This window comes from Comamonas odontotermitis, assembly GCF_014207855.1.
In the GTDB taxonomy this organism is placed as follows: Bacteria; Pseudomonadota; Gammaproteobacteria; order Burkholderiales; family Burkholderiaceae_C; genus Comamonas; species Comamonas odontotermitis_A.
In genome coordinates, this window is the sequence record NZ_JACHKZ010000030.1 from 1 (window position 1) to 41,100 (window position 41,100).

The following is a 41,100-nucleotide window of genomic DNA, read 5'->3' on the forward strand; positions in this document are numbered from 1 at the left end:
CAGTTTGTGGTGCGGTACTTGCGCCGACCCCAGTTCGTCTCACTCATCATCCGAGCCTACTACCGCTGCGGCCCGGATTTGTGCAACAAAGCCCAACTCCCCCATCAGCGCCTGTTCGGTGTAGATGAAATAGGTGGTATCGGCTGGACTGTTTGCTCCTTGCTTAGTCGTTTTGGCGATGCGCCGCCCAAACGGGTCATAGCGATACTCAGCTTGCGTGCCATCGGTGCTTTCGTATTTGACTAGCCGCTCTGCCGCGTTGTAGCTGTAGGCCTTCTTGCCTTGACTATTGGTTTCCTTCTCCGTATGACCTTGCGCGGTGTAACTCACCTCGGTATCTATGGCCGGATTCTGGCTAAACGGTGTTTTATCGGGGTAGCGCACCATCTGGTTGTCCTGGTTGTAGCTCCAGGTGCCTGCTTGATGGGCGCTGCTGATTCGGTTGCCTACTGCGTCGTAGCTGTACATCTCAGTGGGCAAGCCCAGGCTTTGCAGATTTTGGTCTGGCAGGGCTTGGGTAAGGCGGTCCAGGCTGTCGTAGCTGTATTGAGTTTGGCCCAGATCGCTCGCAATCTGGGTGATGTTTCCACCCTGGTCATATTGGTACGCCCTGCTTGCCAATATCTGATTGCCGCTTTTGACTTGGATGCTGACAGGGCGTTGGATGGCATCTACCGCAATCGTTTTGGTCGCCCCAGGTGTACTGATAGCTTGTGGCACATTCCAGCTGTAATTGCTGTAGGTGATTGTGCTGCTGTTGGGCAGAGTTACTTTGTCAAGCTGACCCTTCGCGTAGCTGTAGGTTTGCACGCTGCCATCGGGGTAGGTGTGGCTCGCGAGTAGACCGTCGGCATTGAAACGCTGGCCTGTCGAGAAATTGATGGTGCCACTGCCGTCCACTTTGCCGTAGCTGATGGAGCTTTGGCTGGTTCTGCCCAGACCGTCCAACACATAGCTAGCGCTGCTGATTAATTGCCCGTTACCATCCTTTTGATCATAGCTCACAAGCTGTCCGTCTTTATCATGCTGGTAGGTAACCTTTTGATCGAGCGCGGTGCCGCCTAGTTTGTGTTCTTCTGCTGTCAGCTTGCCCACCGCATCGTAGGCGTAAGCACGGGTATTGCCTCCTGCATCCGTGCGCTGGGTGAGCTGCCCCACGGCGTCATAGCTGAACTGGATAGCTCCGCCCATCGGCCGGGTTTCCTTGGTTTGTCGCCCCACCTTGTCGTATTCAAATCTGTGGGTGTTGCCGTTGGCATCAGTCAGGCTGATGAGCTGGTCATGCGCATTCCAGCCTTGTTTGGTGCTTTGCCCCGCAGGATCTGTGCTCTGGATGCTTCTTCCCATGGCATCGTATTGGGTGAGCGTGGCTCTTCCAGCTGGGTCGGTGCTGGCTACGCGCTGGCCCAGCGCATCGTAAGCTTGACTTTGCGTGCGGGTTTCGTTGTTTCCCAGGTGCTGGGTGACTGCAGTTTGCCGACCTTGCTGGTCGTACTGGTAGGTTTCTTTGTAGGTGGGGTATTGGGTGGCGATGAGCTGGCCTGCCTGGGTTGTGCCATCCTCCCCGTATTCATAGCTGGTGACGTTGCCCGCCGGGTCTTTGCTGGCCTTGATGCGGCCTCTTTCGTCGTAGGTGGTTTCGGTGATGAGCCCGCTGGGGCTGATGGACTGGATGGGCCAGCCGTTGCTGTCATAGACCGTTCTGCGGCCCGCGCCTTCTGTCTCGCCAGGGGCGAGGATTTCCACGACCCGGCCTTTTTCGTCATAGCGGGTGACTGAGGTGCTGCCCATCGGGGTGATGGTGTGCGTTCTGCGGCCTCTGGCGTCATAGCGCATTTGGGTGGCGTTGCCCAGTGGATTGGTGGCCTTGGTGAGGTTGCTCGCTGCATCAAAGTTGAAGCTGGTGGTGCGATTCAATGCATCGGTTCTGCTGGTGGGAGCACCTCGCAGGTCGTAGGCCATTTTTCTGGTGCTGCCTTCTCCATCGGTTTGGGCTGTGACGTTTCCCGCACTGTCATATTGCCAGCTTTGGGTAATGGCATCGGTTTGTTTGGCATCTGCGGCGCCTTTTGTGGCGCTTGTGAGTTGGCTGTACTGGTCGTAGGTGTAGAGGGTGGTGCGCTGCTCGGGCAGGCCTTTGGCTTCCACCCATTCGGTGACGTTGCCTTTGCTGTCGTAGCGCCAGGTGCTGACGACGCCCAGCTGGTTGGTGTAGCTGCTCTGCCTGCCAAACACGGGCTCATAGGTGTATTTCTCTACACTGCCGTCGGGGTGGGTGATTTGCAGGGGCTGGTAGTTGGTGTCGTAGGTGGTGGTGGTGCTGTAGCCGCGTGCGTTGGTGTATTTCTGGCTGTAGGCGCCGTCCCATTGGTTGGAGGCGGTTTTCTTTCCGTTGAATGTGCGGTTAAGTTCGTTGCCTTGCAGGTCGTAGATGTAGACGGTGGCGTTGCCCCGGCAGTCGGTGTAGGTGACTTCAAAGACGCGCTGCTCGCGCAGGTAGTGGTTGGCGCCGGTGGCCGAGCACCCGCTTTGCCCGTCAAACCGGCCCACACGCCCGCCACCCCAGATGTTGGCCAATTTTTGCGTGGTGCCGCTGGTGCCAGCAGGGTCAATGGTGGTGCCTTTTTTGCCCAGGGCCAGCATGGGCTCGGGTGCCTTGATGCTTTGGCTGTACTGCACGGTGGTTTTGAAGCCTACCGGGTCGGTACGGCTGCTGATTTGGCCGTTGCCGTCGTATTCGTACTTCCAGAGGTTGCCCATGACGTCAGTGACCTGGGTTAGCTGGGTACCCGTCCATTGGTAGCTGACGCTGCGCCCTGCCAGGTCATCGACCTTGGTGATCAGGCCATTGGCCATGGTTACCGTGTAGATGGTTTTGCCAAAGTGGTCGAGGATGCGGGCGCTGGTAGCACTGTCGTAGGCAAAGCTGACTTTGACGCCGCTCGCGTTGGCGTAGTTCAGGATGCGGCCGTCTTTGTCATAAGTAATGGTGTTGCCAAACCGGTCGTACCACTGCCAGCCTGTGTGCTGCTGGGCGGGAGGCTGCGCTGCATCGACGAGTTTTTTGATGTAGACCGGAGCGTTGCCTTTGCTTTTGGCCATGTACAGGGCGTTTTGGCCACTTTGACCAATACGCTCGTAGATGACGCCTACGCGCTCGATGACTTTGACGTCCGCCCCCAGGGGATCGAGCTCGAAGTTGAGGGGGGTGCCCAGGCGGGGTTGAGCCACCAGCGGCCCTGGCTCCAGGAGCGGGCTATTGTTAAGGTGCCGCCCAGCACTTTGACGCTGAGGTCTTTGTTGGTTTCTTGGTATTCCCCATTGATCCAGTTGATGCGGGGCTCGCCTGCAGCAGCGACGGGTGCAAAACCCAGTTCGGTATTGGGCGCAAATGCGCCGATGCCGGAGATGCCTTGGGCGCAGGTCAAGGTGGCATAGGTGATGGCGGAGATCAGTAGGCTGCAGCGGGTCAGTTTGTGGGTGATGCCTCCAAGTATTTTTCTATGCATTTTCCAATTTCATTCAGAATTGCTATTGCAACGAATGTAGTTGGGCTGTGCATATTCACCGGGTTATTTTGCGGAAAGAAGATGGTTGTTTGATAGGGGGCAAAAAACAGGCCCTGGATCGTTAGATTTCTGCATCGCGTGTTGCATTGAGTTGAAGTGCCAGGACGCGGAGGACGAGCCCATAATCAGTAGAGCTGTACTACAAGACGACGCAATGACGTATCAAGGGTGTTGTTGGCTTGACCATAAAAAAGCTGCTTGGCCCTAATGCAGGGCGCAAGCAGCTATCAAACCAGGAGTAATCTACCTCAGTCGCAATCACACCACGTTCTGGTGCCCGAGGCACGTGCAGCACAGGGCTGCACAATGCCCTGCTCCATCAGAATGAATGGCGGATACCGACCTGGTAGCCGGTGCCCGATCCGTTGGCATCGGACACGGCCAGGCCGTCGCCCACCGTATAGGCCTTGCCGCCGTCCTTGTTCTTGACGCGGGCCACATTGCCGTACAGCGCCGTGCGCTTGGACAGGTTGTGTACATAACCCAGGGCGATGTGGTTGGCATCGTTGGCCACATTGGTCGCCTTGACAGCGCCATAACTCACCCGGAACTGACCGGCCGAGCCCACCGGCACATGCGCGCCCAGCGCCCAGACGCGCGTCTTCTTGTCGTCGCCCGCCTTGTTCTCGCCCAGCAGCAGCATGGGTTTGATCACGCCGAAATCGTAGCTCGCGCCAATGTTGGACTGTTTCAGATCGCCCAGCACGCTGTGCGTTGTCTTGGTGGTTGCCACAGCCAGGCTGAGCGGCCCGCTCGCATAACCTACCCGTGCACCGACCACGCGGCCGTCATTGTTGGCCATGCTTTCGCTGAAGCCGTACATGACGGTGCCGAAGAAACCGCCCAGCTTGGGCAAGTGGTAGGCGATGGAGTTGGACGCACGCACGTGGGTGACGCCCCGCGCCCCCGCTGGCGGGTAGAACAGCGCCGCCGACGAGCCCACGCCGTTGGTACCAAACGCGTGGTAGCCACCGCCCGACACCGCAAGGTTGCTGAAGCCCGGCACAAAATCGCGGCCCAGGCGCACCTCGCCAAAATCACCCGAGAGGCTGACGGTGGAGCGGCGGCCAAAGGTCAGGCCTCCGCTCTGGTTCTTGATGTTGTCCACGCTGGTGGAGCCGCCTGCGCCTGTATCGGCCTCGTACGCAGCTTCCAGCCAGAAGCTGGCCTTGAGGCCGCCACCCAGGTCCTCGGTGCCGCGAAAGCCCAACCGGCTGGAGGTGTTGCCATCGGCGCCCAGCTGGTTGACTGAGCCGCTGCCGCTGCTCGACAGGTGGGTGATGCCGGAGTCGATCACGCCAAACAGCTGCACCCGGGATTGCGCCTGCGCGGCGCCGCCAGCGCACGCCAGCGCCAGCCCGAGGGCGGCAGCTGCCGCCTTGCGACGCGAATGCGGCGGCAGGGTTGATGGTTCAAGTTTCATGGTGCTGTCTCCTTCTATGGTTGATGAAAGCCAAGGGCATCATCGAAGGAGAAGCTGTCATTCAGCTGTCATGCAGGCCATGAATCTTCAGGGAAAACTCGGGATTGCCAGCCGTTGCGCTTTGCACAAGACATGCGCCCGGAAGCACTACCGAAGGCAGAACCCATGCCCCATCACAGCAGAATGATGTCGTACTGGTCCGAGCCGTCACGCCCTTCCGCCTGCAGAGAGATCGGCTTGCCGATGAAATCGGACAGACCCGCGAGGTGCTGGCTCTCCTCGTCCAGCAGCATCTCGATGACAAGGGGCGCCGCCAGCACGCGGAATTCCTTGGGGTTGAACTGCCGCGCCTCGCGCAGGATCTCGCGCAGGATGTCGTAGCACACCGTCCGCACAGTCTTGACCTCGCCCACGCCGTGGCACACCGGGCATGGCATGCACAGCATATGGGCCAGCGATTCGCGCGTGCGCTTGCGTGTCATCTCTACCAGGCCCAGCTGCGAGAACTCGCCGCACATGGTCTTGACACGGTCGCGCTGCAACTGCTTGCGCAGCTCCTGCAGCACCTGCTTCTGATGGTCTTCATGCACCATGTCGATGAAATCGACAATGATGATGCCGCCCAGGTTGCGCAGGCGCAGCTGGCGGGCAATGGCGTGCGCCGCTTCCAGGTTGGTTTTGAAGATGGTGTCGTCGAAATTGCGCGCGCCCACGTAGCCGCCGGTGTTCACATCCACCGTGGTGAGCGCCTCGGTCTGGTCCACGATCAGGTAGCCGCCCGATTTCAGATCGACCCGGCGGCCCAGCGCACGCGCGATTTCCTCATCCACCGCGTACAGGTCGAAAATCGGCCGCTCGCCCTTGTACAACTGCAGCTTGGGCACTGCGGCGGGCATGAATTCCTGCCCAAAGGTCTTGAGCAGCGCGAACTGCTCGCGCGAATCGATGCGGATCGACTGCGTGTTCTCCGTCACCATGTCGCGCAGCACACGCTGCATCAGGTTCAAGTCCTGGTGCAGCAAGGTCTTGGGCGGCAGTTTGGTCGATGATTCCTTGATCCGCTTCCACACCTTGCGCAGGTAGGCGATGTCTTCGGCCAGCTCTTCGTCAGTGGAGTCTTCACCATTGGTGCGCAGGATGAATCCACCACCACCACCCGTCTCTGGCGTACCCACCAGCGCCTGCAGCCGCGCGCGCAGGGCATCGCGCTCGTTCTGCGGAATCTTCTGCGACACGCCGATATGGTCGTCCTGCGGCAGAAACACCAGCAGGCGCCCCGCCACGCTGATCTGCGTAGACAGGCGCGCGCCCTTGGTGCCGATCGGATCCTTGATGACCTGCACCATGATCGACTGGCCTTCGAACACCTGCTTTTCAATCGGCACCTGCGGCTCGCCCTTGCGGGCAAACATCGGCGCCTCTCCGCCTTCCTGGCGCTGCCACACATCGGCCACATGCAGGAAGGCCGCGCGCTCCAGGCCAATGTCGATGAACGCCGACTGCATGCCAGGCAGCACACGCGAGACCTTGCCCAGATACACATTGCCGACCAGCCCCCGTTCGAGCGTGCGCTCGTGGTGCAGTTCCTGCACGGCGCCGCCTTCGATGACGGCCACACGGGTTTCCTGTGGCGACCAGTTGATCAGAATATCGTTTTGCATGGGTGGTCTTCAAAGAACGAGGCCAGCTGCGCGCAGCAGGTTGGCCGTTTCAAATACGGGCAGGCCCATGATTCCGGAGTAGCTGCCGCTGATTTTGGCAATATACGCCGCCGCATGGCCTTGCACGCCATAGGCGCCAGCCTTGCCCATCGGCTCGCCACTGGCGACATAGGCAGCAATCTGGGCATCGGTCATGTCCGCAAACTGCACCTGCGATACCGACAGCGTAGTCAGGCGCTTGCGGCCCGTATGTAGCGCCACAGCGGTGAGGACCCGGTGGGTCTTGCCACTGAGCGCCCGCAGCATCTCGCCAGCCTCCCGGGTCGATTCGGGCTTGCCCAGAATACGCCGCCCCAGTGACACGGTGGTGTCAGAACACAGCACCGGCGCCCCCTCCAGCCCTCGGCGCTCCAGCCGCGCCAGGGCCGCATCGAGCTTCAGACCGGTGACACGCTGCACATAGTCGCTTGCCGATTCGCGGGGCAGCACAGTCTCCAGCGCCTCGGGGTCTGGTTCATGGTCCTCGCTGTTGGCCAGCAGCAAGGTATAGCGCACCCCGATCTGCTCCAGCAGTTGGCGGCGGCGCGGGGATTGCGAGGCCAAATAGACAAAGGGTTCCATGGTGCGGGTCCGATTTTTCTAAAAAACAAGCGCCTGCGCCCATCCACCAAGCGCAAGCAGCTATTGTTTTTGGAGCATACCGCATCCCGAGGTGCGCTGGCAAGAGAGTGGTGAAAGATATTGCGGATGCTCCCTTGCCCTATACCCGCCACAGCACCCGATGGGCCCGCCCTATTCGCGGTGGTAAGGATGGCCTGCGTTCACCGACCAGGCCCGGTACAGCTGCTCGATCAGCAGCACACGCACCATGGCGTGCGGCAAGGTCAGGTCAGAGAGGCGAATGCGTTCATGCGCTGCAGCCTTGAAGGCGGGCTCCAGCCCATCGGGCCCGCCAATGACCAGCGCCACGTCATCGCCTTCCAACTGCCAGCTCTTGAGGCGCTCTGCCAGCGCCGTGGTGCGCAGGCTGGTGCCGCGCTCGTCCAGCACCACGATGCGGGTGCCACGAGGGATCGCCGCCTCGATGCGCTTGCGCTCGGCGGCGTACAGGGTCTCGACCGTCTTGGAACCACGCGGCTCGGTCTTGACCGCCTTGAGCTCCACCTTCAGCTCCGGCGGAAAACGCTTGGCATAGTCCTCGTATGCCGTCTGCGCCCAATCTGGCACATGCTGACCGACCGCGACGATGAAAATTCTCATATCGAATGGCTCCAACGAAAAACGGGGCCTCCACGCGCTCGGGAGCGGGTTGCAGCGGCCTCTTCATGAGGTTTTTCATTGCGGGCGGCCCTGGCAATGAAAAAAGAGCTGGCCTGCCCGTGCAGTACAGCTCTTTGTCCAGCAGGTACGGCCTACTTGGCCTTGGCAGGCGCGCGCTTGGCTGCGGGCTTCTTGGCGGCAGGCTTTGCCACCGACTTGGCTGCGGGTTTACCGGTGGATTTGGCAGCAGGCTTGGGCTTGTTCACCACGACCTTCTTCACCGCCGCTGCAGGCTTTGCAGGGGCTTTGCCAGCCGTCTTGGTGGCGCGTTTGGCTGCAGGCTTGGCTGCCACGGTTCCCGTGATCTTCTTGACGGCAGGCTTTTTCACCGCCTTCTTGGCGGGTGCGGCGTCATCGTCCACGGCAGCAGTTTTGCGTGCTGCAGGCTTTTTCTTGGCCGGTGCCGCTTCATCGGCATCCGCCTTGGGCTTGGCTGCCTTTGGCTTGGCGCCGCCGAGCTTCAAACGCACAGGCATTTCGCCCCACATCTCTTCGAGGCGGTAGTACTGGCGGATCATGGGCTGCATGATGTGCGCCACCACGGAGCCGCAGTCCACGATGATCCATTCGCCGTTGTCTTCGCCTTCGGTGCGCGGCTTGGGAAAGCCTGCTTCCTTGACAGCGTCCTTCACGCTGGAAGCCAGCGCCTTGGTCTGGCGGTTGGAAGTGCCGGAGGCCACGATCACGCGCTCGAAGAGCGGCGACAGGTGCTCGGTGTTGAACACCTGGATATCCTGTGCTTTCACATCTTCCAGGCCATCAACGACGGCACGCTGGAGCGTTTGCACAGATTTTTTGGCAGCAGATTCGGATTTTTTGGCGGTGGTCATCAGTCGTTGATGGATGAAGGTGGTTCTACTATAGCGCGTGTTGCAGTTATTGTTGATCGTGTCAACACGCAGTATCAAGGAATTTGGCGCGGCGCCAAATATGAAGGTTCACGTTGCCAGCGGTACGCGCAGAATGGGCGCGCATCGGCAAGCGAAGAGCGCAATTATACGAGAGCGGCCGGTGAGGTGCTTACAACCAGTCCCTGCGCACCAGAAACTCGCGCAGCAACGCGGCTTCGGGGGAGCCTTCCGGGTCCTGGCGCTGGTAGCTCCAGCTTGCCAGCGGGGGCATCGACAGCAATATGGATTCGGTGCGCCCGCCTGACTGCAAGCCGAAGTGTGTGCCACGGTCCCACACCAGGTTGAATTCCACATAGCGGCCACGGCGGTAAAGCTGAAAATTACGCTCGCGCTCGCCATAGGGGGCGTTCTTGCGCCGCTCCACGATGGGCAGATAGGCCTTCAGGAAGGCATCGCCTACCGATTGCAGCATGGCAAAACCGCCTTCAAAGCCCAGTTCCGAGAAATCGTCGAAGAATATGCCGCCAATGCCGCGCTGTTCGTCACGGTGTTTCAGGTAGAAATACTCGTCGCACCATTTCTTGAAGCGCGGGTACAGATCAGGGCCGTACGGAGCAACGGCATCGTGACAGATCTGGTGAAAATGCACCGCGTCTTCCTCAAATGGATAGAACGGGGTCAAGTCCATGCCACCGCCAAACCAGAACGCGGCTGGCTGCCCGGCATGGCCTGCCGAAATCATGCGCACGTTCATGTGCACAGTGGGCACACAGGGGTTGCGGGGATGGAAGACCAGTGACACCCCCATGGCAGAAAACGGCGCGCCAGCCAGCTCTGGCCTGTGCTGTGTGGCCGAAGGCGGCAACTGCGGCCCCTGAACCTGCGAAAAGCCGACTCCGGCACGCTCGAACACCGCGCCGCCTTCCATGATCCTGGTGATGCCCTGCCCTTGCAGCTTTTCACCTGGTGCTTTCTCCCAGGCATCGGCCAGAAAGCGGACATTGCTGCCAGCCTGCGCTTCCACGCGCTCCAGCGCCTGCGTGATAGAGGCCTGCAAACCTTGCAGATAGCCCGAGACTGCCTGCACATGGTCGCCGTCAAGATTCATTTCAGCCATTGTGATCCGTCCAATACCTTGCCTGTGGCCCAGCCCCATGCAAGACAGGTCACAAGCGGATGCCTTTTCAGGCAAGAAAGCCGACACTGCTCTGCAGCCGCCGCCCCGCCTCCCGCACACGGCGGGGCGAAAGCAGCGGCCACAGCAGGCAGGCAGCCTTACTTCACCGCGCGGTAGCCAATGTCCCGGCGATACTGCGCGCCGTCAAAATGCACCTGGCTGGCTACCGTATACACCCGCGTCTGCGCCTGCTTCACATTGTCAGCCAGCGCCGTGACACACAATACGCGGCCACCGCTGGTGACTGGCTGGCCATCCTGTGTGGCGGTTCCAGCATGGAACACCATGGAATCCTCCGCATCTTCGGGCAGGCCGGTGATCACATCACCCTTGCGCGGGTCTTCCGGATAGCCGGCAGCCGCCATCACCACGCCCAGCGCGGTACGACGATCCCACTGCAGGTCGATCTGGTCGAGCCTGCCTTCGGTGGCCGCCTGCATCACGTCCACGAGGTCGCTCTTGAGGCGCATCATAATCGGCTGCGTCTCCGGGTCTCCCATGCGGCAGTTGAACTCCAGCGTCTTGGGATGCCCTGCCTTGTCGATCATCAGCCCCGCATACAGAAAGCCGGTGTAGGGAATGCCATCTTTTTCCATGCCACGGATGGTCGGCAGAATGATCTCGCGCATGGCGCGGGCGTGCACATCGGCGGTCACCACGGGAGCGGGCGAATACGCGCCCATGCCGCCGGTGTTCGGGCCCTGGTCGCCGTCCTTCAAGCGCTTGTGGTCCTGGCTGGTAGCCATGGCAGCCACGTTCTTGCCATCGCACAGCACGATGAAGCTGGCCTCTTCGCCATCCAGAAACTCTTCAATCACCACGCGGGCGCCACCATCGTTGTGGGCGACGCCATACTTGTTGTCCACCAGCATGAAATCCACCGCATCGTGGGCCTCTTGCGCTGTGGTGGCCACCACCACCCCTTTGCCCGCGGCCAGGCCATCGGCCTTGACAACGATGGGCGCGCCGAGCTTGTCGATGTAGGCGTGCGCCTTGACGGGATCGCTGAACGTTTCGTATTGCGCCGTGGGGATGCCATGGCGTGCCATGAAATCCTTGGAGAACGCCTTGGAGCTTTCGAGCTGCGCGGCAGCCTTGGTCGGCCCGAAAATCTTGAGGCCATGGGCGCGGAACTCATCGACCACACCGGCAGCCAGAGGCGCCTCCGGCCCCACCACGGTCAGCAATACATGGTTTTGCTGCGCCCATTCGCGCAGTTGCACCACATCGGTGATGGGCAGGTTTTCCAGGCACTTGTCGCGCTCGGTACCGGCGTTGCCAGGGGCAACATAGACTTTGGTGACCTTGGGCGATTGCGCCAACTTCCAGGCCATTGCGTGTTCACGGCCGCCGCCACCAATCACAAGAACCTTCATAGCGCAGCGTTGTGGTAAACCTCTTGAACATCGTCTAGATCTTCCAGCACATCCAGGAGCTTTTGCATCCTGGCAGCACTTTCCTCATCCAGATCGATCGTGTTTTCGGGACGCATCGTCACCTCTGCAACCTCAGGCTTGAAGCCTGCTGCCTCCAGGGCGTTGCGTACCGCTTCGAAATCCGCAGGGGGCGTCAGCACTTCAACGGCGCCCTCATCGTCGGTGATCACGTCATCGGCGCCCGCATCGAGCGCCACTTCCATGATCTTTTCCTCGTCAGCGCCAGGCGCAAAAATCAGCTGGCCGACGTTTTTGAACTGAAAGGCCACCGAACCTTCGGTGCCCATGTTGCCGCCGTGCTTGCTGAATGCGTGACGCACTTCGGCCACGGTGCGGACGCGATTGTCGGTCATCGTGTCCACAATGACAGCCGCGCCTCCGATACCATAGCCTTCGTAACGGATTTCCTCGTAGGTCACGCCTTCGAGATTGCCGGTGGCCTTGTCGATGTTGCGCTTGATGTTGTCGGCCGGCATGTTGGCAGCCTTGGCCTTGTCCACGGCCAGTCGCAGGCGCGGGTTGGCGGTCAGATCGCCGCCGCCCTGCCGAGCGGCCACCATGATTTCACGGATGATGCGGGTCCAGATCTTGCCGCGTTTTTCATCCTGACGGCCCTTGCGGTGTTGAATATTGGCCCATTTGCTGTGTCCTGCCACAGAATTTCCTTTGCTATCGTTTAATCTAGCTAGACTGCGATTTTACTTTTGACTTTGACGCTTTTGAGGAAAACCTATGGCTGAACCCCTACTGGTTGCCAAACATGGATCGGTTGAATGCTTTTTGCTGCCGGGTCTTGCCAATCGGCACGGCCTGATCACCGGCGCAACCGGCACCGGCAAGACTGTAACCCTTCAGACATTAGCCGAGGGTTTCTCTCGCATTGGCGTGCCGGTCTTCATGGCCGACATCAAGGGCGATTTGACCGGCATCAGCCAGGCCGGCAAGGTGGGCGAAAAAATGGCTGCCACGCTCAAGGAGCGCGGCATCGACGCCCCAGAGCCCATGGCCTGCCCCACTACCCTGTGGGATGTGTTTGGCGAGCAAGGCCACCCGGTGCGCGCCACCGTCTCGGACATGGGCCCGCTGCTGCTGGGCCGCATGCTGGATCTGAACGACACGCAGATGGGCGTGCTCAATCTGGTGTTCAAGATTGCGGACGACAACGGCCTGCTGCTGCTCGATCTGAAGGATCTGCGCACCATGCTCACCTACGTGGGCGACAACGCCAAGCAGTTCACCACCGAATACGGCAACATCAGCTCGGCCAGTATCGGCGCCATCCAGCGCGGCCTGCTGCAAGTTGATCAGCAAGGCGGCGATAAGTTCTTTGGCGAGCCCATGCTCAACATCGACGACATGATGCAGACCGTGGGCAACAAGGGGGTGGTCAACATCCTCGCAGCCGACAAGCTGATGCAGTCGCCGCGCCTGTACTCCACCTTCCTGCTGTGGATGCTGTCGGACCTGTACGAAAAGCTGCCCGAAATCGGCGACCCGGAAAAACCCAAGCTGGTGTTCTTCTTCGACGAGGCCCACCTGCTCTTCAACGAAGCGCCCAAGGTGCTGCTCGAACGCATCGAGCTGGTGGTGCGGCTGGTGCGCTCCAAGGGCGTGGGTGTGTACTTTGCCACGCAGAACCCGCTGGACATTCCAGACAGCGTTCTTGCCCAGCTGGGCAACCGTGTGCAGCACGCACTGCGGGCCTTCACGCCGCGCGATCAGAAGGCTGTGAAGGCTACAGCCACCACGATGCGAGCCAACCCCTCCATCGACATGGAAGCCGCTATCACCGAACTGGCGGTGGGCGAGGCCCTTGCGAGCTTTCTCGATGAAAAGGGGCGCCCCAGTGTCACCGAGCGCGCCTTCATCGTGCCGCCGGGCAGCCAGTTGGGGCCCATCACGCCCGAGCAGCGCAAGGCCCTGCTGCAGGGATCGCTGGTTGCAGGCGTGTATGACACGGCCGTCGACCGTGAATCTGCCTACGAAATCCTGAAGGCCCGCGCCGGGGAAACCACCGCAGCCGAAGGCGGCAAGGCGACTGCGGGCTCGGGCGGCGCAGCAGCCGCCAATGCCGGTGACAGCGGCCTGATGGGCAGCCTCAACGACATTCTGTTTGGCACCACCGGCCCGCGCGGCGGCAAAAAGGACGGCATTGTGCAGACCATGGCCAAATCCACCGCCCGCTCGCTGGGCACCAAGCTGGGCAACCAGATTCTGCGCGGCGTGCTGGGCAGCATCATGGGTGGCAAGAAGTAGCGCGCTCATCCCCCAAGAAAACAAAGCCGGCTGGTTGCCGGCTTTGTTGTTTGCACAGAGCGCAAGGATGACGGCGCTGTGTGCGCCTTCAGGTTCTGTCGCTGCGCGCCAGGTGGTCTTCGAGCTTGCGCAGCCCCACGGTCAGCAGGAAGGTCATCAGCCAGTACGCCAGCGCCACAGCCAGGTACGGCTCCCAATAACGCCCGTAGGCACCTGCCACCGTGCGGGCCGCGTAGGCCATCTCCGCCAGACCGATGGCGGAGACCAGCGATGTGTCCTTGAGCAGCGAAATCATGTTGTTGCCCAGCGGCGGCAACATGCGCCGGAAAGCTTGTGGAATCACCACATAGCGCATCATCTGCCCGTGCGTCATGCCCAGCGACAGGCCCGCCATTTTCTGCCCTGCCGAGATCGACTGGATACCGGCGCGGAACACCTCCGAGATGTAAGCCGATGAGTTCAGCGTCAACGCCACCACGCCGGAGATCAGCGCACCATGGTCCTGCTTCAGGGTGCGTGCCAGGTCACCGCTGATCAGCCAGCCGTTCACTGGGTGAATGAACAGCGGCATCACGGCAAAGTGCATCAAAAGAATCTGCACGAAAAGCGGCGTTCCGCGAAAGAAGCTCACATACACGGTGGATGGCCAGCGCAACAGGTACTTGCACACCGCCGTCCAGGGCTGGTGGCGGGCATCAGCCAGGCGCGCAAGCGCCAGCATCAAACCTAGCGCACATCCCATCAGCACACAGGCAATCGTCATGCCGACCGTAACTGCGGCGCCTTGCCAGAACAACTGCTTGTATTCCACCAGAATATCGGGGCGGAACCAGCCGAACCATTCGACGGGCGTGTTGTTATCCATACATTATTCTTTCCAGCAAAAAGACGGCCTTGCGGCCGTCCTGCATGCGGTAACTGCTATCAATATTATTGCATTACAGGGCAGGCTTCAAGGCGTCTGGCTGACGCCCCGGGGAGCCTGACGGCACACATCCTGTGTTATTGCGCCTTGTAGTCCTGGTTGAACCACTTCTTGTAGATCACGTTGTAGCTGCCATCGGCACGGATGGCGGCCAGGCCGGCGTTGATCTTGTCCTGCAAGGCCTTGTCGCCTTTGCGCACGACGATGCCGAAATGCTCCTTGGGGAAGCTGGCGTCGTCAACGGTCTTGAGCGCTGGGTATTGCGACACGCGGTAGGCAATCACGCCGTTGTCGCCAATGGCGGCATCCACACCGCCGCTGGCCAGCTCGGAGATGATCAGCGGCGTGCTCTCGAAACGGCGGATGTTGGTGCTGGTCTTGCCAACTTCGCGGCTCATCACGTCATCACCGGTCGAGCCGCTCACAACGGACACTTTCTTGTCCTTGAGATCCTTGAGCGACGCGACCTTGCTGTCCTTGGGAACAGCGATCAACTGACGTGCATCGAAATAAGGTTCCGAGAAATCAAAGCTCTGCTTGCGCTTTTCGTTGATCGTCACGCCCGAGATCACGAAATCCACGTCGCCATTGTTGAGCGATGCGAAGATGCTAGAGAACGGTGTGTTGACGATGCGCAGCTTCATGCCTTGCTGCTTGGCAATGGCGTTGACGATGTCGATGTCAAAGCCGACGATCTGCTTGTCCTTGTTCTCGAATGCAAAAGGCGCGTAGGTTGCGCTGGAGGCTACAACCAGTTCACGGCCCTGCGCCTGCACGCCCGATGCAGTCAACGCCGAGACAGCCAATGCGCCAGCTACCAGCGCAAACTTCTTGTTCCACATATGCAAACCCTTTGCAGCAAAAACCAGTACAAACGCTGGATTATACGTAAGCACATGTTCGCAATGGCCGCGCAGGCGCTCGCCTGCGGTACCGATTTTCAATACAGCAACACTTTACGGGCACATACATTGCCTGCGCGTAGCACCCAGGCCTTTCTGGTTTGCATCTAGCCTTTCTGGTTTGCATCTAATCTAATATGGCAGCACCTTTCCATCCATCCATCCAACCGATGAGCGCTTCCACCTCCCCTACCGCCCTGCCCACCTTTGCCGACGTGCAAGCCGCTTCCGAGCGGCTGCAAGGCGTAGCCCACCGCACACCGGTGCTGCGTTCAACCACGCTCAACAAGCTGACGGGCGCAGAGTTCTTTTTCAAATGCGAGAACCTCCAGCGCATGGGCGCGTTCAAGTTCCGTGGAGGTTACAACGCGCTGGCACAGTTCAGCGCCGAGCAGGCCAAAAACGGTGCGCTGGCATTCTCGTCAGGCAACCATGCCCAGGCCATTGCGCTGTCAGCCCGCATCCTGGGCATGCCTGCCGTGATCGTGATGCCGCAGGACGCGCCAGCGGCCAAGCTGGTGGCCACGCGCGGCTATGGGGCCGAGGTCGTCACCTTCGACCGGTTCACCGAAGACCGCGAGGCCATCAGCACCCGCATTGCCCAGGAGCGCGGCATGACGCTCGTGCCGCCCTACAACCATCCCGATGTCATTGCCGGCCAGGGCACGGCCGCGCTGGAGCTGCTGCAGGATGTTCCCGATCTGGACTACCTCTTCACGCCGCTGGGCGGTGGCGGCCTGCTGTCTGGGACGCTGCTGTCGGCCAAGGCCATGGCGCCGGGCTGCAAGGTTTATGGCGTGGAGCCCGAAGCCGGCAACGACGCGCAGCAATCGCTGCGCAAGGGCGAGATCGTGAAGATCGCCACGCCCAAGACCCTTGCCGATGGCGCGCAGACGCAGGCGCTCGGTGAGCTCACCTTCGCCATCATCCGCCGCGATGTGACCGACATCCTCACCGCCAGCGATGCGCAGCTGGTTGAAACCATGCGCTTCTATGCGGAGCGCATGAAGATGGTGGTGGAGCCCACCGGCGCGCTTTCACTCGCAGCCGCCCGCCATGGCGGCCTGGATCTGAAGGGCAAGCGCGTAGGCATTCTCATCAGCGGCGGGAACGTCGATCTGGCCAGCTACGGGCAGTTGCTCGCCAGCTGAAGCAGCGCCCCTTTGTCTCAGCCCTGCGCCAGCGCAGAGACACGAGCAGGCGCCATCAAGCCCAACAACCGCCGCACTGCGGCCGAGATGGGCGCGATGACCGGAACCTGAAAACGCGGCGCCAGCTGCAGCGCCACTTGCCCCAGGGGCCCGCCGCCAATGATCACGGCTTCCGCCTGGTCCTGCTCGATGCACTGGCGCACCGCTTGCGCCAGCGCAGCCTCCAGCGCCTGGGGGTCGGCTGTCAGGGCGCGCGGGTCTCCCGCAGTGAGGCGGATACCGGTAAAAAGCCCGGCCAGTCCCAGCTCGTGGGCCTTGCCATTGATCGCATCGGCCAGATCGGGCGTTACGGTGGCAATGCCAAACCGCCGCCCGCCCTCCGCAGCCTCCAGCATCGACGACTCGCAGATGCCGACCACGGGCAGATCGGTCGTGCGCCTGACCTGGTGCACGCCAGGGTCTCCAAATGCGCTGATGATGACACCCGACCAGCCTTCTGTCTGCGCCGAGCGCCATGTGGCCTCCACCTCCAGCGCCGCTGCATCCAGCTCCTGCTGATTGACGATCATCAACGGCGCACGTTGCGCGGTCAGCCCGCTGACGGCCACACCGGCGGGTGCTTCGTCTGCCGCGATATTGACCATCATCGATGTGGTGGCCTTGGAGGAGTTCGGGTTGATGACCAGAATGTTCCGCATTCAAATTCTTCCTGAAATCGTGGTGCTCCGCTCAGTGCGGGCGTGCGTGGATCGCTGCTGATGTCGCAGCTGGCTGATCTGCCTGATCGCCATCAAGGGGCGTGGCGTCCGGCGAGGTTCCGTAGGTCTCGGGCACGCTCTGGATGCTGATGACGAAGATCGCGTACATCACGGCCACCATCGAAAACACGCCTGCAAGGCCCACCGAATCGAGCAGTTTTCCCGCTACCAGTGGCATGAAGGCGCCACCGGCCGTGCCGGTCGCAAGAATGAAGGCGGTGCCGAAAGCGCGCACCCGGGTGGGATAGAGCTCGGGCGCAAAGATCCAGATGGTGGTGTTGAGCAGCAGCACAAAGAACTGGAACACCGCCCCCGCCGCCAGCAGCACGACGATGTTCTTGGCCAGAAAACCGATGGACAGCGCGGCAATGCAGGCGCAGACGGCGCCAACCGTCAAAACACGCTTGCGCGGAAAGTGAAAGCCCAGAGCCGATGCGGCAATGGCGCCCAGCAGGCTGCCGCATTGCATCACCATGGTGAACATCAGGCTCTTGGAGATGGAGTAGCCCAGCGTCACCAGAATCGTCGGCATCAGGGTGAGCACGGAAATCTGCGCGCCGTAGGTCATCCATATCGTGATGCACAGCGGGATGGTGCGGCGCGCCAGGGCACCCCGGAAGATTTCGGTAACGCGCACCTTGGTCTTCGACTCCGGCGGAGCTATACCGTCATCGGTGATGAATTGCCGCTGCGGAATGTCCTTGCCCGAGAGGCGGCCTGCGGCCAGCTTGGAGAGCACGGCATTGGTCTCCCTCACCTTGCCTTGCGAGAGCAGAAAGCGCGGCGTCTCGGGAATGTAGCGGCGGTAGAACGCGCCCAGGATGGCCGGCACCATCAGGCACACAAACAGCCAGCGCCAGTTGTTGTCACCCGGAAACAACCAGAACACCAGTAGCCCGAAACCTGGCGCCAGAAAATTGCCCAGGCCGCCAGCTGCGACATTGACCGTACCAATGGCTACGCCACGCGCCTTGGTCGAGCAGAACTCGGCCAGCATCGTCACGGCAATGGCAATTTCACCGCCCAGGCCAAAGCCCACTACCGCACGGCCAATCGCCATCACGGTCAGGTTGGGCGCCATGGCGCAGATGCCTGCCCCCAGCGTGAAGAGCAGCAGATCGATGCTCAGCATGACCCGGCGCCCATACCGGTCTGCCACGTAGCCCGATACGACACGGCCGATGGCCGCTGCCGCGAAGGTCACGGTATTGAGCATGCCGATGTGCGCGGCGTCCAGCCCCCACTGCGCACGCAGCATGGGGCCGACGATGCCGACCGCGTTCTGCTCGAATGCATCAAACAGACAGCCGATCAGAATCAGAAAGATGATGGTGTGGTGCGACCGCGTGACCCCGATCTGGTCCAGCGCCTGGTCAAGCTGAGCCACCTTGGGAGAGTTGGGAAGCGATGAGAGTTGCGGTCCGCCTGCCATATGAGACTCCAGTTGCGTGCTACAGAATGGAAAAATGATTTCCAAAATATATAAATGTGAAAATCAATTTTCAATCACGAAAGAAGAATCCGTTCCGAGGACAAACCCTTGATGGAGCGTTTGGCAATTGTTTTTGAAAGCCCGCTGTCAGATGGGCAGCGTCGTCACAGCTCGTCCAGGTCTTCGTGCAGCAGTTCGATGGCTGCCAGGCGCTTGCGGCCGGCGGCGCCTGCACTCTCGACGACCATGGTAGAGATCAGGTCGCACAACGCCATGACCGCCACATGGTTGTCCAGCGGCCCCGGGCCCATGCATTGGCACTGTATCGACCAGGTCGCTTCGCGGCGGTCGGGCGACATGGCGTCGCTGATGAAAAGGATTTTGCAGCCCATCTTGCCGGCCGCCTCCAGAAGACCGGACATCTGCCCTGTCTGGCGCCGCATGCCGAACACCACCAGGCAGTCCTGTGGCGCCAGCCCTACCAGATGCTCACCCAGCGACTCGCCCGCATCCGGGATCGCCACCACGCAAGGAATCACCTGCAGCATCTGCCAGCGCAGGTAGCGCGCAAAACCATGGCTGCCGCGCGTGCCGAAAATCAGGATCCGGGGCGCCTTGACGAGCGCGGTGACGATGTCCTGCATCTGCATATCGTTCAGCTGGGCAAAGGTGCGCGCCAGATTGGACTGCGATTGCTCAAGGTGGGTTGCAATCCGGCTGGCTGGAGGTGTTTCACCCGCCGCACTTTTGGCCGCTTGAAACAAAGGCGAGCCCGACTCCTTCTCACGCCGCACGTCACGCTTGGCCTCTTCGTAGCTCGCATAGCCCAGGCGCCGGATGAAGCGGCTCACGGTCGCGTTGGACACGCCGGCAAGCGCCGCCAGTTCGCTGGCCGCATAACTTGCCAGCTCGCCCGGAAACTCCAGCATGAAATCGGCAAGCCTGCGCTCTGCGGTGGAAAGCGCTTCAAGCTGGCTGCGAACGCGGCGAACAAAGGAATTGGCGTGTGGTTTGGAATGGTGCATTGACCGGATATGTCTGATGTCTGCTGCGGGAGAACACACTATCCTAAAGTAGATGCCTCTGCCGCGCGAACCCGAGCCCATGACGGCATTGCGATCATTGCAGCTGCATTGGAGTGCGCAAGCAGGTCATTTCCACCCCGCAGCAAAGGCAGGCATCCGTTTCTGGCAAACTCGGTGCCCAGTTTTCACCCTGAAAAACAAAAACATCCATGACCACCAACACCGCCAAAGTCACCATCATCGACCACCCCCTGGTTCAGCACAAACTGACCTTGATGCGCCGCAAGGAAGCCAGCACCAACAGCTTTCGCCGCATGCTGGGTGAGCTGTCGACGCTGATGGCCTATGAGATCACGCGCGACTTCCCGCTGCAGGACCTGGAAATCGAAACGCCCATGGAGAAAATGGTGGGCAAAGTGATTGACGGCAAGAAGCTGGCACTGGTGTCCATCCTGCGCGCAGGCAATGGCTTTCTGGATGGCATGCTGAATGTAGTGCCCGGCGCCCGCATCGGCCACATCGGCCTGTACCGCGACCCACAAACGCTGCAGCCGGTCGAGTATTACTTCAAGATGCCCGACAACATGGGCGAGCGCGATGTGATCGTGGTCGACCCAATGCTGGCAACCGGTAATTCTGCCGCCGCAGCCGTGCAGCAGCTCAAGGACAAGTGCCAGCCCAAGTCCATCAAGTTCATGTGCCTACTGGCTGCTCCCGAAGGCATTGCCACCCTGCAGAAAGCGCACCCCGATGTGCCCATCTTCACGGCTACCGTGGACCGCGAGCTCAACGACCACGGCTACATCCTGCCCGGCCTGGGCGATGCTGGCGACCGCATTTTCGGCACCAAGTAACGCAAAAGCCATCCCCGTCAAGCCGCGCCCGCGCTGTAGCGCGGGCGCTTTTTTTTGCACTTACCCTGCCCAAACCAGGTTTGATTTCCCCCAATGCTATTTCATAGATAGCAATTTGCGCTTATCGGGCAAGCGCTACAACCTGCTTTCCTGCCAATCGCTTGCCAATCGCTGATCAATCTGTTTCTCGCGCACGCAGCACCATGGTGTTGCCTGCCATGCTCACATCGAAGTAGCGCAGAAAATTCTGGCCCAGCAGCGCATCCTTGTCACTCTCACCGGTGTAGCCGGTGCCAACCCGCAGGTTGTTGACGGCGAATGGGCCGACCTCGATACGCTCTGCCCGGCGCATGGTGCCTTCGCGCACGCCATTGGCCGTCTGGAACTGCATGGGCACGCCTTCAGGCAACTGGGCGCGCTCGGCCACCTTGTCGGTGATGCTGATGATGCTCGCCCCGGTGTCAACCATGAACTGCACGGGCACGCCATTGACGGCTCCGCCCACGCGGAAATGTCCGTCACGGTCGCGCGGAATCTCCAGCACCCCATGGGCCAGCACCTTTCCTTCGGCGGGTTTGCGGTACATCTCAGTGGCCAGATAGATCACCAGCGTCACCGCCGCCCAGCCCGCCAGCAGCAACCAGGTGGTGCGGCGGGTAGGCGCTGGCGGACCACCATGGGGTGAGGATTTGCGCTCAGCGACCGGCGGAGTTGCGGGTGGATAGGCTGGCGGCCACGCGGGTGCTTGGCTAGATGGAGCCGAAGAATGCGATGAAGGCGCAGGAGCCTGCCACGGCGCGGGCGGCGATGGCTGCGAAGCAGTTGCGGACGGCTCTGCAGGCGCGGTGGAATCCGGCGCTGCAGACACAGGGTCGGGGTTATGGGTGCGAAGTCGGCTCATGGATCAGCTTCAAAACCTACCCAAACAGAAATGCAAAAAGCGCACTGCCAAGAGACCCGCGCATTCGCCGGAGCCCAGTTTGCGTAGGCCGTAGTTTCGTGCCGACGCATACAAAGGATGCGCCAGCCGGTAAAAGAGCCTGAATCATACCGGCACCGAAGGCATACGTCCCCGCATCGCTGTGAGCCTGCCTGCATCGCCCGCCTTTCGCGCCCGGTGGCACAGCAGATGCGACAGCCAGCTTGCACTGGCCTGCAGTCCCTTGCGTTAGGATGGCCGCCTCTGCATTCACTGCCGCGATAGCGATCACACGGCTCTGCCACCAGTCGCCCTGCTCCTCCATGACCACTTCACGCCGCCACCTGCTTCAAGGACTTGCCAGCCTAGCCAGTGCCTGCGCCCTGCCCCTTGGCCTGACCCGGGCCTACGCTGCAGATCCCCCCTGGCCCAGCAAACCGCTGCGCTTTGTAGTGGGCTACCCGGCAGGCTCGTCACCCGATATGCAGGCGCGCATGATTGCCCAGCCCCTGGCACAGATCCTGGGCCAGCCGGTGGTGGTGGACAATCGGCCCGGGGCCAGCGGCAATATCGGCGCAGACCAGGTGGCCCGCGCTACCGATGACCATACCTTCGGCATCATCGGCAATGGCCCGCTGACGTCATCACAAGCGCTGTATTCCAGGCTGCCTTACAACCCCGCCAAGGATTTTGCACCGCTGGCACTGGTTGGCGTATCGCCGCTGGCCTGGGTGGTGCCCGCTGCGGCAGGTACTTCTGCCGACAAGGCGCTGGCGAGTTTGCGCAAAAAAGGCAAGGCCGCCAGCTACGGCTCTACTGGCCTGGGCTCTGGCGGCCACCTGGGCATGGAACTGCTCAAAGATGCCCTGCACTTTGAAGCGCTGCATGTGCCCTTTACTGGCGCGCCAGGCGTGGTGACCGCCCTCATCGGTGGTCAGCTCGATTGCGCGCTGCTGCCGATCTCATCTGTCCTGCCCTTGGTGCAGAGCGGCAAGCTCACAGCGCTGGCCGTAACCTCGGCCCAGCGCACCAATCTGATGCCGGACACCCCTTCGATGCGCGAAATCGGCGCCAAGGATGTGAACATCGAGGTCTGGAATGCACTGATGGCCCCTGCTGGCATGCACGCTGTAGCACAGGGCCCATTGAGCGACGCCCTGGTCAAGGTGTTGGGCAGCACTGAAATCAAGGAACAGCTGTTGCGCCAGGCCTGGACTCTGGACAACCCATCGCCCATTCTTCTGCAGCAGCGCATTGCTGCCGACCGCAAGATGTACAACGAGCTGATTGCCCGCAAGAAGCTGCAGCTCGAATGAACGGCTGGTCTTGAGTCAAGTACCCGGACAACCTGCGGGCACGGCGCCAGCAGGCCTCTCAGACCCTGAAGCAAGCCGCGTGCAAGCCTGTCAGCGCCTCACCTGCAGCGCGCCAGGGTTGACGATATTCGTTGGCCGCCCCTTGATGTAGTTGATCACGTTGTCGAACGCGGCACCAAAGTACATCTCGTAGCTGTCCAGCTCCACATAGCCGATGTGCGGCGTGCAGATGCAGTTCTCCAGCCGCAGCAGGGCATGGCCCTGCAAGGTGGGCTCACTCTCGAACACATCCACCGCGGCGATACCCGGGCGGCCCCGGTTGAGCCCGGCGATCAAGGCATCGGGCTGCACCAGCTCTGCACGCGAGGTGTTCACAAAGGTGGCCGTCGGCTTCATCATCGATAGGTCGTCAAAGCTGATGCAGCCGCGTGTCTGGTCGTTGAGCCGCAGGTGAACCGAAAGCACGTCGCTGGCCGCAAAAAATGCCTGTTTGCTGGGAGCGACCTTGTGCCCGTCAGACAGGGCACGCGCACGCGAGTTATCGCTGCCCCAGACCAGTACCTCCATGCCGAAGGCCTTGCCATAGCCTGCCACCATCTGGCCAATCTTGCCGTAGCCCCAGATACCCAGCGTGCGGCCGCGCAGCACCGTACCCAGGCCAAAATTGGGCGGCATATTGGCCGCCTTGAAGCCTGACTGCTGCCAGGCGCCGTGCTTGAGATTGGCAATGTACTGCGGCAACCTGCGCGCAGCCGACATGATGAGCGCCCATGTCAACTCTGCCGGTGCAACGGGAGAGCCCACACCTTCGGCCACCGCGACGCCGCGCTCGGTGCAAGCCGTCAGGTCAATGTGCGAGCCGACCCGGCCGGTCTGCGCGATCATTTTGAGACGGGGGAGTTTTTCCAGAAGCAGGCGGTTGATGTGCGTGCGCTCACGGATCAATACGATGATGTCGGCATCGCGCAATCGCACCGACAGTTGTCCCAGACCCTTGACGGTATTCGTATATACCTTGGCCGAGTAGTCGTCCAGGCGCGACGCGCACTGCAGCTTGCGCACTGCATCCTGATAATCGTCCAAGATCACAATATTCATACGAAGACCATTTTTCCTCGAACGCCACACCCAGATGGCCCAGATGACCCAGTTCCACAGGAGGCTGCATATCCTGATGCGCCCAACTGCTGGTAGCAAAGCCGGTACCCTGGCCATTTGGCCGCATGGCAAAAACAATCTTCTGCGCAGCGCCAGCGGCCTCATAAGCTATGAACATCATAGCATTTATTAATGCAAAAAGGCCACCTTGGCTTCGCCCCCCTATAAATACCAATAGCGTATCAACTATCTGTTTTCATAAAAACCGTTGATTGTTCGACAATTCCGTCATCCTGCCGCTACACCGCTGCGTTGTACCGGAATGCCCCAGCCGCAGGCAGTTGTTGCTTTCGCCACCAAAGCCCATCGCTTTACATCGCGCATCGCTAGCAACTGTGCGTGCTTAGCGCTATAACTATTGCTCTCCATCTGCTTTGTTGGTTGATACCACCATGACGAAATCGGCTGTCCGCTCCCGCAACTGTTGCTCCAAGCATATGTTCGAAAGAACCATGGAGGAATGGGGAGGCGAACAGGACCTATGGGTATTTGCCTATGGTTCGCTGATCTGGCGTCCGGAGTTCGAGTTTCTGGAGTGCCGCCACGCCCGTGTATATGGCTGGCACCGCGCGCTCAAGATGTGGAGCCACATCAATCGCGGCACGCCCGAATGCCCGGGCCTCGTGTTTGGCATGTTCTCAGGTGGCAGTTGCCGGGGCATGGCCTTTCGTATTGCCCGCCACCATGTGCCGGAAATGATGCCGCGCCTGTGGCAGCGTGAAATGGCCACCGATGCCTACGACCCCAAGTGGCTCGACTGCCAGACCGAGAGCGGCAACGTAAAGGCGCTGGCTTTTACCCTGTCCAAAACCAGCCCCCGCTGCACCGGTACCCTGTGCGAGGATGACTACCGCCGGATTTTTGCGCAGTCGTGCGGTATCTACGGCACCACCCTCGACTATGCGCAGTCCACCTTTACTGCGCTGCTGCAGCAAGGGATTCATGACCGCGCTCTGGAGCGCCTGCTTCAGCTCTCGCCAGCAGCGAACGCCTGACCCCCCGCAACCCCATCTCAGCCAGTCGACTGCCATGGCAGGCTCTTTGGCTTTTACATAGCCCATAACAAACACCCTGCGCCTGACTGCAATGCTTGCAATGCCAGGCCACAGGGTGGTCATGGTGTTTCCAGGTTCTAGGCTCAGGGATGGAGCCCTGAGGTAAGCAACGGCTCCCTGGAGGAGCCGTTTGCCGGGTTACAGCCCGCAGGCTGCAACGGGAGTAATTGGTTTACAGCGATGCTGGTGCGCGCTTGCGATCACGTTCGTCTTCTGGCCAGATGCTGAAAACAGTAGTGGGGGTCATGTCAAAAATCTCCTAAAGATGAGACTACAACGGGCTGCGCATGAAGCAGGTTGACAGTGCCCTCTGCAAAATGGAATATTTACATAATGTTTACATTTATTGAATTTACCCATGCAATTCTTTGAAAATTGCTCAACAAATGGTGCTTCACATCAACGGAAATTTTCTCTATTATCAATATATATCATCAACTTATATCAAAAATCAAGAAAGTAACTTAATCCTTCACAACGAGCCGTGAACAAGGGATAGAACATTCAATTCGTCATTATTTCCATCAAAAAATTTTCCTTTCGATGAAATATTTCGTCATTTAGATAGATAAAAGAGGATTTTTTGGTCGTTTTTACCATTCACATCTTCACACCTGGCTGTGAACGATCACCTGGGGCTGTGGCCGCCAGCCATGGTTCAACGGGCCATGCCCCTGGCCGGTATGAACATCGGCGCCAGAGGCGATAGCGCCCAGAATGTATTCGCGGCCCCGCTGCACTGCATCGGGCAGCGCGCAGCCCAAAGCCAGCTGGCAGGCGATCGCAGATGACAAGGTGCAGCCAGTGCCATGGCCATTGTGGGTATGGATACGAGGCGAAGCCAGCCGCAGGCGGGTGCCATCAGCCACTGCCAACAAGTCCACCACCTCGTTGCCCGGCAAATGCCCTCCTTTGACCAGTACCGCATTGGCTCCCATGGCAAGCAGGTCTTGGGCCGCCTGCTCCAGCTCATCTGCCCCCTGGATGGTGCGCCCGAGCAGCAAACCTGCCTCATCAAGATTGGGCGTAATCACCGCAGCACGGGGAAAAAGCTGCTCCACCAACTCACCCACCGTCGCCTCGGCAATCAGGCGGTCACCGCTGGTGGCCACCATCACCGGATCGAGCACCACATTGCGCAGTGCATACCGGTCGATGGCACTGGCAACGACCTGCACCACGTCCGGCGCATGCAACATACCGATCTTGACGGCGTCGGTGCCGATGTCCTGCAGCACCGCATCCAATTGGCCGCACAGAAACTGGGGCGGCACCCCGTGAATGCCGCGCACGCCCTGGGTGTTTTGCGCCGTCAACGCCGTAATTGCCGTCATGCCATAGCAACCCAATGCGCTCATGGTCTTGAGGTCGGCCTGGATACCTGCGCCGCCGCCACTGTCAGAGCCAGCAATCGACAGCACCCGGGCATAGCGCGGCAAGGTGGCAGAAGCGGTGGCATTCGAGCTGATCATGGTGGGTCATCCAAAACAAAGGCCGGGCAACACAGGCCCGGCGCGCAGAAATTATCCACGATTGCAGCTGCGGCTTGATGCTGCATGGCCCGCCGCACCAGGCGCTGTGTTATTAGAACGTGTTTAAGATCTCTAATGAGTTCGAAGCGCCGGGCCTTGCTTGCACCGGGGTGCAAGCAAGGCCAGCGCACAGAAATCTCCCGATTTCACTCCAACCCGGAGGGACAGTGGGTTTGGGGGCGCCCGGCTAGGGACGCCCCGGCTAGGGGCGGTCTGCGTCGTTGCAGCGCTTGCCAATAGCTGGCTATTGGCTGCGCACTGCGCCGCTAGGCGCGCCCCTCGCATCCCATCCCAAGCCGGGCGCCCCGAAAATCACTGTCGCGGCGCGAGGAGATCGTAAACAGGTTCTAATATCCGCTTGAGACGAAACAGGGGTGTCCCTGTGCATGCATTTGCTGCATGCACTGCGCGGCTGAGATCAGACCCTTTCACCCGATCCAGACCATGCTGGCGTGGGGAGTTTTCGACACGGAGACATCCGCTGTTTTGTCTGTTGCGCGCCGGTCGCTTTCACTAGCCCGGGCGACCATAGGCAAACATGACTTCTCACGCACTGATTCCCGCTCCTGCCCAACTTGCCATCCTTGGCGGCGGCCTGCTGGGGCGCCTGTTGGCCCTTGCGCTTTCGGACAAGGGCTATTCCATCGATCTGTATGACCGCGGCGGCCCCGAGGCGGAGCATGCAGCGGCGCATGTGGCCGCCGCCATGCTGGCACCCCTGGCCGAATCGGCGATTACCGAGCATGGCGTAGTGCGCATGGGCCAGTACGGCCTCACACGCTGGCCGCAGCTCATTGCCCAGTTGGCCGATCCTGTGTTCATTCAGCAGGCAGGCACCATGGTGGTATGGCACCGGCAGGATGCGGCCGAAGCCCAGCGCTTTCGCGGCATTCTGGAACGTACCCAGGCTGCCATTCCGCAGCTGCCGCCTCTGGAGGCGATGGATCGCTCCGCCCTGCACGCGCTTGAGCCCGCGCTCGCTCAGCATTTTCAGCAAGGCTATTACCTGCCTGGTGAAGGCCAGCTGGACAACCGCCAGTTGCTCACTGCCCTCGTGCCCGCGTTGCAGGCGGGTGGCGTGCGCCTGCACTGGCATACGCCACGCGAGGTGGGCGACTTCGCTCCTGGCGAATCCGGCCAGCCAGACTGGCTGATCGATACCCGAGGCCTCGGTGCCAAACCGCAGTGGAACGCTCTGCGTGGCGTGCGCGGCGAGGTGGTGCGTGTGCACGCGCCCGAGGTGAACCTCAGCCGCCCCACGCGCTTGATGCACCCGCGCTACCCGATCTACATTGCACCCAAGCAGAACCATCTGTTCGTGATCGGCGCCACCGAGATCGAATCGGACGATATGTCGCCCGCAAGCGTTCGCTCGGCCATGGAGCTGCTCTCTGCGGCCTATACGGTCCACAGCGGCTTTGCCGAGGCGCGCATCCTGGAGATCGGTGTGCAGTGCCGCCCCGCCCTGCCCGACAACCTGCCTGCCCTGCGGCAAACCCGGCCGCGTGTACTGGAAATCAATGGTCTGTACCGCCACGGCTTCATGATCTCTCCTGCGGTGCTCGATTGCGCCTTACAGGTGGTGGAAACCGGCAGCTCGCCGCTGGCGGCGCAATTTGGCATGGCAGTCAACCTGCTCTGAAAACCTGTTTTCACCCTCTATGATGGGCACTTCAACCCGTATGACGATGCAAATCCTTTTGAACAACCAGGCCACCGAACTGCCCGCCAATGCCACCGTGGCCCAGGCGCTGGCCCAATTGCGGCCACAGCCGCCCTTTGCGGTAGCGGTGAACACCGAGTTCGTGCCCAAGGCGCGCTACGAAAGCCAGGTGCTCCAGGCCAATGACAAGGTCGAAGTGATCTCGCCGGTCACGGGCGGATGATGACCCCATGAACCGCGCCCGCAATCCACAGACATGCGCCGCGAATGCACGCCCCGGGTTCTGCATGTTTGCCAGCTCGCGCAAACTTAGTCTCTTTTTGATAGCTGCTCGCGCTTGCCAGATGAGCGTTGATGGCCATTTTTCTACCAATTATTTGCCATGACTGCCATTTCATCCTCCGACGACGCCCTGGTTCTGTACGGCCAGCGCTTTCAAAGCCGGCTGCTGCTGGGCACGTCGCGCTATCCATCTCCGGCTGTGCTGGAGGCCGCAGTCTCCCGGGCCAAACCGGCCATGGTGACCGCATCGCTGCGCCGCCAGGGCAGCAATGCCGCAGAGACCGGCAGCGACTTCTGGGCTTTGCTCAAACGCCTTCAAGTGCCGGTACTGCCCAATACGGCTGGCTGCATGCGCGTACAGGAAGCGATCACCACGGCGCAAATGGCGCGCGAGGTGTTCGAGACGCCGTGGATCAAGCTGGAGCTGATCGGTGACGACTACACCTTGCAGCCCGACACGCTCAACCTCGTCGAAGCAGCCTCCATTCTGATCAAGGACGGCTTTCAGGTGCTGCCTTACTGCACCGAAGACCTGGTGCTGTGCCAGCGCCTGGTCGATGTTGGTTGCCAGGCTGTCATGCCTTGGGCAGCACCCATTGGCACAGGCCGTGGTCCCGTCAACCCGTATGCAATGCAGGCCTTGCGCGAACGCCTTGATGTGCCGTTGATCTGCGATGCGGGGCTTGGCCTGCCCAGTCACGCCTGCCAGGTGATGGAATGGGGTTTTGATGGCGTGCTGCTCAACACCGCCGTAGCGCTGTCGCAAGACCCGGTCGCCATGGCAGGCGCCTTTGCCGACGCCACGGCAGCAGGCCACGCCGCCTTCCGGGCGGGCGCCATGCAGGCGCAGGATACGGCACAACCGAGCACGCCGGTATTGGGCACGCCTTTTTGGCACAACTCCTGAATGGGTAGCTGCCAGCGCATACCAGACGAGCACAATACGCCAAAAATAGCCATGAACGCCAGCCTCATCACCCAAGCCATCCTTGCCGCGCATCAGGCAGCTTTTGCCGATTTTCCGCCGCAGGCCGCGCCTATCTTGGCGGAAGCGCAGCTGCAGGATGCCGTGTACGCGGGAGCGGTCGCCGCCTGCTGTCAGCTGGGCTTTATTGCCATCGATGCAGATTGCATCGCCAAAGCGTGGTCGGCGCAGAGCCAGCGGCTGGGTGTGTTCGACGCGCTGGCCTGGCCCGCGACCGCCGCAGATTTTGGCCTGCAGCCCCGCACAGAAACAGGAGCCTTTGCTGCCTGTCCCGAACACCTGGGTCTGTATGCCGTGCTACCTACGGCCCGATGGGTGGGCCGTATGGCGCGCGCCGGAGTCCCCACCGTGCAGTTACGCTTCAAATCCGAGGATGCCGCGGCCGTTGAGCGCGAAGTCAAGGCGGCGGTAGAAGCAGTCAAAGGTACGCGCGCCCTACTCTTCATCAACGACCATTGGCGCCAAGCCATCGCAGCAGGCAGCTACGGCATTCACCTGGGCCAGGAAGACCTCGATGCGCTCAGCAGCGCCGATCTGGCCACCTTGCGCACCAGCGGTGTACGCCTGGGCGTCAGCACCCACGGCTATGCCGAGATGGTGCGCGCCAGCCAGGCTCAGCCCAGCTATATCGCGATGGGGGCGGTGTTTCCTACCACGCTCAAGAAAATGGCGACCGTGCCGCAAGGCCTGGCGCGCCTGATGCGCTATGCCGCATTGACGCGCAGCTATCCGCAGGTGGCGATTGGCGGCATTGGCGCTGCGCAGTTTGCACAAGTATTGGAGAGCGGCGTTGGCTCCATCGCCGTGGTACGCGCCATCGTCAATGCCGACAACCCAGAAAAAGCTGCTGCCGATTTGATGGCGCTGATGCCGCCGCGCTACACCACGTAAAGCAAGACTGCATCGCGCCGCCCTGCGGCAGCGTTCAGAAATGCACGCAGTTCTGCCTGCAGCCGCACCAACTGGCGCATTGTTTCGAGCTGATCGAGTGCATGGCCGCCTCCCGCTGCACCACGCGCCTGGAGCGCCTGCACTCGCTGAGAGAACACCCCTGCATCCAGCGCCGCCAGACGCCGCACGCAATCCTCCACCCGGTCGGCCGGCCACACCCAGCAATGCAAGGCGGGAGTGCCCTCCACGGCCACGCCATCGGCCAGCTCTGGCAAGACGTCCATCAACTGCTGCCACAGCGGGCCAAACTGCATCATGGCATTGGGGCCGGCCTGGATGGCGCTGCGCTGCAGATAGGGGTCGATGCTGGCGGGCTCGATCAAAAAGCCGCGCAGGTCGTAGCGGTTTATGGCATATAGCAGCCCTTCGTCCGTCATGCGCGCACCTCGCCAGCTGCTGCTTGTGCAACTGCCTGCGCAGCGACAATGGATTCTTTCATGGCTGCAATCTGGGAAATATTGTCGGGATCACACACCTGGTACAGCAACAAGGCTTTTTGCAGATGCGCCAAGTGCGCGGCGGGTTGGCCTACCTCGGCCATGAAGCCGGCAAAAACCTCATAGGCACGCGCCGCGGCCAGCGAATAGCCTCGGTAGGCACGGTGCTGAATGCGCAGCGATTGCTCGATCAAGGGCTTGACCTTGGCAGGCTGATGACGCACTGAAAATGCGGCATAGCGCGTCAGCACGTCAGACACGGCTTCGTTGTCTTCCATCACATCACCCATGGTGGCGATATGCTCATAGGCAATACGCCAGTAATCCAACGCACCGGGAATATCGCCTGCACGCTCAGCATTGAGTGCCAACCGCTGCAGTACACCGCAAATTTGCGCACCGCTGCCTGCATTGCGCGCCAGCAACGCCAAGGCGTCACGGTAGTACTGACTGGCTCCAGCAGTGTCTCCTCTGGCATAGGCCAGATCGCCCAGCTTTTCCATAGCCTGACGCTGCAACAACTCTGGCACTGGGCTTTGGCCTGCGGGCGTACGAGCTGACTGGCTGGCCAGCTGCAGCAATTGCACTCCATGGGCCTGCACCTGCCCGGGATCGCCCAGTCTGTGTGCAATCTCCATGGCATTCAGATGGTGCTCCGCCAGATCGGATACATCCACCGCCTTGGCAGACTGGCGCATGGCGATGATTTGCGCACACAACGGGGCTGCCCGTTGCCAATCGCCTGCGCGCATCAATGCCTCATACTGGCCGGGCTCCACCTGCACGGCCCCGGCACCTGCCGGGCTTTGCAGCTGCGGGTTGCGCAACCGGTCGAGCCAACCCTGAGCCTGCTGGGTTTGCACCGACAAATGCGCAAACGGGGCGGCCAGGTGCACACCCATCTGCAATTTCTTGCGCGCCGCCTCCAGGTATTGGGTTTGGTAGAGCACCATGCCATGCAACAGATAGGCTTCAGCCAGGTGCGGATCGTGTTGCGGGCGACGGCTGCGCTGCTGCAGGTATTGAACCAGGCGCTCTGCGGCGGTGTGCGCCCCCTTGGGATGGTTATCGTGCAACGTCTGGGCAATCTGCTTCTTGGTCAGTTTGATCGCCCGGGCCTTCTTTTGAGTATCAGTCTCCTCCGGGGAGGGCGCCTCATCCTTGACTGTAGCGGCCAAGGGCGCAGCTCGCACAAGGGGCGCACGCCCGGAATCCACAAACCCAGCCAGTTGGGTATCCATTTCCTCTTCCACCCGGAAATAGTCATACAGCCAAAAGCCATCATGGCCCAACCACAAAAGGATGGGGCCCAGCAGATAAGGAGCGTAAGACGCCCAACGCCCGCCCCAGCTCCACAGTGCAACCATCAATAGCGTCAGCAACAGCTGCGCCGCCGCGCTGGCATAGCGCTGCAGATAAAAGCGGTGCGCGCCAGCCCAGCCTGCCCCAATCAGCAAGCCATAAGCCAGACGAGCTTGTTTTTCCCCCATCCCTGCATCCTCTCTTCACCCCGGCCAAAACCAGTGGGTGGATTTTTATCAGCAGCATTTCATGGGTGAGATGCACCTCTGCCACGCGCCAACAGGCGATTGCCACTATAGGAAGTATAGCAATTGCCCATCAACCGACCTAATTCGTTCACGCAACTGTGCACGCGCTGCGACAGCTACCAAATATGTAGCAAAACAGGCCTGCACAGCAAGCGACACCCTGGCAAGCCTAGTGCAAACAAGCTGCGGACGGTGGCAGATTTCAATGAGTGGTGCCAAGCCGAAGCCCGCGAACGCCCGTAAGGGCGCATTGATTTCAGTGCGGGCTGCCAACCGCGCCCGAACCCGCATACATAATTTTTGAAAAACAAGCGCTTGCACGCTACCTGTGCGTATGGTCGCTACTCAATATATAGCAAATGGCTAAACGCTGGCGAGCTCGGCATCTTCCACCGGGCGACCGGGCTTGGTGCGGGCCAGCTGCATCACCTCGCGGGGGGGCAGCGTTTTGAGGCGATGGTCGCTCCAGACCTGGCGCCAGCGGCGCGCGCCGGGCATGCCCTGGCGCAGGCCCAGCATGTGGCGCGCGATGCTGTACCAGTGCGTGCCGTGGGCAGCAGCTTCGCGCTCCATGTAGCGCACCATCTCTTCTTCCACCGATTCGCGTGTGGCATCGCTGGCTACGTCCCCGTAGTACAGCGCGTCCCAGCGGGCGAGCCACCAGGGGTTGTGGTAGGCCTCGCGGCCCACCATCACGCCGTCCACCTGCGCAAGTTGCGCGGCAGCGGTTTCGTCATCGGCAATGCCGCCGTTGATGGCTATGGTGAGCTCGGGGAAGTCGCGCTTGAGCTGCGCCACCACGTCATAGCGCAGCGGAGGAATCTCTCGGTTTTCCTTGGGCGACAGCCCCTTGAGCCAGGCATTGCGCGCATGGACGATGAACACCTCGCAGCCAGCGTCAGCCACGGTGCCAATAAAGTCGCGCACGAAATCGTAGCTTTCCACCTTGTCGATACCAATGCGGTGCTTGACGGTGACCGGTATATCCACCACATCACGCATCGCCTTCACGCAGTCGGCCACCAGGTCCTTCTCGTTCATCAGGCAGGCGCCAAACGCGCCGCGCTGCACCCGCTCGCTGGGGCAGCCGCAGTTGAGGTTGACCTCGTCATAGCTCCATTCCTGCGCCAGCTTGGCGCACTGCGCCAAATCGGCAGGTTCACTCCCCCCCAGTTGCAAGGCGACAGGGTGCTCCTCATCGTTGAAACGCAGATGCCGTGCCACATCGCCATGGATCAGGGCGCCGGTCGTCACCATCTCGGTATAGAGCAAGGTGTGGCGTGTGAGCAGGCGGTGCAGGTAGCGGCAATGGCGGTCGGTCCAATCCATCATCGGCGCCACGCTCATGCGCCAGGGGCTGTGTTTTTGGGATTCGGTCATGGTATCTGGCAGCCTGGGGGCAGATCTTCTACCCGGGCGCAAAGCCGTTGCATGCCTGAAAGCCGGTCTCGGCCGCATGCATCGGCGAATGATTGGTAATGCGCCATTTTAATTTAGACGGACTCCGAAGCCACAACAACACCGTAATGACCGCTTACACGGCACCAACTGCCTCGGCATACACTGTGGTAACGGCTACAGGAGGAAGACCGTGGACACCTCACGCATGATGGTCATGTGCCAACCGTCTGACCCGGTGCTCCGCCGTATGAGCAGCGCCGTCGACCAGCGCGGTTTGCGCGAGTTTCTGGGAGCGCGCATGTTCCCCGAACGCAACTGGCACCAGACGCTATGTGGCCCCTACGAGGCCTGCCATGCCACAGAGCGGACACTGGCGCGTGCATGCGATACCGCTCTGGCCGCGCCGATGCGGGCTTTCCGGTTGAGGCTGAACCGCATTCGCAGCGACCGTTGGCCTGATGAAGAGCGGATCCACTGGTCATTCCTGTCCCAGGGCCGGCCCAGCGACTTTGATGCCCTGCTCCAGTTCTTGCGGACCGAGGTGCAACCAGACCTGCCCCCCGATACAGGGCATACGCCCCATGTCACCATCAGCTACCGGGCGCCTGCCCCGTTGGATACGCTACGCATTCAGCCCATTGACTGGCTGATCCAGCAGATTTCGCTGGTGGTACGGCAAGGCACAGGCAATGGCTGGCGCTACGAGGTGCTGCAAAGTTGGGAGCTGCCCATCATGCCTGCCAATGACCACCAGTTAGAGTTATTCGCACCGCAGTGATCTGGCCCAGCCCATGAAAAAGCCGCCGCAGTGCCTGGCACTACAGCGGCTTTGGGCGTAATGCCTTTTCGAGATCAACCGCCCAGGTAGGCCTTGCGTATATCCTGGTTGCGCAGCAGATTGACGCCGCTGTCTTCCAGCGTGACCCTGCCGGTCTCCAGCACATAGCCCCGGTCGGCAATCTGCAGTGCCTGGTTGGCGTTCTGCTCCACCAGGAACACCGTCACCCCCTGCTCGCGCACGGCCTTGATGATCTCGAAAATCTGCGCAATGATGAGCGGCGCCAACCCGAGCGTGGGCTCGTCCAGCAACAGCAGGCGCGGCTTGCTCATCAGCGCCCGGCCAATGGCTAGCATCTGCTGCTCTCCGCCCGACATGGTGCCGGCGCGCTGCTCGGCCCGCTCCTTGAGGCGTGGAAACAGGCCATAGACGTAGTCGATGCCCTGGGCGATCTCATCCTTGCTCAGGAAAAACGCACCCATCTGCAGATTCTCGACCACCGTCAGATCCTTGAAGACCCGGCGGCCTTCCGGCGAAACAGCAATGCCCTTGCGCATGATCAGGTGCGAGGGCTGACCCACCAGCTCTTCGCCCTCAAACTTGATAGAGCCGCTCGTCGCGCGAGGATTGCCGCACACGGTCATCAGCAAGGTGGTTTTGCCCGCGCCGTTGCTGCCGATCAGCGAAACGATCTCACCCTGGTTGACATGCAGGCTCACATCGTTGACTGCACAGATCGCACCGTAATGCGTGCTGATACTCTTGATTTCCAACATCGGCTGCATCACGACTCTCCCAGATACGCCTTGATCACGCGTTCGTCATTGCGGATCGCCTCTGGCACACCCAGTGCAATCGGCTTGCCATATTCCATCACCAGGATGCGCTCGGACACCCCCATCACCAGACTCATGTCATGCTCGATCAGCAGCACAGTCACACCGTACTCCTTGCGAAGTTGATCGATGAGGTGCTGCAGCTCCACCTTTTCCTGCGGATTGAGACCCGCGGCGGGCTCGTCCAGCATCAGGAGCTTGGGGTTGGTGATCATGCAGCGCGCAATCTCCAGCCGGCGCTGGTGGCCATAGGCAAGATTGCCCGCCTCGCGGTTGGCGAAGGCGCGCAGGCCCATCACGTCGAGCCAATGCGCAGCATTCGCCTTGGCCTCTTCTTCTGCAGCACGGTAGGCCTTGGTCTTGAACAGCCCCGAGAGCAGATTGCGCTTGACCTGCTGGTGCTGCGCGACCAGCAGATTCTCCAGCACCGTCATGCCCTTGAACAAGCGCACGTTCTGGAAGGTACGCACCACGCCATGGTTGGCCACCGCATGGCTGGGCAAGCCCGCGATGGACTGCCCGTTGAGCGTAATACCTCCCTCGGTCGGCTTGTAAAAACCGCTGATGCAGTTGAACACCGTGGTCTTGCCTGCGCCGTTGGGGCCGATGATGGCGAAGATCTCTTGCTGCTTGACGTCCAGCGCCACATGGTCGACAGCCAACAAGCCGCCAAAGCGCATGCACAGGCCGTCCACTTTCAACATGGTTTGACTCATAAACACTTCTCCCTGTTTGCGTTATCCGTGTTTACGGTCACTTCAACTCTTCGTGGTGGCGCTTCATCGGGAACAGGCCCTGTGGACGCCACACCATCATCAGAATCATCACCAAGCCGAAGATCAGCATGCGGTACTCAGAGAACTCGCGCGCAAACTCGGGCAATACCGTGATCAGGATCGCCGCCACGATCACGCCCAACTGCGAGCCCATGCCCCCCAGCACCACAATGGCCAGGATCAGCGCAGACTCGATGAAGCTGAACGATTCGGGGCTGACGATGCCCTGGCGTGCGGCGAAGAATGCCCCCCCAAAGCCCGCAAACATGGCGCCCAAGGTAAAGGCCGACAGCTTGATCTTCGTGGGGTTCATGCCCAGCGATTTGCAGGCCACCTCGTCTTCACGCAAAGCCTCCCAGGCACGGCCAATCGGCATGCGGATGAGACGATTGCTGATCCACAGGGTAACCAGGGCCAGAATCAGCGCCAGCAGATACAGGAAGATCACCATGTGCATGGTGTTGAACTCAAAGCCCAGAAACTGCTGCAAGGTCTGCGCCCCCTCCTTGGAGGCCGTGCGCGTCAGCTCAAAACCCAGCAGCGTTGGCTTGGGAATATTGGAGATGCCATCGGGCCCGCCAGTAAAACCCACCAGGTTCACCAGCAGCAATCGGATGATCTCGCCAAAGCCCAGGGTCACGATGGCAAGGTAATCGCCACGCAGCCGCAACACGGGAAAGCCGAGCAAAAAACCGAACAGTGCAGCAGCGGCGCCCGAAAACGGCAATGCTTCCCAGAACGACCACCCCGCCCAATGAAACAGCAAGGCATAGGTGTAGGCGCCCACGGCGTAGAAGCCGACAAAACCCAGGTCCAGCAGGCCCGCAAAGCCCACCACGATGTTCAGGCCCAAGCCCAGCATCACATAGATGAGCGCCAGGGTGGCGATATCGACGGCATTACGGCCACTGAAAAAAGGCCAGACAATGGCCGCCACAATCACCAGCCACATCAAGGTGATGCGGGTGCTGTGCTTTATGGCAGGCAAGCTTGGGGCCTTGATGTGCGCCATCTGCTTGGCCAGAAACGGCTTGATGAGCTGCAGCACCAGCACAATCACAAAGCCCCAGATCACCAGATTCCAGTGCGGTTCGATGTAATTGCGCGTGCCTTTGCGCTCAAGGTGCAGGCCGAAAATGGGCAACACCACCAGCGCCGCCAGCACGGCGGAAATCAATGCGTTTTTGATATTTGCTTTCATCAGACCTTCTCCACTTCGGGCTTGCCGAGAAGACCTGTGGGACGGAACAGCAAAATCAGCACCAGAAGGCCAAAGGCCACGATGTCCTTGTATTCCGACGAAATGTAGGCAGCGGCGAAAGTCTCCGCCACACCCAGCAGCACACCGCCCAGCATGGCGCCGGGAATGCTGCCGATGCCACCCAGCACAGCAGCCGTGAAGGCCTTGATACCTGCCACAAAGCCAATGTAGGGGTTGAGCTTGCCAATGGCCAAAGCTATCAGCACACCGCCCACTGCCGCCAGCACCGCGCCCAGGATGAAGGTGAAGGACACCACCTTGTTGGTGTCGATGCCCAGCAGGTTGGCCATCTGCATGTCTTGCGCGCAGGCACGCGATGCACGGCCCATGCGCGAATGTCGGATATAGAGCGTCAGCGCAATCATCAGCACCACGGCCACGACGATGATCAGGATGCGTGTGTATGGCACAAACACCTCGAACCCATCACCCATGTGAAAGTTCAACGCCCCGGGCAGCAGCGAAGGAACCGCCATATCGCGCGCGCCCTGCCCCAAAGCCACCCAGTTCTGCAAAAAGATCGACATGCCAATTGCCGAGATCAGCGCCACCAGACGCGGGCTGCTGCGCAGCGGCTTGTATGCCACCTGCTCGACCACATAGCCGTACACACCCGTCAATACCACCGACACCAGGAGCATGGCACCGATCACGACAAACACCGGAATGCCGCTTTGCGTACCAATTGCCGACAAGGTCACCAGACCTATGTAGGCACCAATCATGTAGATTTCGCCGTGGGCGAAATTGATCATTCCGATAATTCCATACACCATCGTGTATCCAATGGCCACCAGCGCGTAGATCGCACCCAGTGACAAGCCATTGAACAACTGCTGTATGAATTGGGGCAAAAAATCACTCATACCTTACCGCCTCAATTCCCTGGCCGCTGTGACGGCCAAAACAAGAAGGCATGGTTCTATGTTTTAGAACCATGCCCTTCATCTCACCAACCCGAATTACTTCGTAGCAGGGGTCTTGCTGCCATCCTTGTGCCAGTTGAACACCTGGAAGTCATACGCCTTCAGGTCGCCCTTGGCATCCCATGCCAGGTTGCCCAGCGGGGTTTCAAAGGTTGCGGTGTGCAAGTGCTTGGCCACCTTGCCAGCGTCATTACCCACAGCCTTGATCGAATCAGCGATCACCTTGACTGCAGTGTAAGAACCCATCTGGAACGAGCCCGAAGGATCACGCTTCTTGTCCTTGAATGCCTTGACCAGCGCGGCATTCTTTGGGTTGGAAGCAAAGTCTGCAGGCAGCGTCACCAACATGCCTTCGACGGCAGGGCCTGCAATGGCGTTGATCTCAGGGTTGCCCACACCTTCAGGGCCCATGATGCGAACCTTCAGGCCTTGCTCGGCGGCCTGGCGCAGCAACAAGCCCATTTCTGGGTGGTAGCCACCGTAGTAGACGAAATCCACACCAGCGCTCTTGAGCTTGGTGATGACGGCAGAGTAGTCGCTGTCACCGGCGTTGATGCCTTCAAACAGGGCCACATTCACGCCATCAGCCTTGAGCGTATCGCGCACAGCGGTTGCAATGCCCTGGCCGTACGACTGCTTATCGTGCAGCACAGCGACCTTCTTGGGTTTGATGGTTTGCGCGATGAACTTGGCAGCGAAAGGACCTTGCTGGTCATCGCGGCCAATGGTGCGGAAGACCGATGTAAAGTTCTTGCCCTCGGTCAGTGCCGGCGACGTAGCCGATGGCGTTACCACCACCACGCCTTCGTTGTTGTAGATCGGCGCAGCTGCAATGGCTGCACCCGAGCACACCGGGCCTACGACATAGTGGATCTTGGCATTGACTACGCGGTTGGCAGCAACCGGGCCTTGCTTGGGTTCGCAAGCATCATCCACCACCACGGCTTCCAGCTTGTTGCCGTTGACGCCGCCAGCAGCATTGATCTGCTCAAGGGCGGTGTCTACCCCTTCCTTGACCATGTCTCCGTACTGGGTCAGAGGACCGGTAGCAGGAATCACCACACCAATCTTGATGTTCTCTGCCTGGGCAGCGCCGGCCAACAGGGAGCCCGCCAGACCAAACGCAACCGCCAAGGTGTTCAGGCGAAACGGTACCTTCATATCTCAGATCCTTTGTAGTCAAAATATTGGTCACCCCTACATTGTTTCGACAACAACGATCATGGGCGATCCGGGGAGCATATCGTTACAGCCAAATCATGCAACAGGGATGCCAAGGATTGGCAAAACTGTCACTTTCGTGCTAGCGTAATCAAGATATTCGTTCAGAAGATTTTCACACATCAAGCCCCATTACCTGCAAAGAGATCGGGCACAAAGCGGGACACAAAGCAAAAACCATCGGAATTCATTCCGATGGTTTTTGTCAGGATCGATCCTGGCACCCCCAGCGTCGACGAAATGAAACGCTGCTGCAATCAGTTTCCTTGACGAAGCTCACAGCGCTTGCCCGGACAACTACAACTCTCAAAGCCGCATCTCCAGCACAGCTCTTACGCCTGCTAGTTGTTCCCGCCCCCGCCGTTATTGCCCCCCTCCGCTCCCCCCATTGCTCGTTTAACAGGAATACGGAAACGCCCAGAATTGGGTTGGAGACAGCGAGCTACCAAAACCATAGCCTTGTGAGGCGATCGCGGTAATCGTAGCAATACCAGAGCCAAGGAGCGCCGAGTTGGTCAAAACGCCATCGGCATCATAGTCAGGCTGGCTTGCCGAACGCGCGTGTGAAATCGATCACCACACCGGACATCGAGGGGTTAACGGAAGGAGGCGTTGCCAGTGTTGGTGCGAAGTCCACCACTGTTCCGCCGGAACCCCCATCATTCGCGGCCCACGAGAAGCTATCGAGTTGGGTGTTTGAATCACATGCCACTTCTGGATCAGCTGCAATCTGAATCGGCACGACAACAGGGCAAACAGCCTGTGTTGTACAAGATTCGCCAGGAGCGAGCTCAGCCCTCACAACGCAAGTTCCGGTCTCCGACGAATTTCCATTGCTCACAATACGTATCCGCTGACCGCTGGTATTGCTGATGGAGACAAGTGGCGAAGGAGACGCAAAAGGCACTTGAGCGTCGGCCAAAGTACCCCCATTGGCGTTGCTCAGCTCGAAAGGCGCTGCAGCTCGCACCACAGTCACCAAAGAATCGGCGCTCGTGACAAATGCCGTCATCGCTGCGGCAGCAAGCAGCGCGCAAAGCATCCTTCCCGCTCGCATCTGACCGCGATATTTGAACGCGGCGAACGCCAATACAGCCGCGAGCAAACCAATGCCTCCGAAGGTGGGCCCAGGAACAGCAGGAACAGGCGCTGACAGTGGAGCGTAGCCGGTGGCCACCCCGCATGCATTTGGCACCGACTGAGCCCATGCCAGTAGCGAACGGCTTTGTTGCACAAATCCGGGCCGCAGCGGTAGTAGGCTCGGATGATGAGTGAGACGAACTGGGGTCGGCGCAAGTACCGCACCACAAACT

The 41,100-nt window shown here is 60.4% G+C and carries 37 protein-coding genes and 1 riboswitch; of the genes, 10 read left to right on the forward strand and 27 right to left on the reverse strand.

All coding sequences use genetic code 11. The annotated features are described in order from the left end of the window. Positions 1-39 precede the first annotated feature (39 nt). The 10 genes from HNP33_RS21215 to HNP33_RS17590 all read right to left on the reverse strand — a co-directional run bounded on the left by HNP33_RS21215 (position 40) and on the right by HNP33_RS17590 (position 12,093). Positions 40-3,231, reverse strand: coding sequence for an RHS repeat protein (locus HNP33_RS21215; RefSeq protein WP_184710838.1), 3,192 nt, complete (start codon positions 3,229-3,231; stop codon positions 40-42). Beyond that, on the reverse strand, positions 3,150-3,509 hold the full coding sequence (locus HNP33_RS17550; protein ID WP_184710841.1) for a hypothetical protein: 360 nt from the start codon (positions 3,507-3,509) through the stop codon (positions 3,150-3,152). Before HNP33_RS17550 ends, HNP33_RS21215 begins: the two co-directional genes overlap by 82 nt. Before the next feature lie 379 nt (positions 3,510-3,888). Then, the gene (locus tag HNP33_RS17555) at positions 3,889-4,992 is read right to left on the reverse strand and encodes a porin (protein WP_184710843.1); all 1,104 of its coding nucleotides are present in this window, start codon (positions 4,990-4,992) and stop codon (positions 3,889-3,891) included. A gap of 173 nt (positions 4,993-5,165) precedes the next feature. Further along, positions 5,166-6,653 carry a ribonuclease G gene (rng, locus tag HNP33_RS17560; RefSeq protein ID WP_184710845.1) on the reverse strand — a complete coding sequence of 496 codons (1,488 nt, stop codon included), beginning with the start codon at positions 6,651-6,653 and terminating at the stop codon, positions 5,166-5,168. A 9-nt stretch (positions 6,654-6,662) separates the two neighbouring features. Then, positions 6,663-7,274, reverse strand: a complete 612-nt coding sequence (locus HNP33_RS17565) for a Maf family protein (RefSeq protein ID WP_184710847.1) — start codon at positions 7,272-7,274, stop codon at positions 6,663-6,665. A 171-nt stretch (positions 7,275-7,445) separates the two neighbouring features. Further along, positions 7,446-7,913, reverse strand: coding sequence for a 23S rRNA (pseudouridine(1915)-N(3))-methyltransferase RlmH (rlmH, locus tag HNP33_RS17570; RefSeq protein ID WP_184710849.1), 468 nt, complete (start codon positions 7,911-7,913; stop codon positions 7,446-7,448). Between the two features lie 152 nt (positions 7,914-8,065). Next, on the reverse strand, positions 8,066-8,803 hold the full coding sequence (rsfS, locus tag HNP33_RS17575; RefSeq protein WP_184710851.1) for a ribosome silencing factor: 738 nt from the start codon (positions 8,801-8,803) through the stop codon (positions 8,066-8,068). A 190-nt stretch (positions 8,804-8,993) separates the two neighbouring features. Next, positions 8,994-9,941: an oxygen-dependent coproporphyrinogen oxidase gene (gene hemF, locus HNP33_RS17580; RefSeq protein WP_184710853.1), complete on the reverse strand. Its 948-nt coding sequence runs from the start codon at positions 9,939-9,941 to the stop codon at positions 8,994-8,996. Positions 9,942-10,099: 158 nt separating this feature from the next. After that, positions 10,100-11,377 (reverse strand): phosphoribosylamine--glycine ligase, encoded by a 1,278-nt coding sequence (gene purD, locus HNP33_RS17585; protein ID WP_184710855.1) that lies wholly within the window; start codon positions 11,375-11,377, stop codon positions 10,100-10,102. Then, entirely contained in the window at positions 11,374-12,093 is a 720-nt protein-coding gene (locus tag HNP33_RS17590; RefSeq protein ID WP_184710857.1) for a YebC/PmpR family DNA-binding transcriptional regulator, read from the reverse strand. The genes purD and HNP33_RS17590 overlap by 4 nt, the downstream gene beginning before the upstream one ends. A gap of 76 nt (positions 12,094-12,169) precedes the next feature. Here HNP33_RS17590 and HNP33_RS17595 point away from each other — a divergent pair, with 76 nt between their 5' ends. Beyond that, entirely contained in the window at positions 12,170-13,693 is a 1,524-nt protein-coding gene (locus tag HNP33_RS17595) for a helicase HerA-like domain-containing protein (RefSeq protein ID WP_184710859.1), read from the forward strand. Between the two features lie 88 nt (positions 13,694-13,781). Here HNP33_RS17595 and HNP33_RS17600 read toward each other — a convergent pair whose 3' ends face one another. Together HNP33_RS17600 and HNP33_RS17605 are read right to left on the reverse strand one after the other, a co-directional pair. Next, positions 13,782-14,558 (reverse strand): amino acid ABC transporter permease, encoded by a 777-nt coding sequence (locus HNP33_RS17600; RefSeq protein ID WP_184710861.1) that lies wholly within the window; start codon positions 14,556-14,558, stop codon positions 13,782-13,784. A gap of 137 nt (positions 14,559-14,695) precedes the next feature. Continuing rightward, a complete protein-coding gene (locus HNP33_RS17605) occupies positions 14,696-15,460 on the reverse strand; it encodes a basic amino acid ABC transporter substrate-binding protein (protein ID WP_184710863.1) in 765 nt (254 codons plus the stop codon). Positions 15,461-15,690: 230 nt separating this feature from the next. Here HNP33_RS17605 and HNP33_RS17610 point away from each other — a divergent pair, with 230 nt between their 5' ends. Continuing rightward, the gene (locus tag HNP33_RS17610) at positions 15,691-16,671 is read left to right on the forward strand and encodes a threo-3-hydroxy-L-aspartate ammonia-lyase (protein ID WP_184710865.1); all 981 of its coding nucleotides are present in this window, start codon (positions 15,691-15,693) and stop codon (positions 16,669-16,671) included. Between the two features lie 17 nt (positions 16,672-16,688). Here HNP33_RS17610 and HNP33_RS17615 read toward each other — a convergent pair whose 3' ends face one another. From HNP33_RS17615 to HNP33_RS17625, 3 genes are all read right to left on the reverse strand, one after another. Beyond that, positions 16,689-17,369 (reverse strand): aspartate/glutamate racemase family protein, encoded by a 681-nt coding sequence (locus HNP33_RS17615; RefSeq protein WP_184710867.1) that lies wholly within the window; start codon positions 17,367-17,369, stop codon positions 16,689-16,691. A 31-nt stretch (positions 17,370-17,400) separates the two neighbouring features. Beyond that, positions 17,401-18,861, reverse strand: coding sequence for an MFS transporter (locus HNP33_RS17620; protein ID WP_184710869.1), 1,461 nt, complete (start codon positions 18,859-18,861; stop codon positions 17,401-17,403). 164 nt (positions 18,862-19,025) lie between these two features. Further along, complete coding sequence (locus HNP33_RS17625; RefSeq protein ID WP_184710871.1) at positions 19,026-19,886, reverse strand: MurR/RpiR family transcriptional regulator; 861 nt, start codon at positions 19,884-19,886, stop codon at positions 19,026-19,028. Between the two features lie 209 nt (positions 19,887-20,095). On the opposite strand from HNP33_RS17625, the gene upp reads away from it, so the two are divergent. Next, complete coding sequence (gene upp / locus HNP33_RS17630) at positions 20,096-20,740, forward strand: uracil phosphoribosyltransferase (RefSeq protein ID WP_184710873.1); 645 nt, start codon at positions 20,096-20,098, stop codon at positions 20,738-20,740. 175 nt (positions 20,741-20,915) lie between these two features. On the opposite strand, the gene HNP33_RS21220 is transcribed toward upp, so the two are convergent. Next, positions 20,916-21,641 (reverse strand): retropepsin-like aspartic protease family protein, encoded by a 726-nt coding sequence (locus HNP33_RS21220; protein ID WP_267906725.1) that lies wholly within the window; start codon positions 21,639-21,641, stop codon positions 20,916-20,918. A gap of 341 nt (positions 21,642-21,982) precedes the next feature. Here HNP33_RS21220 and HNP33_RS17640 point away from each other — a divergent pair, with 341 nt between their 5' ends. After that, positions 21,983-22,975, forward strand: a complete 993-nt coding sequence (locus HNP33_RS17640) for a Bug family tripartite tricarboxylate transporter substrate binding protein (RefSeq protein ID WP_184710875.1) — start codon at positions 21,983-21,985, stop codon at positions 22,973-22,975. A gap of 90 nt (positions 22,976-23,065) precedes the next feature. Here the strand turns inward: HNP33_RS17640 and HNP33_RS17645 are convergent, their stop codons facing one another. Next, on the reverse strand, positions 23,066-24,073 hold the full coding sequence (locus HNP33_RS17645) for a D-2-hydroxyacid dehydrogenase family protein (RefSeq protein WP_184710877.1): 1,008 nt from the start codon (positions 24,071-24,073) through the stop codon (positions 23,066-23,068). Between the two features lie 497 nt (positions 24,074-24,570). Here HNP33_RS17645 and HNP33_RS17650 point away from each other — a divergent pair, with 497 nt between their 5' ends. Continuing rightward, on the forward strand, positions 24,571-25,128 hold the full coding sequence (locus HNP33_RS17650) for a gamma-glutamylcyclotransferase (protein ID WP_184710879.1): 558 nt from the start codon (positions 24,571-24,573) through the stop codon (positions 25,126-25,128). A gap of 668 nt (positions 25,129-25,796) precedes the next feature. Here the strand turns inward: HNP33_RS17650 and thiD are convergent. Continuing rightward, a complete protein-coding gene (gene thiD / locus HNP33_RS17655; protein ID WP_184710881.1) occupies positions 25,797-26,660 on the reverse strand; it encodes a bifunctional hydroxymethylpyrimidine kinase/phosphomethylpyrimidine kinase in 864 nt (287 codons plus the stop codon). 420 nt (positions 26,661-27,080) lie between these two features. Then, positions 27,081-27,196: riboswitch (TPP riboswitch) on the forward strand. A 62-nt stretch (positions 27,197-27,258) separates the two neighbouring features. Here thiD and HNP33_RS17660 point away from each other — a divergent pair. From HNP33_RS17660 to HNP33_RS17675, 4 genes are all read left to right on the forward strand, one after another. After that, positions 27,259-28,362, forward strand: a complete 1,104-nt coding sequence (locus tag HNP33_RS17660; RefSeq protein ID WP_184710883.1) for an FAD-dependent oxidoreductase — start codon at positions 27,259-27,261, stop codon at positions 28,360-28,362. 46 nt (positions 28,363-28,408) lie between these two features. Further along, the gene (thiS, locus tag HNP33_RS17665; RefSeq protein WP_184710885.1) at positions 28,409-28,606 is read left to right on the forward strand and encodes a sulfur carrier protein ThiS; all 198 of its coding nucleotides are present in this window, start codon (positions 28,409-28,411) and stop codon (positions 28,604-28,606) included. A 159-nt stretch (positions 28,607-28,765) separates the two neighbouring features. Then, positions 28,766-29,572, forward strand: coding sequence for a thiazole synthase (locus HNP33_RS17670; protein WP_184710887.1), 807 nt, complete (start codon positions 28,766-28,768; stop codon positions 29,570-29,572). A gap of 51 nt (positions 29,573-29,623) precedes the next feature. Further along, entirely contained in the window at positions 29,624-30,541 is a 918-nt protein-coding gene (locus HNP33_RS17675; protein ID WP_184710889.1) for a thiamine phosphate synthase, read from the forward strand. Here the strand turns inward: HNP33_RS17675 and HNP33_RS17680 are convergent. From HNP33_RS17680 to dusA, 3 genes are all read right to left on the reverse strand, one after another. Then, positions 30,529-30,978, reverse strand: coding sequence for a hypothetical protein (locus HNP33_RS17680; protein WP_184710891.1), 450 nt, complete (start codon positions 30,976-30,978; stop codon positions 30,529-30,531). The two genes, HNP33_RS17675 and HNP33_RS17680, sit on opposite strands and share 13 nt — an antisense overlap. Beyond that, a complete protein-coding gene (locus HNP33_RS17685; RefSeq protein WP_184710893.1) occupies positions 30,975-32,528 on the reverse strand; it encodes an NINE protein in 1,554 nt (517 codons plus the stop codon). Before HNP33_RS17685 ends, HNP33_RS17680 begins: the two co-directional genes overlap by 4 nt. A gap of 423 nt (positions 32,529-32,951) precedes the next feature. After that, positions 32,952-33,968 carry a tRNA dihydrouridine(20/20a) synthase DusA gene (gene dusA / locus HNP33_RS17690; RefSeq protein WP_184710895.1) on the reverse strand — a complete coding sequence of 339 codons (1,017 nt, stop codon included), beginning with the start codon at positions 33,966-33,968 and terminating at the stop codon, positions 32,952-32,954. Between the two features lie 211 nt (positions 33,969-34,179). Between dusA and HNP33_RS17695 the strand changes: the two genes are divergently transcribed. Further along, the gene (locus HNP33_RS17695) at positions 34,180-34,767 is read left to right on the forward strand and encodes a 2'-5' RNA ligase family protein (protein WP_184710897.1); all 588 of its coding nucleotides are present in this window, start codon (positions 34,180-34,182) and stop codon (positions 34,765-34,767) included. Positions 34,768-34,841: 74 nt separating this feature from the next. Here the strand turns inward: HNP33_RS17695 and HNP33_RS17700 are convergent, their stop codons facing one another. The 6 genes from HNP33_RS17700 to HNP33_RS17725 form a co-directional block, all read right to left on the reverse strand. Beyond that, a complete protein-coding gene (locus HNP33_RS17700) occupies positions 34,842-35,543 on the reverse strand; it encodes an ABC transporter ATP-binding protein (protein WP_184710910.1) in 702 nt (233 codons plus the stop codon). Between the two features lie 8 nt (positions 35,544-35,551). Then, a complete protein-coding gene (gene livG, locus HNP33_RS17705) occupies positions 35,552-36,319 on the reverse strand; it encodes a high-affinity branched-chain amino acid ABC transporter ATP-binding protein LivG (protein ID WP_184710899.1) in 768 nt (255 codons plus the stop codon). Between the two features lie 37 nt (positions 36,320-36,356). Then, positions 36,357-37,580: a high-affinity branched-chain amino acid ABC transporter permease LivM gene (locus tag HNP33_RS17710; protein ID WP_184710901.1), complete on the reverse strand. Its 1,224-nt coding sequence runs from the start codon at positions 37,578-37,580 to the stop codon at positions 36,357-36,359. Further along, on the reverse strand, positions 37,580-38,506 hold the full coding sequence (livH, locus tag HNP33_RS17715) for a high-affinity branched-chain amino acid ABC transporter permease LivH (RefSeq protein ID WP_184710903.1): 927 nt from the start codon (positions 38,504-38,506) through the stop codon (positions 37,580-37,582). Before livH ends, HNP33_RS17710 begins: the two co-directional genes overlap by 1 nt. Positions 38,507-38,602: 96 nt before the next feature. Next, positions 38,603-39,727: a branched-chain amino acid ABC transporter substrate-binding protein gene (locus HNP33_RS17720; protein WP_184710904.1), complete on the reverse strand. Its 1,125-nt coding sequence runs from the start codon at positions 39,725-39,727 to the stop codon at positions 38,603-38,605. A 598-nt stretch (positions 39,728-40,325) separates the two neighbouring features. Then, positions 40,326-41,100 (reverse strand): midcut-by-XrtH protein (locus HNP33_RS17725; protein WP_221452120.1); only part of this gene is annotated, 775 nt, incomplete at its 5' end.

Coding starts and splice junctions, on each gene's coding strand:
- HNP33_RS17550 (WP_184710841.1), bottom strand. CDS start 3,509: ATGCATAGAAAAATACTTGGAGGCATCACCCACAAACTGACCCGCTGC.
- HNP33_RS17555 (WP_184710843.1), bottom strand. CDS start 4,992: ATGAAACTTGAACCATCAACCCTGCCGCCGCATTCGCGTCGCAAGGCG.
- rng (WP_184710845.1), bottom strand. CDS start 6,653: ATGCAAAACGATATTCTGATCAACTGGTCGCCACAGGAAACCCGTGTG.
- HNP33_RS17565 (WP_184710847.1), bottom strand. CDS start 7,274: ATGGAACCCTTTGTCTATTTGGCCTCGCAATCCCCGCGCCGCCGCCAA.
- rlmH (WP_184710849.1), bottom strand. CDS start 7,913: ATGAGAATTTTCATCGTCGCGGTCGGTCAGCATGTGCCAGATTGGGCG.
- rsfS (WP_184710851.1), bottom strand. CDS start 8,803: ATGACCACCGCCAAAAAATCCGAATCTGCTGCCAAAAAATCTGTGCAA.
- hemF (WP_184710853.1), bottom strand. CDS start 9,941: ATGGCTGAAATGAATCTTGACGGCGACCATGTGCAGGCAGTCTCGGGC.
- purD (WP_184710855.1), bottom strand. CDS start 11,377: ATGAAGGTTCTTGTGATTGGTGGCGGCGGCCGTGAACACGCAATGGCC.
- HNP33_RS17595 (WP_184710859.1), top strand. CDS start 12,170: ATGGCTGAACCCCTACTGGTTGCCAAACATGGATCGGTTGAATGCTTT.
- HNP33_RS17600 (WP_184710861.1), bottom strand. CDS start 14,558: ATGGATAACAACACGCCCGTCGAATGGTTCGGCTGGTTCCGCCCCGAT.
- HNP33_RS17605 (WP_184710863.1), bottom strand. CDS start 15,460: ATGTGGAACAAGAAGTTTGCGCTGGTAGCTGGCGCATTGGCTGTCTCG.
- HNP33_RS17610 (WP_184710865.1), top strand. CDS start 15,691: ATGAGCGCTTCCACCTCCCCTACCGCCCTGCCCACCTTTGCCGACGTG.
- HNP33_RS17615 (WP_184710867.1), bottom strand. CDS start 17,369: ATGCGGAACATTCTGGTCATCAACCCGAACTCCTCCAAGGCCACCACA.
- HNP33_RS17620 (WP_184710869.1), bottom strand. CDS start 18,861: ATGGCAGGCGGACCGCAACTCTCATCGCTTCCCAACTCTCCCAAGGTG.
- HNP33_RS17625 (WP_184710871.1), bottom strand. CDS start 19,886: ATGCACCATTCCAAACCACACGCCAATTCCTTTGTTCGCCGCGTTCGC.
- upp (WP_184710873.1), top strand. CDS start 20,096: ATGACCACCAACACCGCCAAAGTCACCATCATCGACCACCCCCTGGTT.
- HNP33_RS21220 (WP_267906725.1), bottom strand. CDS start 21,641: ATGAGCCGACTTCGCACCCATAACCCCGACCCTGTGTCTGCAGCGCCG.
- HNP33_RS17640 (WP_184710875.1), top strand. CDS start 21,983: ATGACCACTTCACGCCGCCACCTGCTTCAAGGACTTGCCAGCCTAGCC.
- HNP33_RS17645 (WP_184710877.1), bottom strand. CDS start 24,073: ATGAATATTGTGATCTTGGACGATTATCAGGATGCAGTGCGCAAGCTG.
- HNP33_RS17650 (WP_184710879.1), top strand. CDS start 24,571: ATGTTCGAAAGAACCATGGAGGAATGGGGAGGCGAACAGGACCTATGG.
- thiD (WP_184710881.1), bottom strand. CDS start 26,660: ATGATCAGCTCGAATGCCACCGCTTCTGCCACCTTGCCGCGCTATGCC.
- HNP33_RS17660 (WP_184710883.1), top strand. CDS start 27,259: ATGACTTCTCACGCACTGATTCCCGCTCCTGCCCAACTTGCCATCCTT.
- thiS (WP_184710885.1), top strand. CDS start 28,409: ATGCAAATCCTTTTGAACAACCAGGCCACCGAACTGCCCGCCAATGCC.
- HNP33_RS17670 (WP_184710887.1), top strand. CDS start 28,766: ATGACTGCCATTTCATCCTCCGACGACGCCCTGGTTCTGTACGGCCAG.
- HNP33_RS17675 (WP_184710889.1), top strand. CDS start 29,624: ATGAACGCCAGCCTCATCACCCAAGCCATCCTTGCCGCGCATCAGGCA.
- HNP33_RS17680 (WP_184710891.1), bottom strand. CDS start 30,978: ATGACGGACGAAGGGCTGCTATATGCCATAAACCGCTACGACCTGCGC.
- HNP33_RS17685 (WP_184710893.1), bottom strand. CDS start 32,528: ATGGGGGAAAAACAAGCTCGTCTGGCTTATGGCTTGCTGATTGGGGCA.
- dusA (WP_184710895.1), bottom strand. CDS start 33,968: ATGACCGAATCCCAAAAACACAGCCCCTGGCGCATGAGCGTGGCGCCG.
- HNP33_RS17700 (WP_184710910.1), bottom strand. CDS start 35,543: ATGTTGGAAATCAAGAGTATCAGCACGCATTACGGTGCGATCTGTGCA.
- livG (WP_184710899.1), bottom strand. CDS start 36,319: ATGAGTCAAACCATGTTGAAAGTGGACGGCCTGTGCATGCGCTTTGGC.
- HNP33_RS17710 (WP_184710901.1), bottom strand. CDS start 37,580: ATGAAAGCAAATATCAAAAACGCATTGATTTCCGCCGTGCTGGCGGCG.
- livH (WP_184710903.1), bottom strand. CDS start 38,506: ATGAGTGATTTTTTGCCCCAATTCATACAGCAGTTGTTCAATGGCTTG.
- HNP33_RS17720 (WP_184710904.1), bottom strand. CDS start 39,727: ATGAAGGTACCGTTTCGCCTGAACACCTTGGCGGTTGCGTTTGGTCTG.